The organism is Candidatus Zymogenus saltonus (assembly GCA_016929395.1).
GTDB lineage: Bacteria > Desulfobacterota > Zymogenia > Zymogenales > Zymogenaceae > Zymogenus > Zymogenus saltonus.
This window is the reverse complement of the sequence record JAFGIX010000023.1, coordinates 1-57,509: the sequence shown is the minus strand read 5'-3', so window position 1 is coordinate 57,509 and position 57,509 is coordinate 1. Positions and strand designations below refer to the sequence as shown.

The window sequence follows — 57,509 nt, the reverse complement described above, 5'->3', positions numbered from 1 at the left end:
CACGAGGTTGACCTGGTTGACGTTTACGATCTGAAGATAAGGCCCTGCATGGGGTGCCTGAAGTGCAGGCCGGACAAGGAGTGCGCCCTGCCGGAGGACGACGCCCAGATAGTGGGGAGAAAGATCAAGGATGCGGATGTTTTGATCGTGGGGACGCCCACCTACTGGGGAAACATGACCGGCCCATTAAAGACCCTCTTTGACCGCAACGTCACCACCATCGAGCGCATCAACGGCGGTCTCCCGAAGCCTAATCACAGGGGGAAGAGGGCTGTCATCGTCACCGCATCCGCCGCCCCTTGGCCCTATAACTTGCTCTCCTCCCAGAGCGGCGGTGCCGTCCGCTCGCTCAAGACGATCTTGAAGAGCGGCGGCTTCAAGATAATCGATGTGATAAATATGCCCAACACAAAGAGGAGGCCCGGGGTCCCGGAGCAGTTTGTGAAGCGGGCGCTTAAGCTGGGAAAGAAGATATAGTTCGCTTTCCCACCTAATCCGAAAGAATCTTTAATCGCTGTTTTGGGGCGGACTTTTTTTGTGTCGCCAGCTCAAATCCACGCCGTTTTGAATGTGAGGTGACGGCGGGCATCCGTATTATGAGTGCAGGGTGTTGAGCCGATCTTAAAGCTACGGTCGGAGTTCCCTGGTGGGATAAGGATATTATCGAGCTATCTCCCCCCCGAGCCTGTACGCCTCGTTGAGCAGATCAAGTTTTTTAAGAATATCCCTCTTTTCTCCCACGCCGGGGGCGAGGATCTTGCCGACGAGTTTCATCTCCAAGTAGCCAAAGCTCTTCTCGAACATCGTGATGAGGGGGGCCGCCGCCTCGATGTCGTCCTCCTCGAATGGGACGGCCAGAACCGCCGACTTCCCCCTGATCATCTTCCTGTTTTCGGGGCAGTTGAAGTAGACGAAGCGGTCAAGGAATCCCTTCATTATCGCCGTGGGGCCGTACCAGTAGACGGGGGTGCCGAAGACGATCGCGTCGGACTCCGCGATCTTCGGATAGAGGTAGTTCATGTCGTCCCTCTTGGAGCATCTCTTCCCCTCCCAGCAGGAGTGACACCCGTTGCACTCCTTGATCTTCAGCCTGTTCAGGAAGACCGACTCCGTCTTCGCACCCGCCTCCTTCGCGCCCTCCAGTATTCTGGAGACAAGGATATCGGTGTTTCCGTTTTTCCTGGGGCTTCCGCATACTCCGAGGACCTTTTTCATTTTTTGTGCACCATCCAAAAATAAAGCTAATCAAAATCGGTTTAAAGGAAAAACCATCGCATATCGATTAAACGCCATTACGGTATCACATAATATTGTTTTTGCCAAGATTAGACTGGGGAGGGGCTGTTTTTATTTTGGGGAACGGAGGGCTTATTGGCGCCCGTAGTAGGTTGGTCAAAAAAGCTTCTCGTTAAAATATGTTGACATTCCATTTTTTGTCATGTACTCTTTTAACGCTATTTATAATTTTCACCTTCGTAGGAGAAAAATAGAATGTCTGTTCCAATACATAGGTTTGAAAAAATACTTGACTTAATAAAAAATATTAACGATGACAAGATAGTCCTTCCTGAGTTTCAAAGGAGTTTTGTTTGGTCGAATCAGGATATAAAGGATTTCCTTGTATCTATCTTGAATGGCTATTTTGTAGGTACTATTTTATTACTTTGGAAAGATTAAAATGGGTTTAAATTTAGAATAAGATATATAGAGGGTGTTGAAGAACTAAAAGGTTCAAAACCAGATGAAAAAAAAGCTGAAAGAGCGATTCTTGACGGTCAACAAAGGCTCACTGCATTATTCTATGTGTTAAATAGTCCACCTAGAGTTTCTCCAAAATTAGCGACAAATCCTTATCGCTATTTTATAAATGTAGAGGAAAAACTAAAAAAAGAGGAAAAGAAAGAAGAGGAGAAAAGAAAAGAAGAAGAATGGGATGATTTCATTATATTCTATTCTGAAAAAGATAGTTTTTTTTCTGATTTTCAAGGTACCATAAAAAATGAAGGATTTAATGCTCTACTAAAAAAAGAAGACTTTAGAAAATTTTGCTTCGAGAAAGGCATTATTCCTTTTGCTTCATTAAGTTCTGATGGAAATTTGTATGATTGGCTCGATGATTACGAAGTAAACCTTATAAAAAAGAAGGGTCTTGAGCATGATAACGCAAGGGAAAAAAAGAGAAAAATAAGAAGCATTTTTGAAAAGTACCTTAATTACCAAATTCCAATACTGATACTTCAAAATACTGACATTATCGAGGTTGCAGAAATATTTGAGAGGATAAACAAGACGGGAGTTGAGTTGTCCGTCTTTGCCATCGCAACAGCTGTTTTTTACAATGAAGACTGCAACCTCAGGAAATGGTGGGAAGATTATTATAACCAAAATGGTCTAATAAAAAAGTTTTGTGATATAGATGATGAAAATTATCCAAAATATATACTTCAAATAATGGCCTTGCTGCAAGAAAAAGAGGTGAAGAAGAGGGTATTAATTGATTCAAGTGAGTTAAAGGTAGACAAAGGAAAATGGGAAGAAGCCTGTAAATGGTTGGATAAAGCATTAGAGAGATTATATGAAGCTCCAGGCGGATATGGTGTTATTAAGCCAAATTTGCTTCCATATAAGACAATAGTTGTAACCCTATCGGCTCTGCTGAAACATTGTAAAAACGATGCTAAACCTAACAAGAAAATAGACTCTTGGTATTGGAGTTCCGTATTTACGGGAAGGTATTCTCATTCAAGTGATACGGTTGTTAAAAGGGATTTCGATCAGGTTAAAAAGTGGTTAAAGAGTGATAAGGAAAAGCCGGAAGTAATTGTTGAAATTGAATCTCATAATGCAATTGAAGATTTGGACTTGGAAAAGACAGAAAGAGGGGCTTTGTATAAATCAATAATGAACCTTTTAGCTTTAAAGATCCCAAGGGATTTCTTTTCAGGTAAAGTAATAAAATTATTGAATCTTGATGACCATCATATATTTCCAAAAAAAGTAAACATTCCTAATATAGACAGGAATAAATTGAATTCTATATTGAATAGAACATTAATAGGTAACGACACAGATAAGAGTATATTAAATAAAAAACCATCTGAGTATTTAAAAATTATGAGAAATAAGCTCGACGGTGAAGAAAATTTAAAAAAGACATTAGAAAGCCACATTATAAACAATGAATGTTATGACGCCTTGAAGGAAAATAAATATGAAGAATTTATAAAAGAAAGAGAGAAATTGATAAAAGAAGAAATGAAAAAATTGGCTGTCAGCTATAAAGAATAGTAAATAAATTTGCTCAAATATCAGCCCCCCCTTACCCCCTCCTGCCTGACCCTCTCGAAGAGGACTATCCCGACCGAGACGCCCACGTTAAGCGACCCAATTTTTCCCATAAGGGGGATAGAGATTATCTCGTCGCACCTTTCGCGGACGGTCGAGGTGAGCGACTTGTCTTCGCCGCCGAAGACGAAGGCTGCGCTCCCGGTGAGGTCCGCCTCGTAGTATTGAAGCTTGGCTCCCGCCTCCACGCCGAAGATCATTACTCCCTCCCGCCTCAGGATCGAGAGCGCGCTCGTCGTGGACTCCCTTATCAGCGGGACGTACTCGGACGCCCCCATCGAGACCCGGGCGACCGTCGGGGAGAGGGGTGCGGTCCGCCTCTTGGGGATGACGATGGCGTCGACGCCGGCCCCCTCGGCGGTCCTCAAGATCGCTCCGAGGTTCTGCTCGTACATCACCTCGCCGAGGAGGACGATAAATGGCTTCTTCTTTCCCCTGGTCCCTTTCAAAAGCGATGTCAGCGACGTCTCACCCCTCGGGGCGGCTTCCGCGATCACCCCCTGGTGGGAGCCGGTTTCTGAGATTTTATCAAGTTCCGCCCGCTCGGTCGATAACAGGGGAATCTTTCTCCCCCTAGCCGACTCGATTATTTCGCCGATCTTTCCGTCGGCCCGGCCCTTTAGGGCGCCTGCATCTATCAGAATTTTTTTTATCTCCCGGCCGGAGCGGAGTCCCTCCAGGACGACGTTTCTCCCCTCGAGGAGATACACCCCTCTTTCGGCGCCGCCCGGCCTTCCCCCTCCCGCTCCCCCCTTCTCTCTTTTTCTGCCCATTAATCCCTCATCCCTTTGGAATTAAAATCGTCTGTAAATATCAACCGACGGCGACGGGTCTTATTCCTTTTTCCAATTCTTCCTGTCAAGGTCGATGGTCTTGCCATCATCGTGAAGCTTGCCCTTCTTTGATCCGACCTCCTCTTTACCGGCGCCGCCCACGGCGAGGTAGTTCTCGTATTGATCTATTTCGTAGAGGATGAGCATCAGGAAGAAGGCCAAGACGCCGATGTCGTCGATGACTCCCACCGGAACCGGGAGCAAAAAAGCGGGTATGAAATCGATGGGGCTTATTACATAAATGACCGATAGGACGTATAAGATTTTTCTGATGAGGGGGATCTTATATCCCTTGTCCTTTATTAGGCCCTTCAGGGAGCGCCACTTCGCCGCAATATTGAATATATCGGAAAGGTTTTTCTGTTTCATGATCTTGTTTCCTCGTTAAACGGCAGTAATACTAATATGGTAACATTAATATGGCATTATACTCTTTTTTGGGGGATAAATCAAAGGGCAAAGGTGAAAGGGTGTCGCTTTCCATCCGGTTTTCGATTCTGATTCTTCTTCCGGCTCAACCGTTTCGGCCCACAGCCTCCCGATGTTTAAGATTTCGGTTGGATTCAATATATGTTGATCCCGGAAGCCCTCCGGATCGGCACTACTCCGTTTTCCGGTCCTCTTTGTCCGGGTCTATGACCTTGCCATCGTCTTTGGCCTTCTCCTTCGCCGATTTGTCCCCCTTTTTGCCCGTGACGCGTGATTTTAGGTGATGCTCATATTTTTCCACCTCGTCGAGGATATGAATAACGAAGAGAATAATCGCTCCCACGTCGTCGATGAAGCCCAGGGGCGTAAAATATTCGGGTATAAAATCGAAGGGCGATACTACGTAGAGGAGCGACGCGATGTAGATGAATTTATTTAAGGGGGATATCTTGTACTCTTTGTCCTTGATGAGTTTCATCATAGACCGCCATTTTTCGACCAGCTTTGATATGTCCCAAAAACTCTTCTTGTCCATTCTCGTTTTCCTTTCTCTTGCAGGGCGGTTGGATAAGATTATACTCCTTTTTCTTTCAAATTAAAGGGGAAAGGGGTGGGGCATGTGGTTTGGTTGTTTGGCTGGACTCCGCCTTCGGGTTGCGCGGCCGACCGGCCCCCGAATTGTCAAATATTACATTGACGGGTGATTCTACGGCCGTCGGATTCTTTTGACGGCTTGGCGGCGGCTCCGGCTTTTCCAAAAATGTAAAGGGGGTTTTTTTGTCAATCGGACTCGAATTGATAATTAGAATAAGGGCAATATCAGAGTCCCTTCACAAGGTCGGTGGTGAGGTAGCGCTCGCCGGTGTCGGGGAGAATCGCCACGATCGTCTTTGAGGAGCTCTCTTTTCTCTTCGCTATTTCGAGGGCGGCATGGGCACACGCCCCGGACGATATTCCGCACAAAATCCCCTCTTTTTTCGCCAGAAGCCGGGAGGTATTTACGGCGTCGTCGTCGCTTACTTTGATGATCTCGTCGACGACCCCCATATCCATGACCTCCGGTATGAAGCCGGCCCCGATCCCCTGGATCTTGTGCGCCCCCGGCTTTCCGCCGGACATCACCGGAGACGATTCGGGCTCCACGGCGACGGCCTTGAGGTTCGGGAGCCTCTTCTTTAAGGCGGACGCCGTACCCGTGATTGTCCCGCCGGTTCCCACGCCTGCAACGAGTATATCCACCTTTCCCCCGGTGTCGTCGAATATCTCTTGTGCCGTGGTGAGGCGGTGGGCGTTCGGATTCTCCGGGTTTTTGAACTGCATCGGTATGAAGGAGTTAGGGATCTCTCTGCCAAGCCTTTCGGCCTCTTCGATGACGCCTTTGATTCCCTTTTCCCCGGCAACGAGGACCAGCTCCGCGCCGAGGAGCTTCAGGAGGCTCCTCCGCTCAAGGCTCATCGTATCCGGCATGACGATTATCGTCCTTATTCCCCATGCGGCGCCCACCAGCGCAAGTCCGATTCCGGTGTTTCCGGATGTTGGCTCTATTATCGTGGTCTTGCCCGGCATAACCCTCCCCTCGTCCATCGCCGCCCTTATCATCGAGAGGGCGATCCTGTCCTTTACGCTTCCTCCGGGGTTTTTCGATTCGAGCTTTACAAGCACTTCGGCGTTGATCCCCTCCGTAATCCTGTTGAGCCTCACAAGAGGCGTCGATCCGATGAGGGCCGTAATATCACCGTAAATCATATTGCGCCTGTTGTCTCTTGTAATGAAAAATGGAATAGTCAGTGTAAGTCTTTTTTTATTCCCTTCTTTTCCGCGTCATCCATGAGGTCTTTTATGGTTACGGACGAGAAATAGTCGTTGAGTATCTCGCTTGCCTCCCTCCATTTTGCAAACGTTACACAACTGTTCATGAAGGAGCAGTTGGAATTTCCGTTTTTACAGCCTACAAGATTGACGGGACCCTCCACCGCATCTATGATCATCTTAATGGTTATCTCCTCGGGCGTCAGCGCAAGGTAGTATCCTCCGGCTCGTCCGCGATGGCTCTTCAGGAGCCCGGACTTTTTCAATCTAAGAAAAATCTGGCCAATGTAGTTTAACGATATCTTTTGCCTCAAGGAGATTTGAGATGCCTTTATCGGTTTTCCGGCACCATAATATGCAATATCGAACATCGACCGCACCCCATATCGAGAGAGAGTTGTCAGCTTCATTTTTGTCTCCTCTGTTATACCCCTTTTGCTTTCATACATATTATTAAGTAAATCAAAAGTGAAATCAACAAATCTTTTAATATTACCCGCTTTTTTTTAAGAATTTATTTGCAATAGCATACAGAGATGTTTTTGTAACACAAAATAGGCGATTTTCTGTATACTTTTTTCTGAAATGAAGGTATTATCAAAAAAACCGTTTTGTGTTCCATGTCACATTCTTGTAATCTCGTGTAGATAGATTGTAAAGATGCCATTTGTTGTTACATAAGCAAAAACGGGATTAATTGATGCAGTTTTATGTAACCGTAAAAAATTTTTTGGAGGATAGAGATGAAAACAAGAGATTTCAGGTTAATTGCTTTTCTGTTTTCCCTTCTGCTGATAGTTTCGCTCCTGATTCTTCCCGCTTATGCGAAGAAGGACGTCTTGACAGAGGACAGCGAGTTCAGGGATCCGGACGAGGTTTGGGATTTCATCCCCGACTATACCGGGATGGTGGAGGGGGACAGCGCCGATTGGATATGGATGAAGCCGGGCCTCGATCTGTCCCGGTACAAGACGGTGGTTGTTCCGCTGTTTGAAAATAGGTCCAAGATGATAGATATTCACACCCAGGAGATGTTGACCGATAACATGAGGCAGTCGATGACCAGGTTCGGGATGAGCGTCGTGGATGAGGGCGGCGAGATAACGGTTTTCGGCTGCATGGTGGATTACTCCGGGGGATCAGGATCGGCGGAATTCTGGATCGGCTACGGCGCGGGAAATCCCTTTGTGGAGGTCGAGGTCTATATCGTGGACAACTCAACGGGCGAGATAGTAACCAAGGTGAGGCATCAGGCGATGGACAACACGATCCCCAGCGCCGCCGCCGAGGTCATCCACGATATCATAACGGATTGGTCCCGCCGCTGATTTCTCGTTTTAAAGCGGATCAAGATCGGCAGGGGATGTGAAGTTTGGAAAGGGGGAGGGGCAAAGAGGGAGGAAGGAGGAGGAGAAAAGAGAGATAAAAAAAGGGGGGTATCAACTACCCCCCGACTCCCTCCTTTTAAAGGAGACATACATTACGGGTTTTTGGGATGCTCGCCTTTCAACGCAGCCGCCGGTCTCTCCGATCAGATACCGTCCAGCCTAAAAACTTCAGGAAAAACAACGACCGATACTATATAAATACAGCTCTAAAAAAGACTTTCTGAATTGATTTTCAATGATTCGTCTATCGATGTGATTTTCCGTTGAACCAGCTCGGGCTTATGAGATTCTCCAGCTTGATTATCACCTCGGAAGTCCTCTCCGTGTCGAGGTTCTTCGATCTGGACAGCGACTTGATCTTCTCTATGGCGTCAATCTCCGAGATATCGAGCTTCTCCATTACAATCCTTTTTGCCAGCTCCAAGTTGGAACTGGTCTCACCCTTTTCTGCCGCTCTTGCCATTTTATCTATTCCTCCGAATCTAAAAATCTCTTAAGGTCAACCTGCTGTGCTATTCAATTAGAGCTTAATTGACATATAAATTATATATAAATAGATAGCATAATAAAAAAAATATGGGCTTTTTGAGCTCATATTATAATAATTGATGCTATATGTCAAGTGTTTTTTTATAAAAAATATGCGAAATATCGCTATTTTATACTATCTTAATGCTTTCAATCCTATTTTGAAGCCCCCCGATTCCTGTATTTAAGCCCGGAATTTCCCTCCGCGTCATAAAGGGTGTCGTTTAAATACCCGTCGGTCCCTTTTATCTCGCCCTCCTCCTTAGGAATAATGTACTTGCCGGAGCGGTAACCGTATCCCCTCTCGTCGGGGAGGTCTTTCGTTATGAAAAACGGCAAGGACAGGGCGACGACGAAAAGCAACAGAACGGATATTGCGAGCGTCTTGCCGCCGATCTTCAAAAAGCGCATGGCGGTAACCTTCTCCCAGTTGTAGTGGAGGATAAAGTGGACCAAGATGAAGACCAGAAAGAGAAGCGAGATCGTAAGGTGAATGTCTCCCCACTCGTGACGGGTGAGTCCCAAAGCCGTGGTTCTCCCAAGTCCCTTTGGGAAGAGATGCATCAGAATCCCCGTGGAGACCATCATCATAAATAGGAAAGCCAATATCGTGTCCACGACAAAATTGTATCTGCCTTTTTTCATTGTGTTTAACCTCCTTATTATTATAAACAGGATATTCGGGAAAATCCTTCTATATTGTTTTGCTCAAGAAAAAAATTTTGCTCATATCTCTTTTTTTAAGAATAATATAATCGAACAATCCCGTTATTTCCTTGATAAAAACACTTTTTTATGTTATCTATCTCTCTTGGCATTTTAATGAGGGAAAGTTGAAGAAAAGGAGATAGGGATGATAGCCGAAATCTATCGGTATTGAGCCCGTTTTTCTTTTTAGGATATCGGGCCCATCGGGGCCTTCAGGCTTGAAGCGGTTAAATCTAAAACTGTTTTGTGGCGAAAACTATTTTGTGGATATTCCAATGAAAGGTGTAATTTTAGCAGGCGGACTGGGATCGAGGCTCTATCCATTAACTAGGATCACCAACAAGCATCTGCTACCTATTTACAACAAACCTATGATCTTCTACCCGATACAGACCCTCGTGAACGCCGGGATAGAGGATATTCTCATCGTGACCGGAGGCAACAGCGCGGGCGATTTTTTAAGGCTTTTGAAAAACGGGGCGGACTTCGGACTTAAGCGCTTGAACTACGCCTACCAGGAGGGGGAGGGGGGAATTGCGGACGCCCTCTCGCTCGCGGGACACTTCGCCGAGGGAAAGAAGATCTGCGTGATACTGGGGGACAACATCATAGAGAGAAACATCAACGATCCGGTCAAAGACTTCATGAAACAGAAGGACGGGGCGAAGATTCTCCTCAAGAAGGTTGGCGATCCCCAGCGCTTCGGCGTCCCGGAGATAGACGGCGACAGGATAGTAAAGATCGAGGAGAAGCCGAAAAAGCCCAAATCGAACTACGCCGTAATCGGGATATATATGTACGACAATACGGTATTCGACATTATCAACGACCTCGAGCCCTCCCAGCGGGGCGAGCTGGAGATCACCGATGTGAACAACGAATACATCAAGAAGGGAAACCTTACATGGGGGGAGATAGAGGGGTGGTGGACCGACGCCGGAACGTTCGACTCCCTCCTAACAGCTTCAAAGCTTGTGGCAGATACCGGGGCCAATAACGTTTAAGGAGACTTGCAGGGATAACATGGTAACAATAAGGAAAATAGAGGGAGTCAAGATCAAGGAGCTCAAGGTCATCCCGGACGAGAGGGGACGGCTTATGGAGATATTGAGATCGGATGACGAGATCTTTGAAAAATTTGGCCAGGTGTACCTGACAGCGGCCTATCCCGGCGTTGTGAAGGCGTGGCACTATCACAAGTTGCAGACAGACCACATGACCGTCGTCAAGGGCATGATGAAGGTGGTCCTCTTCGACGACAGGGAGGGGAGCAAGACAAAAGGGGAGGTTATGGAGATCTTTATGGGCGAGCATAACCAGCTTCTCGTAAAGATTCCCCCCGGCGTCTATCACGGATTCAAGTGTATATCCGAGACCGAGGCCGTCGTCATAAACGTCCCCACTGAGGTATACAACCGGGAGGAGCCGGACGAGTACAGGCTCCCCGCCCACGATAACAATATCCCCTACGACTGGGGCAGGGTTGACAGGTAGGCGGGTTCCGCTGTGTCGGGTTGTGAGGGAGGGAAGGTCAATATTTGGGGGAGTGGACAATATTTGGGGGGTGGAGGCAATCTTTTAGTGGGGGCGGCAATATTTAGGGGTGGAGGCAATATTATGAATGAGGAGAAGAGGCAATATTATAAATAATGGTGGTGGAGATATTGTGAATGGGGGGGATGGGTAGCAGCAGTATTATGTGTGGGGAGTGGCTGCAATCTTGGGGCGTGGCGGCATTCCTATGGCGGGACGGGAGTAGTTTTATTAAGGAGGACATAATCTCATTATCGGGCGGGTGGCGAATACGGACTTCTTTATCCGCCTGTTTCGAGGCGGATTTCGGCTCTTGATGGCTTTTCGGTGATTTTGCCTGCTTAAATACGTTGGGAGGGATCGTAAAATGAAACTGCTGGTTACGGGGGGAGCCGGATTCATAGGCTCCAATTTTATTTTGTATATCCTTGGGAAGGGAAAGGATTACGAGGTCGTAAACTTCGACACCCTCACCTATGCGGGAAACCTCGCAAACCTGAAGGACGTCGAGGACGATCCCAGATACAGCTTCGTCAAGGGGGACATCGCGGACGGCGCGGCGGTCGAAAGAGTGATGAAGGATGGGATCGACGTCGTGATAAACTTCGCCGCCGAGTCCCACGTCGACCGCTCCATAATGGATCCAAACACCTTCATCAGGACAAACGTCCTGGGGACGAACATCCTCCTCTCGATAGCCAGAGAAAACGACGTAAAGCTATTCATCCAGATATCCACCGACGAGGTCTACGGTTCCCTGGGTCCTGAGGGGCTATTTACGGAGGAATCCCCCCTCGACCCCACAAGCCCCTACTCGGCGAGCAAGACCTCGGCCGATCTCCTGGCGCTGGCGTATCACAAGACGTACGGCCTTCCCGTTATAGTCACCCGCTGCTCGAACAACTACGGCCCGTACCAGTTTCCGGAAAAGCTTATACCTCTTTTTATCACAAACGCCATGGAGAACAAGCCCCTGCCCGTCTACGGCGACGGGATGAACATCAGGGACTGGATTCACACCCTCGATCACTCGAGGGCCGTCGAGGCGGTGATGGAAAAGGGTAAACCGGGGGAGGTCTACAACATCGGCGGGAACAACGAGAGGACGAACCTCGAGATAACCGAGCGTATCCTGAAGGCGCTGGATAAGCCGAAGTCGCTGATCCGCTTCGTCAAGGACCGCCCGGGCCACGACAAGAGGTACGCCATCGATTCCTCGAAGATCACCTCCGAGCTCGGCTGGAAGCCTAAATACGATTTCGAGAAGGCGATGAACGATACGGTCTCCTGGTACAGGGACAATCGAAGCTGGTGGGAGGAGATCAAGAGCGGCAAGTATCAGGACTATTATCTTAAACTCTATGGCAAGTTAGAGTAAAATATCGTGGATCTGCTGGTGATAGGGGCAAGGGGGATGCTCGGGAGGGACCTGGTTGACACCCTCTCAAAACCCCCCTTCGAACACAGGGTCCTGGCCTGGGATATCGACGAGATCGATATAACGAGGCTTGAGGACGTGGAAGAGAAGGTGGCGGTGGCGGCCGGGGATAGTCCGTTCAAATATATTGTCAATTGCGCTGCGTACACCGACGTGGACGGGGCTGAGGTCGAGAGGGAGCTCTCCTACGAGATAAACGCCGTCGGGGCGAAAAACGTGGCGGAGGCGGCGGCGAAGGTCGGCGCGAGGACGGTGTATATCAGCACAGACTACGTCTTCAACGGCGAAAAATTGGTCCCCATAAGGGAGGACGACGAGCCGGAGCCGGTCAACTACTACGGCTGCACAAAGCTCGCAGGGGAGGAGTTTACGAGATCTATGGACCCCGGGGCCCTGATAATAAGGACCCAGTGGCTTTTCGGGCCGTACGGCAAAAATTTCGTCGAGACGATGCTCAATCTGGCAGGGGCGGGAAAAACCCTCAGGGTCGTGGACGATCAGGTCGGAAGCCCCACATACGCCCTCCACCTCGCCGAGGCAATAGGCAGGATGATCGAGCTCTCGCTGTCCGGCACATACCACATAAGCGGCGGCGGGAGCACATCGTGGTACCGGTTCGCAAGGGAGATATTCGAGCTTACCGGAATGGATGTGGATCTCGTCCCCGTAACAACCGAGGAGTACGTCAAGGGGGCGGGCAGGGTCGTGGCGAAGAGGCCCAAAAACTCCGTCTTTGACATGACGAAGGTAAAGACGGACACGGGAGTTACGATGAGGGTTTGGAGGGACGGGCTGAGTGAATATCTCGGGCGGAGGGAAGCCATTGGAGGGGAGCCGTCAAATAGTCGATAAGTCGATAGGCCTATTTTTATAGCGGAGAAGGAAATTCAAACATCTTGTTGATTGAAGCGGGAAGCCGCCAATCTTTTAAAAGCGAGTAAAGATGAGAAGTTCCGGGGACGGTCGGGGCGAAGAAAAGGTTAATGCCAGGTCAAACAGGAGCGCCCTGAGGGATTATATCGAGGCGATCGTATTTGCCCTCGTCATTGCCCTTGTAATAAAGGCGTTTATCGTACAGACGTTCAAGGTGGACTCGGGTTCAATGATTCCAACGCTGGTCGCGGGCGATCAGATACTGGTCAACAAGTTCACCTACGGAACGAGAATTCCCTTCAGCGATGTGAAGCTCTTCCCCGCAAGGGAGCCGAAGAGGGGCGAAATAGTCGTTTTTGAATATCCGAACAACAGGCGGGTTCACTACATAAAGAGGCTCATAGGACTTCCCAGAGATGTAATAGAGATAAGAGACAAACTTCTCTATGTGAACGGGGAGAGGTATGAGGTCGAAAGCGCCCATTATGACTACCCCACAATTATACCAGGAATCGCCGTGCACAGGGATAACCTCGATGCGGTTACAGTGCCGGCCGACTCGTATTTCGTGATGGGCGATAACCGCGACAACAGCAGCGATTCGAGGTCCTGGGGATACGTCAAGGGATCGGAGCTGGTGGGCAACGCCGTGATAATCTACTGGTCGTGGGACATAAGCTCGGGGGGATTTTTCGGGCGGATCAAGAACATCCGTTGGAGCAGGCTGGGCGATGTTCTCCTAAAAGGCCGTAAATGACATTTTTAGATGAGGTAAATTGTAATGAGTGGTTCCGCAAATGGCAGGGAAAAAAATAAGGTTCAGAGGAACTTAAACAGGAGCACCTTCAGGGAGTATGCCGAGGCGATCATCTTCGCCCTCGTCCTCGCCCTCGTAATAAAGGCCTTTATCATCCAGGCATTCAAGATACCCTCCGGCTCCATGATCCCCACGCTCTTGAGGGGCGATCAGATACTGGTCAACAAGTTCATCTACGGAACGAGGGTGCCGTTCAGCGATGTGAAGCTCTTCCCCATAAGGGAGCCGGAGAGGGGCGACATAATCGTGTTCGAATATCCGAACGACAGGCGGGTTCACTACATAAAGAGGCTCATAGGGCTTCCCGGCGATGAGATAGAGATAAGGGACAAACTGCTCTATGTGAACGGGGAGAAGTATGTGGTTGAGGCCGCCCATTTTGACGACTTGGCGGTTTTTCCCGGCATCGCGGGGCCAAGAGACAACTTCGGCGCGGTTACCGTGCCGGCCGACTCGTATTTCATGATGGGCGACAACCGCGACAACAGCAGGGATTCGAGATACTGGGGCTACGTCAAGAAGTCGGAGCTTGTGGGCAACGCCGTGATAATCTACTGGTCATGGGACATAACCTCCGGGGGGATTGTCGAGCGGATCAAAAACATCCGCTGGAGCAGGCTGGGCGATATCCTCCTGAATAAATAGAATACCGAATAATAAGAATAGATGTTTAGAAAACTTGGGGACAAAGACATCGGCTTTTATGGTACAGCGGCACTCTTTATCCTCGTTTTTTTTCTATATGTCCTCCTCTTCGACAACGTCTTGATAACCTCGCCTGTGATGGAGCCGGGCCTCAAGAGCGGCGACTACGTCCTCGTCGGCAGCGCTTCGTATAACCTTTCCGTTCCGATAGGGGGGAGGCCCTTCGAGATAAAAAAGCCGAAGAGGGGGGATATAGTCTTCTTCGAGAAGGAGGCCCGGGAGGATGACGGCGCCGGGACGTCATCGGTGCTCAGGGTTGTGGGAGTTCCCGGAGATACCGTGGAGATCGTCGATAAAAAGGTATTCATCGATGGGAAACCTATCCGTGAGCCGTACGTGACCTTGAGCGACGAAAAACTTTATCCCGGGAGTATCTCCGAGAGGGACAACCTGGGGCCGTTTATCGTCCCCGCCGATTCCTATTTCCTCCTGGGCGACAGGAGGGACGTAACCATGGATTCCAGGTTTTTCGGGTTCATTACGTCGGGCGAGATAAAGGGCAAGGTCGTTTTTATCTACTGGTCTACGAACCCGGCTAGAGGGATTTTCCGGGATATCCGGTTAAACAGGATCGGATTTCTTCGCTCTTCCGACTAAAAAAATGATTTGACACATCACTAATTAAATGATATTAAGGTAGAAGTGGTTGATTTATAGTTTGATCGTTATTATTTAACTGTTTTTGTTTTAGAGGGATTATGAAAAATAGAATAAGATCGCTGTTATCGGGGGAGCGGGGCGCAACCAGATTCAAGACGCTTGTAATAATCCTAATAATTGCGGCGATAGGCTATGGGGGACTCAAGGTGGCAAAGCCCTATTACGACTGGTTCAGGGTCAAGAAGATAGTCAAGGAATTGGCCATCGATTGTCGTAACCAGCCGAAGAGCTGTATCGAGGGAGCGCTTCCGAGAAAAGTAAGGGCGATAAGCAGCGATCCTCTCGAGGGGGAGATCGAGATCAAAAAGTCGATGGGAGGTAAAAAAACCACGATAATAATGGATTATGATGTGGAGGTGGTCTTCATCCCCGATAAGTTTAGCCATGTCTTTAGTTTTCATATAGAAGAAAGCAACATGTAGAGAGCAGATGGCAAGGTGTCTGTCTTCTACTTATCCAACTATTTTGAATGCCTCCCTTTATAAGGGGGGTTTTTTCATCTTGGGGGTGTGGGGGTAAAACAGCGGTTTTATTCTATTTGCGGTTGGGCGGGCGGGGTGGGCCTTCAACTCCTTTTGAGGGACGTTTAATATGACGAGGATTCTCATCAGCGGGGGAACGATAGTCAATCCCGGCGGGGATTATGAGGGTCCCGGAGGGCTGTTGGTGGAGGGGGGGGTGGTCATCGACTTCCTGAAGCCGGGAGAGATCGTGGAGGGTGCTGTGGTGTACGATGCGGCGGGGATGGTTGTCTCCCCCGGGATTATCGATGTGCACACGCACCTCAGGGAGCCCGGCTACGAATACAAGGAGACCATCGCCACCGGGACAAGGTCTGCGGCGGCTGGCGGCGTGACTACGGTTTTCTGCATGGCGAACACAAATCCCGTAAACGACAGCGGAGAGGTCACGAAGTATATATTAGAGCGGGCGAGAGAAGGAGGGGTGGTCACGGTCTGTCCGGTGGGGGCGGTGACGAAGGGGCTTTCGGGGGAACTCCTAACCGATCCGGAAGAGCTGAAGGGGGCCGGGGTCTTCGCGCTGTCGGACGACGGGAATGTTGTCTCAAATTCCGGGCTGATGAGGAGGGGGATGATAGGGGCGAAGAGATTTAACCTTCCCGTGATAACCCACTCGGAGGATATGACGCTCGTCGACCGCGGCGTTATGAACGAGGGGAAGGTGTCGGAGGCGCTCGGCCTTGCCGGGAACAACGCCGCCGCCGAGGAGATAATGATAATGAGGGACGTCACTTTGGCTAAGATCACTGGGGCGAGGCTTCACGTGGCCCACGTGACCTGTGCAGGGGGCGTTAAGATAATCAGGGGGGCGAAGGCAAGGGGAATAAACGTAACCGCGGAGACCTGCCCCCACTATTTTTCGCTGACGGAGGAGGCCGTGAGGGAACTCGGCACCAACGCAAAGGTCAATCCCCCACTCAGAACCGAGGAGGACAGGCTCAAAGTGATCGAGGGGATTGTCGACGGGACGATCGACGTCATCGCCTCCGACCACGCCCCCCACGCCGGGAAGGATAAGGAGGTGGAGTTTCCTTTTGCCATGAGCGGGATGGTCGGCCTCGAGACCCTCCTTCCCCTCTCTCTCAGGCTCGTTCATGAAAAGAGGCTGACGCTCTCAGAGATGATAAAGAAGCTGACGGTAAATCCCGCCTGTGCCCTCGGGATATCGGGCGGGGTACTGAAAAAGGGTGGGGATGCGGACGTTACGGTCATAGATCCTGATGAGGAGTGGGTGGTTGATCCCGAAAAACTCTTCTCGAAAAGCAAGAACACGCCGTTTTCGGGGTGGAAGATGAGGGGCCGGGTCAGGCTGACGATGGTCAAGGGGAAAACCGTCTTTAAGGACGGCAAGATTATGGAAGGGAAAAATGTTTAGACAAAGGATAATCGGATTTTTTACATTGATATTGCTGTCATTCGGGCTTCTTTTCTGTTCTGGGACGACCAAGTACGAGAGGGAGTTTGAAGGCTACCGGGAGATGGAGACGGTGGCCGACGATTGGTATTCCACGTACCTCTTGGATATGAAGGCGGGCTACGACCATATCCGTGTGACGAAGGGTCTCCTTGGCGACAGGGAGGTCGTAAGGATTGTAGAGGAGGGAGCGGTTGTCTTCATATTTGATGAGAAGAAGGGGCCGGTAGTAAACGATATATATGGAGAGGCCTTTCTGACGGCCGATGAAGACCGGGATCTGCTCGGCTTCATGTATCGTATGACCGTTCTCTCCCACGGGGTTCTCATCGAGGGAATCAGGAGCGGAGATTATATTTTAGTGGATTTTCACTCCGGGGGAGGGGAGCAGCATATCAAATTCTCCGCTGACCAAAATATCTACCCCTCCGTGGCCCTCACCTATATAGCGATAGAGGAGGCGATGAATGCGGCCAAGGGCACTGGTTTTGTCCCGGGTCAGAAGTTCAAATACCGCGTATTCATCGAAAATCTGAAGGTCATAAAGGATATGGAGGTCGAGGTTCTGGGTGTCGAGGAGGTTGTCGTCGGTGGTGAGAAATCGAAACTCTTCAAGGTGGAGACCAAGATAGAGGGGTACAAATCGACATCCTGGGTGGGGATTGACGGCAGGGTGGTAAAGGAGATCACGTTGGAGAGGTTCGAGGCAAAGCTTACCGATAAGGAGAAGGCGCAGGACCTTGACGGCGCCGGGATTACATACGGCGACATACTCGAGATCGCCCTCGTGCCCTCGGACAAGAGGATAAAAAATCCGGAAGGCTTAAAGCTCCTTAGGGTGAAGATAGACAATTTTCCAAAGACATCGTCCGCCCTGACGGGCGACTTTCAGTCGCTGGAGGGGCCGGATGACAGGATGGGATATATATTTACCATGAGAAGGGGGGAGGTTGAGGAGTCCGCGCCCGTCAAGTACGGTGATTTCCCCGATGATGTGAAGGAATATCTCCTGCCGTCCATCGATGTCGAGAGCGACAACAGGCTTATAGTCGCAAAGGCAAAGGAGATTGCGGGCGACGGGAAAGACCCCGTCAAGGACGCCGAGAAGATACTCGATTGGGTGTTTGAAAACGTTGAAAAGAAGATGGTTGACGCAACGTCGGCCCTGGACGCCCTGAATACCCTCGAGGGGGAGTGCGAGTCCCACGCCTACCTCTTGGCGGCCCTTTTGAGGGCCAGGGGGATACCCGCCAAGGTGGTCTCCGGGATCGTCTATTCAGAAGGGCTTGACGGCTTTTTCTTCCACGCGTGGAACGAGGTGTATCTGGGAAGGTGGATTCCTGTCGACGCGACCTTCGGGCAATTCCCGGCCGACCCGACTCATATAAAATTTTCGGAGGGGGGAAGGAGCTCGCTTTTTGATATCGTCTCGCTGATAGGCTCGATAAAGGTGGATGTTTTGGAGATGGTAAGAGATTAAATCTTTGTTTTTCAGGCTTTGAAAAAAATGGAAGAAGAAAGAGCGGTAAAGGTCTCAAGGATACTCGTGGTTGACGATGAGCCGAGCATGAGGAACTTTCTCGATATAATGCTTAAAAAAGAGGGTTATGAGGTTGACCTGGCGGTGGATGGGAAGCAGGCGCTCTCCTTGGTGGAGTCCAAGATATACGATCTGGTCATAACCGATATAATGATGCCGGGGATAGGCGGCACGGAGGTATTGAAGGGCGTAAAGGAGGTACACCCCGAGACGATGGTGATTATGATCACCGCCTACGCCTCCACAGAGAGCGCCGTGGAGGCGATGAAGGAGGGGGCGTATGACTACATATTGAAGCCCTTTAACGTGGATGAGATAAAGGTAATCATCGGAAACGCTCTCGATAAGGGGAGGCTTGAGCGGGAAAACATACTCCTGAGGCGGGAGCTTGGAAAGGAGTACAGCTTTGAGAACATCATAGGGATCAGTTCCGAGATGCTCAAGGTTTTCTCCCTGATTAACAGGGTGGCCGATACAAAGACCAATATATTGATTACCGGTGAGAGCGGGACCGGAAAGGAGCTGGTCGCAAGAGCCATACACAACAAGAGCGGCCGGAAGAATAAGCCCTTTGTCGTGATAAACTGCGGCGGAATACCGGAAAACCTCCTGGAGAGCGATCTCTTCGGACACGTCAAGGGCGCCTTTACCGGCGCCGTTACCCACAAGGAGGGGCTTTTTGAGGTCGCCGACACGGGAACCATCTTCCTGGACGAGGTGGGGGAGCTGACGCCCTCGATTCAGGTGAAGCTGTTGAGGGCTATCCAGGAACGCACCTTCAAGAGGGTCGGCGGCACGGAAGACATCTCGGTCGATGTCAGGATAATCGCCGCCACGAATAAGGAGCTGGAAAAGGAGATCATGGCCGGAAGGTTCAGAGAGGATCTCTATTATCGCCTGAATGTAATCGAGATAAAGCTTCCCCTCTTAAAAGACCGAAAGGAGGATATCCCGATTCTTGCGCACCATTTTATGGAGAAGTTCTCTCTGGAGCAGAGGAAAAAGATCATGAAAATATCCTCCTATGCAATGGATGTTTTAAAGGAGTACTCGTTTCCCGGAAACGTCAGGGAACTTGAGAATATCATAGAGCGCTCCGTGGCCCTGGAGTCTTCAAATATTGTTCTTCCGGAGAGCCTGTCCCTCTCAATGAAAAAGGTATTTGACGGCTCCGAGTTGGAAAAGGGCCGAGATCTTTTTACAAACGGTTTTTCAATGGAGAATTATATTGAAGATATTGAGAAGAAGCTGATCGTTCAGGCGTTAAATCGCGCCGGCGGAAAGAAGAAGGAGGCTGCGAGGATCTTGGGGACCAGCTACTGGGTCCTCTTGAGGAAGATAGAAAAATACGACATCAAGTAGGGGAATTTGCTTATTTGCAAATAAACTTTGTCGTTTTGCAACTACGTAACTTTTTTCAGGGTCGAAAGGATGATGAACGAATCCGGGCCTCAAATTTTTCTCTAATAAATTCAATGGTTTGGAAACTTTTGGGTGAAGGTTACTTTTTTGTTGCATTGGCACACATATTGCACTACTATATATACAAATCTTTTGGTGGATTGGAGGTGAGAAAATGCTAAGAAAGATCAGAGATAAGAAGGGTTTTACCCTTATCGAGTTGATGATCGTTGTTGCCATTATCGCAATCCTGGCCGCTATTGCCATACCTAACTTCCTGAAGTTTCAGGCAAAGTCAAAGCAGTCCGAGGCACGGACGCTCCTGACGGGTATATATGAGGCGGAGCTCGCCTACTTTGCGACGGAGAATGTGTTTGAGGATGCTGGTGAGGGTGGTGGCCCGGGAAATGCCGGCGAGGCCCCGAACATTGGTTTTGAGCCGGCATCTGCTCCCAAATACTACTCGTGGTATATAGTGGCAGTTTCTTCGTACGGCTTTACCGCTTCGGCTTCCGGAAATATCGACAGGGATCCTACCCTGGACCAGTGGTTGGAGCACGAAGATGCACGTGAACCTTGCAACCGCTTCGACGACGTATCGGATACCGCAAGAACCTGTGTTTCCGATTAATTTCGAAGTTTTATGAAGTAGGGTTTCAACTCTGGGGCGGAATTTGAAAAAATTCTGCCCCTTTTTTTAATCCTTTGGCCTTTTGATATGAACCTACCGGGCAGATTTAAAAATTTCTTTGTAAATAACCTTCCCCATCTTATCTTTTTCTCGGCGATCTTCATCTACGTCATTACCCTATGTCCGGCGGTCTACTGGCGCGATTCAGCCGAGTTCGTGGACGTAGCCTTCTCCCTCGGCATTCCCCACCCCGCGGGATTCCCGACGTACATGCCGCTGGCAAACCTCATGACCTACCTCCCGATGGGATCGATCCCGTTCAAGGTGAACCTCCTGTCGGCAGTGATGGGCGCCTTGGCGTCGGTAACCCTTTTTTTCCTGATCAAAGAGCTGATTGTCACCCTCGGCGGCAGGAAGGACAACTGGGGCTTGTGCTTCTCCTCGATAACGGCCCTGGCCTTCGCCTTTTCGTATTCCCTCTGGGAAAGCTCCGTTGCGGCGGAGGTCTACGCGGGGATGGGGGCCGCCGCCGGCGGAATACTAATCTTCACCTTGAGGTGGAAGAATACGTGGGACAGACGTTATCTCTTCGCCGGCACCTTCCTCTACGGGCTGTCGGCGGGGATCCACGCCACGGTGGCCTTCTTTTTGCCGGCGCTCCTTGTCTTTGTGTTGTTGAACTTCAAGGGGAGGCTGAGGGGTTCCGACTTCGTGCTCTCAATCTTCTTTTTTATACTCGGTTTCTCCTCTTTTTTGTATCTTCCGATAAGGTCCCTCGCCGACCCGCGGATGGACTGGGGTAATCCCGAGACCCTTGAGCAGTTCCTCATTCTAATTACGGACAGGAAAGACACCGCTTACCATTTTGCCGTCTCCTGGGGCGACCTTCCGGAAAAAATCCTGGTCTTTCTCAAGGTCATGGTAAGGGAGCTGACTTACTTGTGGCCGGTGGCGTCTCTTGTGGGCCTCTACGTGGCAATAAGGAGGGACTGGCGCGTCTCTATTCTCCTTTTCCTCTTCTTCCTGGGCCACATCTCATTTTTTGTGTGGTACTGGAAGGGGGGGACGGTTTACATCCCGTCGTTTTTGGTCGTAATGGGACTGGGCGGGGCGGGCATATATTTCATCGGGGAATACCTGGCGGGCTTTAAAAAGATAAAGATCAATTTCAGGAGGATACTCCTCGTCACTGCCCTCTCCTTCGTGGTCTTTTCCCTCCTCAAGGATTACAGATCCCTCGACAAATCTAATTACTACGCGGCCCACAACATAGTCTTTGCCGATTACATGCGGTTTGAGTACGACTCCCTCGCCCTTACCTCGATATATTGGCCCATATTTTACTACTATCAAGATATAGAGAGACTGAGGGAGGACGTAACGGTAGTCCCCTTCAGCGATATATTTCAGCCGAAATACTTCAACAGGGTTACGGCCGGGAGGTTCCCCAGAATCGAAGTCCCGGATATACCCTACGAGTCTGAAACCGCAATCCCGTATCTGGGCGCCCTTATCAAGGCGAATATCGATGACAGAAAGATATATATCGGGCCCGATGTCAGGATTGTCGAGAAGGTCTCCAAATATATAGTCCCCGAGGTATTCTTCTTCAGGCTCCTTACGGAAGGGGAAATCGAGGCGGCCGACGACGAGTTCTACAGGGAGTATTTCATCGAATATCTCGGCAGATTCCACACGTTCATCCAGAGGGAGCTCTCGTCGAGGGGCGGGGAGTTTCTGGCCGACAACATATACAAAGACTACTATTCGATAAGTTTCAGGGCCCTTTCCAATTATTTCATCACGAGAAAGATGTGGCCGGCAAACAAGGCGATCCTGAATATGGCCGGGGCGATCGTTGGATTCGTTCCCGACCTCAAGGAAAACCTCGCTTTTTCCCTTATGCAGCTCGGGGAATATGAAGAGGCGGAAAAGATATTCAAGTCACTTATCAGGCGCTATCCGGACGTCGTCTGGCCGAGGCTAAATTGGGGCCACAATCTCCTCGCTCTTGGGAAGTACGACGAGGCGGTTGCCGAATTCGAGACGGTGCTCAAGATGGGCGGGGCAAGGGCGGAGGCGTACTACGGGATCGGGCTTGTCCTCTACAGACAGGGGAGGCTCACCGAGTCGATTGATGCCCTGACGAGGGCGAAGGAGTCGGTTACCGAAAAGACCAAGAGGGAGGACGTGGAGGACATCGACAGGCTCATAGATACAGTCGACAATAAGCTCTCCACAGGCAATCGTTCCAAGTAAAGGCTTGAAATAGCCGCCCGTTTCTGATATAAACTGTTCATTCCTTCTTAGCAACATCTCCTGTCGTTTAGTTCTTGGTCGATTTTAAGACTATCCGACTGTTTGTTGGGTGGTGTGATTGGAGAGGAGAAGGGGAAATTGTTTTCGATTGATAGGAATATGTTAAAGAGCCGAAGCTGATACCCTTATGCGCGTTGACCCAAGATATGAAGGGGTATTTGACGAACTCAACTATGATATAAAGCTGTTTTCGCCCCGCCTCTACCCGTATTTCATTATCATCAGTAGAAAGAGGGCGTGATCATTCGGGCGTGCGGTTGAGGTTTAAGTGAGGAAGAAAAAGAAGATATGCGTGGTGATTCCGGCCCATAACGAGGAGAGGCTGATAACGGATGTCCTCGACGGGCTTCCCGCCTTTGTGGACTGGGCGGTTGTCGTTGACGACAACAGCGACGACGACACGGTCGGGCGCATTAAGGGGTACAGGGGCCGATTCAGGGGCAAAGTGAGGCTGGCCTCCCTTCCCGCAAACCTCGGCGTTGGGGGCGCCATAGCAAGGGGTTACAGGGAGGCCCTTGAAGTCGGCGCCGACGTTGCCGTTGTGATGGCCGGCGACAACCAGATGGACCCGGCGGACCTCCCGGCGATTGTGGACCCGGTGATCGATGGCGAGGCGGACTACACCAAGGGGAACAGGCTCTTCATGGGAGGCTCTTGGGAGAAGATCCCCAAGGTTCGTTATCTGGGCAACTCAACCCTCTCCCTTTTGACGAAGGTCGCCTCAGGATACTGGCACGTGGTGGACTCCCAGAGCGGGTACACGGCGATAAACAGAAAAATCCTCGAGTTGATCGACATAGACGACATCTATCCCCGCTACGGGATGCCCAACGACATGCTCATCAAGCTAAACGTTGTGAACGCGAGGGTCAAGGACGTCAAGGTGAGGCCGGTCTATGACATAGGGGAGCGGTCGGAAATAAGGCTCTTCAAGATCATCCCGTCGATATTGTGGCTCCTGACAAGGGGCTTTTTTTCCAGGATGGCCAAGAAGTACGTGATCTACGATTTTCACCCCCTCGTCTTCTTCTACCTCCTGGGCCTGACGCTGACGCCGTTTGGCTCTCTGTTCGGCCTGTACCTTATCGTGATAAGGGTTCTGGGTCTCATGGGCTTTGTCGACTACGGGGTGGCCCCGACGAGCGCGCTTTTTGCCGCCTTCCTCTTCATATCGGGACTCCAATCGCTCTTCTTTGCGATGTGGTTCGACATGGAGTATAATAAGTCCCTGAAGTAGTTCATACATGAGGCGGGGGGAGAGATTGAAAATCTTGATTGTTGCCAGCTCGTTTCCCAGATGGCAGGGGGACTGGGCGGGGGTATTCCTCCTGAATCTCGGGAGGGCGCTTGTTGAGATCGGACATGATGTTATGGTGCTGGCGCCCCATATCGGCGGCACCCCCAAGCGCGAGACGATGTGCGGGGTCGAGGTTTTCAGGTTCAGATACGCATGGCCGGAGGGCCTGGAGACGCTGGCCTACGGGCAGGGGATGATAAACAACGTCAGGAAAAATCCCTTAAGGTTTCTCCTGATTGTCCCCTTCGTCGTCGCCCAGTCGATACATTTAAGGAGGATGGCTAAAGGAGCAGACATCGTAAACGCCCACTGGCTCATTCCCCAGGGGATCGCGGCGGTGTTGGCCCGGGTCAGGTTCGTGTTGACGCTTCACGGCTCCGACGTGAACATCAGGTTTCGGGGCGCCTTCGGTTTGCTGATGAGGTCTCTTTTTCGCCTTGTGGTGAGGAGGGCCGAGGCGGTTACGGCAAACAGCACGGCCACCAAGGAGAGGATAGAAACCCTCGCCCCCGGGGTGGATGTAAAGGTAATCCCCATGGGCGTAGACATAGAGCTCTTTTCAAGGGCGGTCGGCGGAAGGGGGGGGGAGTTGGCAAAGGGGAAAAGAGGAAGGGGAAGGACGAAACAAGGATAATCAGCGTGGGACGCTTGATACCCCTTAAGGGGCAGGAGTACCTGCTCTCGGCGTTGGCGCTGATAAGGGAGAAAATACCGGAAGCAAGGCTCATCCTCGTGGGGGACGGCCCCTACAGGGAGAGGCTTGTAGGACACACGGGGAGTCTGGGGCTTGAGGACTGCGTCGATTTCATAGGCGAGGTCGACCAGGACGAGGTGCATAGGCTCCTTGCCGGGAGCGACGTATTCGTCCTCCCGTCCGTGGTGATGGACACCGGCGAGACGGAGGGGCTTGGGACGGTCCTCATGGAGGCGATGGCCGTGGGGGTCCCCGTTGTCGGGAGCGCGGTGGGGGGGATAGTCGATATTATAGAGGACGGCGAAAACGGGATCTTGGTCGAGGAGCGGTCGCCCGAGGCGATCGCCGAGGCGGTCATGAAGATTCATGGCGACGACGACTTCAGGATGAGGATCGTATCGAGGGGGATGAGGGACGCCGGGGAGAGGTTTTCGTGGGAGGGGATCGCCGCTAAGTTTGACGAGTATTTTCGTGAGTTGAAAAGGGGTTTTTGAATGAAAGGGACAAGGGACACTTCCGATAAGGTTGATGCGAACGATCGGATCGATGCGATAGCGGAGGGGAAGAGGGTGCTTAAGATCGAGCGGGATGCGATAGGCGACCTGATCGACAAGATCGGGAATGAGTTCGAGACGGCGGTAAGGCTCATCTTCGATGTGAAGGGGCGGGTGATAGTCACTGGGATGGGTAAGTCCGGCCTCGTGGCGAGAAAGATATGCGCCACCCTGTCGAGCACCGGAACCCCCGCCTTTTACCTCCACCCGGCCGAGGGGCTCCACGGGGATATTGGCGTCGTCACGCCGGATGACCTGGTGATCGCCCTCTCCCACAGCGGCGAGACGGCGGAGGTCTTGAAGCTTTTCCCGTATTTTAGGTGGGCCGGCGTCAAGATCATCGGAATGACGGGGGAGGTCAAGTCCACCCTGGGAAGGGAAAGCGACGTGGTGCTGGACGTGGGTGTCAAGAAGGAGGCATGCCCCTGGGACATCGTCCCGACATCGTCCACCACGGCGGCCCTGGCTCTGGGGGACGCCGTCTCGGTGGCCCTTCTGAAGATGCGTAACTTCGACCTCAAGGATTTTGCCAGAAGACATCCGGAGGGCTCCATCGGCAGGAGGATATTCTTGAAGGTGTCCGACCTTATGCACAAAGGGGAGGAGATTCCCGTGGTGAACGAGGACGTAATCTTAAAGGACGCCATATACGAGATGACATCGAAGGGCCTCGGGATGACAACAATCATAGATAAGGACGGGAGGCTTACCGGGTTGATCACCGACGGGGACCTGAGGCGCATATTCCAGAAGGTGGCCGATCCCCTGGACAAGAGGGTTGCGGAGCTTATGGTCAGGGATCCAAAGGGGGTCGACGAAAAGAAGCTCGCGGCGGAGGCACTGAGGATAATGGAGGATATGGCGATAACGTCCCTCGTCGTAAGGGACGACGACGGGAGACCCAAGGGGGTGATTCACATCCACGATATACTGAGGGCGGGGATAAGCCTATGAAGAACGTGCTGATTGTGGGTGGAGCGGGATATATCGGGAGTCACGCCGTAAAGCGGCTGATGGCGGAAGGGATAAACCCGGTCGTGTTTGACAGCCTGATAACCGGGTACAGGGACGCCGTTTTGTGCGAAGATTTCATCGAGGGAGACCTGAGAAACAAGGGCGATATCCAGGCCGTCTTTGAGAGGCACGAAATCGACGCCGTGATGCACTTCGCGGCCCACTGCTACGTGGGCGAGTCGGTCGAGAATCCCCAAAAGTATTATATAAATAACGTCGTGGGGGGGCTGAACCTCCTCTCGGCGATGCTCGATGCGGGCGTCAAAGAGATCATCTTCTCGTCCACCTGCGCCGTCTACGGGGAGCCGGTCGAGGTTCCCATCTCGGAGGCCCACCCGAGAAATCCTGTAAATCCGTACGGCGTGACAAAATACATCTTCGAGAGGGCGATGGAAGACTACGCCGCGGCGTACGGATTAAGGTACGTCTCGCTCAGATATTTCAACGCCGCCGGAGCGGACCCCGAGGAGGAGCTGGGGGAGCGTCACGATCCGGAGACGCACCTGATTCCCTTAACCCTTATGACGGCCGGGGGCGTAAGAGACGAGATTACGATCTTCGGGGAGGACTACAACACCCCGGACGGCACCTGCATCAGGGACTACATCCACATCTTCGATCTGATCTCCGCCCACGTCCTCGCCTACAGGCATCTCAAGGGAGGGGGCGGGCCGGCCGCCTTCAACCTGGGGAGCGAAAAGGGCTACTCGGTAAGGGAGGTGATCGACGTCTGCCGGAAGGTTACGGGAAGGGAGATAAAGGTCACGGTCGGAGACAGGCGCCCCGGAGACCCGCCGGTGCTCGTGGCGTCTTCCGAAAAGATAAAAAAGGAGCTGGGTTGGGAGGTCGAGTTCGGCGACCTCGCGGGGGTCGTTCGGACGGCGTGGAATTTCATGCTGAAGAGGGGAATGGTGAGATGACGGCGGAAAGGATATGGGGGATAGTTCCCGCCGGGGGGAGCGGGAGCAGAATAGCCGACTCCGGGATAAAGGGGGAGGGCGGGATTTCAATCGACGGAAAGCTCCCGAAGCAGTTCATAAGGGTTGGCGGCGTTCCGATCCTGGTCAAGACGCTGAAGGCCCTCTTTAACGCCGGCGTCCTCTCCGGAATCACCGTTCCGGTAAAGGAGGAGTATATAGGGCTTGCCCGGGAGCTTATCGTGGAGTTCGGCTTGACAGACAGGAATATACTGTTTGTCACGGGAGGCGAGACCCGCCAGGCCTCCGTCTTCAACGGGCTTCTTTCAATCGAAAAGATGGGCGGAGCGGACATAGTCCTCATCCACGATGCGGCAAGGCCGATTATCGCCCCCGAAACCGTGACTGCGGCGGTCGAAGAGGCAAGACGCTTCGGGGCCGCGGCCGTAGGAGTAGGCGCCACGGACTCGTCCGTCTTATCCAAAGACCTCTTTATCGAGAGCTACGTACCGAGGGAGAAACTCTTCTCGGTCCAGACCCCCCAGGTTTTTATGTACGATCTCATCATGGAGGGGCACCGGGCCGCCCTTTCGGACGGAATAACCGACGCCACGGACGATGCGGGGCTGGTCCTCAGGATGGGAAAGAAGGTCAGGATAGTCCCCGGAAGCCCGGAGAACATCAAGGTCACGTTCAGGGGCGACCTCGACAGGATTCGCTGAAGTCCCCGTCGCTGTCGGTATAAACAAATCCCCACGAGCGGGCTGCACCTGGAAACAGTGGCGATCGTGGTGAAAATATGTTATAAAGGTAGGGGGGGTGTTTTTAGGATTGAGGGGATGTTTTTGGGGGATGGCGGTGTTAAAGGGCGGTGTTATTTGGGGGTGGTCATATTGATATTTTGACGATATGGAAGAAATACGAATCCTCGACATAAAGGTGAATCCCCTGACCACGGGGGAGCTGAACCGGGAGATAGGCGCAATAATCAGGGAAGGGCGAAAGGAGCTCGTCCTCAACGTCAACGTCAACGCGATAAACCAGGCGCTCAAGCACCCCTTCATGAAGGAGCTTCTGAACAGCGCCGAGATAGTCTTCTGCGACGGCCACGGGGTGATGCTGGGGGCAAAGATACTCGGGCATGATATCCCCGAGAGGATAACCTACGCCGACTGGATGTGGGACCTTTCGGCCTACATGGAGGCCGAGGGTTTTTCCTTCTACTTCCTGGGGGCGGAGGAGGGGGTCGCGAGGGCGGCCGCGGAGAGGCTTGTCGGGAGATTTCCGGCCCTAAAGGTTGTGGGAACGAGAAACGGCTATTTCGATAAGGAAAATGGCGCAGAGAACGATGCGGTGATAGAGGGGATAAACAGGGTGTCTCCGGACATTCTGGTCGTTGGGTTCGGGATGCCGGCCCAGGAGAGATGGCTCAAGGATAACTGGGAGAGGATAGACGCGAGGGTTGCGCTCACCGGCGGGGCGTGCTTCGATTTCATATCGGGCAGCGTCAAGCGCGCGCCGAGGTGGATGATGACCCTTTGGCTCGAGTGGTTTTTCCGCCTCCTCCTCCAGCCGAGGAGGATGTTCTACCGCTACGTCGTCGGCAATCCCCTCTTTATATTGAGGGTGATCCTGGAGAGGTTGAAGAGAGGCTTGAAAAAATGAACCGGTTTGTTTATATACCATGAGCGTTAACAGAAAGAAAATCCTCCTTTTTATCTTCGTGGCATTTTTGCTGTCCTCGGCCATGGTCAGGATGATTCACCCAAGGGCCGACGCCCCCTTCGACCTGTCGTGGTCTCAGGGGCCGAGCACCGACGCGTCCTACTACATCGAGCCCGCGGTAAACTTCGTCAAGGGGAGGGGGCTGAAGCCCATCTCGGGCATCTGGAACGCCCCGGGCTACTACCTCCTGTATCTGCCGTTCCTTCTCCTCTTCGGCGTGGGGTACGCCCAGCTGAATCTGATAACCGCCGCAATCAGCCTATTGGGCTTCGTCTTCTTCTTTCTGATTGTAAAGGATCTGCCCAAACGGGACGACGACATAACGACCGCCCTTTTCGCCTCTCTCTTCTGGGCCTTCACCACATTCTTTGTTATGTACAACAGGATCCCCCTCATCTACACTGCGATGATCCTCTACATGCTGGTCTCTGCGTGGCTCTGGTTTCTCGGCACGAAGAGGCGCCTCTTTTTCATCTTCTCCTGGGCTGTGATCTTCATTGCCGTCCTGTACGTCCGGGTGATCGCCGTGGCCCTCGTCCCCGCATTCCTGATAGGGCACATCCTTCTCTTCTTCGGGGAGGGGGAGGGGAGGAGAACAAGAGTCATCAGGGTGGTGACGCTGTTGGCGATCGCCGCCGCAGGAATTGCCCTTGTGTTGTTCGTCGGCAAGCTTTTCAACCTCTCGCCCTTGGACATAGCGTTGGCCAGGGTGAAGGCCCACCTGAAAGGAGACATCTTCGGCGACGGATTGCTCGTCTACTTCTTCAACATAGGCGAGAGCGGCGGGATAACCCGGTACCTTCCCGTGGTCTCGCTGTTGGCCTACTCATACATCATAGTCTTTGTAAGGGACTTATTTGCGAAGAGGCTCAACTTCAAAGACGGGAAGGACGTGATGAAGGTGGTAATTCTCGCGTGGGCGGTCTTCGGCGCCTTCTACACGATCCTCTTCAAGTACGCCCCGCCGAGGTACTTCCTCTTCCTGATGCCGCCGCTGTTTATCCTCGCGGGGATGACGTGCGCCCGCCTCCTTTCGCCCGAGGAAAAAAGGGACTTCGGATACGGCTACTATTTCATTCTCCTCTCCTGGCTTCTATTTCTCGTATTCAGGGTTATCCTGATAGTATTTTCCTACCTGATAAGCAACTTTACTACCTTTGCCGTGGGGTTTAGGCTCTCCGCAGAGGCCGTGGCGCGGTTCAGCGCCCTTATCAAGTTCTTCGGCTCGTTCTATCTCCTCCTCTCGATATCCCTTATCCTCTCGCTTTTGATTATAGCGGCGATTTACCTGATAGACCGGGCCGGAGAGAGAAAGGAGGGGGAGCTTGCTGTGAGGAGGGAGATAAGAGTCGCCTTTATCGTGGCGTCGATGGCGTTTTTCCTCTACTACCAGGGGGCTATCTGCTGGCGGTGGGCGGAAAATCCCCACTACACGCTGGTAAATACGTCAAGGGAGCTCGCCCGCCTCGTGAATGAAAACGCGGTTGTCTCGGGCCCGTACGCCCATCCGTTGACCATAGAGAACGACCTGAGACATATCTACATGACCTTTACAAAGCCGAAGAGCAAGACCCCGTGCGAGAGGTTCAAGGAGTCGGGTACCACGCACCTTCTTATCGACAGCAAGAACGGGCTGGTTTACATAGAGAGGCTCTATCCAGAGACCTTCGATTGTCTTGACCTGATTGATACCTTCTACGTCAGGGGTAACGCCGTGGGGCTGTATGCATGTAAAGATCGTCCGGAATACACACCCACATATTTCGAGCGGGCACAAGCTTTGATGGGCGCCGGGGATTTTGAGGAGGCCGAAAAGCTCCTGTTGAAGTCGATCGGGGAGGGCGCCCCCGCTTCCGCCGAGTACGCCTCCCTGGGGAGATGTAAGGCCATGTTAAAAGACAGGGAGGGGGCGGAAGAGGCGCTTGAAAAGGCGATAGAGATCAATCCCGACAACCTCCCGGCCCACTGGGGTTTGGGGCAGCTTTTAGAGGCCAAGGGTGACAGGGAGGGGGCGCTCTCTCACTACCTGTCGGTCCTTGACCTCTATCCAGAGAGCAAGGTCGTCAAGAAAAAAATAAGGGAGCTTATCGTTGAAACAAACGAGAGATAGCGGCGATAAATCTGGCGGCAAAGGGCCGAAAAAAGGGGCAGGCGAGTCATCGAGGCTTGTTTCGCCTTTGACCAAGAGGAAGAGGTGGGCGAGAAAAATATTGATCTTTTTCCTCGTCCTTATGGACGCCGCCTTTCTGACAATCTCCTGGTTCAGCGCCTACTGGCTAAGATACTACCTGGCCTTCTACTTCCCAAAGACGATAAACGCATTTTCCGTCTATCTATATTCCACCCCCATTATGGTTACGGGCTGGGTTGTGACGTGCGCCTTTTTCGGCCTCTACAGGAGGACGAGCAAACTCTCCGTCATCACCGAGTTTAATCTCCTGGTCAAGGCCTCCCTCCTCGGGCTTCTCGTCAGCATGTCGCTTTCGTTTTTGTTTAAGAATCTTGACTTCGGAAGGTCTGTCGTCATATTTATGTTCGGCTTCAGTCTCCTCTTTTTGAGCATCTCGAGGGTCATAATCCGGTTCGTCGAGGAGAGGATGTGGGAGAGGGGGATCGGGATTGTAAGGACTTTGGTGGTGGGTGCGGGGGAGAGCGGGATCCGCGCGGTTCAGAAGCTCCAGGATTCCAGAGAGGTGGGATACAGGGTGGTGGGGTTCGTGGACAAGGACGAAAAGAAGTGGGGGAAGAAGGTCAGCGGTATCCCGGTGCTTGGGGGGGAGGACGATATTATGGATATTGTGGTGGAGCACGACATCGACGACGTCTTTTTCGCCCTCCCGAACATCAACCACCATAAGATCCTCGACATAATATCTTCGTGCACAAAGGGGGGTGTGTACTTCCACATCGTGACCGATATCTTCGACGTCATATCGGACGGCACCGTGATAGACATGCTCGGCGACTTCCCCGTGGTGGACCTCAAGGGGGAGGGGCCGACGTGGGGATACTCCATAATCAAGAGGGCGATGGATATATTCATCTCGATTTTCGGCATAGTCTTCACGACGCCCATCTGGCTTATCATAATGGCCTTGATAAAGATCGACTCGAAGGGGCCCATCCTTTTCAAGCAGAGGCGGGTCGGGCTGAACGGCAGGGAGTTCAACATCATGAAGTTCAGGACGATGCAAACGGAGGCGGCCACCTACGCCCGCTCCCCGAAGAGCGCCGTGGACGACAGGATCACCCGGATCGGGAAGTTCCTCAGGAAGTTCAGCCTAGACGAGCTCCCGCAGCTGATAAACGTCATCGCCGGGGACATGAGCATCGTCGGGCCGCGCCCGGAGATGCCGTTTATCGTCGAGAAGTACAAGGAGTGGGAGAAGAAACGCCTCGTGGTAAAACCGGGGCTCACGGGCCTGTGGCAGGTCATCGGCAGGAAAGACCTCCCCCTCGAGGAGAACATCCAGTACGACTTCTTTTACATCAAGAACAGGTCCCTCGTGATGGACCTCTCCATCATCATGAGGACGTTTCCAGCCCTCCTCTCCAGGAGGGGGGCCTATTAGCTATTAGGCTATTAGGCTATTGGGCTATTGGGCTGTCAGGGGGCTTATCAATATAAAATGACCGCACAAGAGAGAGACAAGAGGCCCCTATCGCTCATTTCGAAGGAGTTTTTAATAAACTCGATAAGCCTCCTCCTGTTGATTTTCGTTCTCTTTATCGGGTTGAGATTTGCCCGTAAAAACTGGGACATCTTCGTCGGTCTCGTCGATCTCTCCCCGGCATATATCGTATCGATGAGCGCTCTGATCCTCGCCTTTCAGCTCCTCTCCGGGGTCAAGATCAAGGTATTGACATCGATCTTCGGACTCGACCTTAAACCCAGGGAGTGGTTCGGGCTTGCCCAGGCCAACTCGCTTCTGAACTACCTCCCGGTTCGGGGAGGGAGCGCCCTGAGCGCCTTTTACCTGAAGGGTTTTCACAATTTTCCCATAACCGAGTACCTTGCCGTCCTGACCGCGGGTTTTGCCGTGACGACCGCCGTGTTTTCCACGGCGGGGTGCTTCGCCGCGATGCTTGTTTCCCTCACCTCCGGCGTATTCCCCCTCTACACCTTGGCCGTCTACGTCTTCCTCATCGTCTCGATATTCGTCCTCTTCTTATTCGTCAAGCTTGTCACAAAGAGGGTAAAAAACAGCCGCCTGGCCAGGTTTCTCTCCGGCTGGGAGAAGATCCGCGAGGGGGGAAGAAGGCTCGCCGCCCTTGTCGCCCTCGATTTTACCATGATCTCAATGGACGCCATGAGGATAAAGCTCTCCTACGGGCGCTTCGGCGTTGACCTGAACTACTTCATGGGTCTTGCCATGGTCCCGGTTTCCAACCTCGCAAGCGTCGTGAGCCTCATCCCGGGCGGGCTTGTGGCGAGGGAGTTCGTCATGGGCCTGATCTCCGGGGAGATAGGGGCGGGATTTGAGGTCGGCGTCTTCGCATCGGCGCTGGACAGGGCCATCCTCTTTTTCTGGATACTCCTTTTGGGCTCCATCTCCTTGGTTGTTCTCCGTAAATATCGGGGGAACACGCGGGGAAACACGCGGGGAAACACGCAGAAAAACATGGGCAAAAAAGGGGGATAAAGAGAAAAAAAAGTGTTGTACAAAATGCTTGAAAAATAATTCCAATCTGCTATCTTATATTATGAAATGTAATTCGGCTCAGGACTATATCGAATGAAAAGGCCTTTGTTTAAAAAGGAGAACTCAAAGAGCTTGATCCTGCCGCTGACGGCGGGTCTCATTTTGTGTGCCGTCTTTCTGCTTCAGACCAAGATCGATGATGAGAGGAGCACATGGAGCCATGAGGAAGAATTGCTCTACATACCCTCCGGCAAGGTTCTGAAGATAGTCAGCCTGGGGTTCGATGAGGTTATGGCGGATATCCTGTATATCAGGATGCTCGATTATTTCGGCACCCACGCGACTTCGGACAGGACCTACACGTGGCTCTACCATATGGCGGACCTTGTTACAACCCTCGACCCGAAGTTCAGGTTTCCGTATATCTTTGCGGGATTAATGCTCAACCTCGAGGCGAACCAGCACGAAAACGCCAGGAAGATCATCATCAAGGGGATGAACGAGTTCCCGAACGACTGGTACTTTCCCTTCGTTTTGGGGATAAACTACTTTTTTCACGATGGGGATTTCAAGGACGCGGCCGACAGCATCGAGAAGGCGTCAAGGCTTCCCAAATCCCCGGCCTATCTTAAAGACCTTGCGTTAAAGTTGAGAAGGGAGGGCGCAACCAGGGAAACGGCCATAGCCTTTCTTCAACACCTGTATGTAAATTTCAAGGACAAGGAGTTGCGGAAGATCCTGGCCGCGAGGATAAGGGAGATAAAAGCAGGGGGGGGAGACTATGAGTGAAAATGCCGTAGAGCTTAGAGGTATCTACAAGGCATACAAGACCGGCTTTATGATGAAGAAGGTCGAGGCCCTAAACGGCGTCGATCTTGTCATCAAAAAGGGGGAGGTCTTCGGCTATCTCGGGCCGAACGGCTCCGGGAAGACCACCACCCTGAAGCTCATCATGGGGATAATATATCCCGACAGGGGCGAGATAGAGGTACTTTCTAAATCCCCGTACGACATTTCGGTGAAGGAGAAGATCGGATTCCTTCCCGAGAGCCCCTATTTCTACGATTACCTGACTGCTGTGGAGTTTCTCGATTTTTTCGCGAGGCTCTTCTCGATACCGCAGGGGGTGAGGAGGGAGAGGATAAGGAGGCTCTTAAAAAGCGTGGGGCTTGAAGACAGGGCGGATGAGCCGCTGAGGCGCTTCTCCCGGGGGATGCTTCAGCGAATAGGGATCGCCCAGGCGCTGATAAACGACCCGGAGCTTGTTTTTTTTGACGAGCCGATGAGCGGCCTTGACCCCTTAGGCAGGGCCGAGGTCAAGGAGATAATCCAGGGACTGAAGAGGGAGGGAAAGACGATAGTCTTCTCGTCTCACATCCTGCCGGACGTGGAGGCGATCGCCGACAGGGTCGGGATAATCGTGGACGGGAAGATAAGGGACGTGGGTGACCTAGACCGGATGCTTAACGAGAGGGTGAGCTTTGTGGAGATAACGGTCTGCGGCCTCGATCACGATCTCCTTAAATCGATTGAGGGGAAGGCCGAGGTCAAGAGGACCCTCAAAGACCGCACGGTGCTTCTGGTTGACGGGGCCGAAAATATCAACGAGGTCATAGACTACCTCCGCTCCCTCAAGATAAGCATAGAGTCCGTGGAGCCGATAAGGTTGACCCTTGAGGAGCTCTTTTTAAGCGAGATAAAGGGAAAATCGAAATGACATCCTTTGTAAAAAAAGTGTGGGTCATAACCGTAAACACCTTCAGGGAGGCGGTACGCGACAGGATCCTTTACAGCATCGTGTTCTTTGCGCTTCTGATCCTCGCCCTGTCCACCGTGATGGATATTATCACGATCGGACAGAAGTCGAAGATAATAAAGGACGTGGGTCTGGCGTCGATCTCGATATTCGGGACGCTGATCGCCATATTCGTCGGCATCGGCCTGGTCTACAAGGAGCTGGACAAGAGGACCATATACACCATCGTCGCAAAGCCGGTCACCCGCTTCCAGTTCCTCCTCGGGAAATATTTCGGCCTCGTCCTGACAATCTTTGTGGAAGTGCTGGCGATGGGATTGATATTCGTCCTGATCGCCTTCCTTGCAACGGGGAGCCTCGACATAAGACTCTTCGTCGCCATCGGCCTGACCTTTTTGGAGCTGATGGTGGTCTGCGGAGTCGCGATTTTTTTCTCGTCTTTTTCCACGCCGATATTGAGCGGGATGTTCACCCTGGGGGTCTACGTCATAGGTCACACGACGAGGGACCTGTACGAGTTCAGCGCGAACTTCAGGGGTACTTTCTTGGAGGTGTTCTTCAAGACCCTCTACTACGTCTTCCCGAATCTGGATAACTTCAACGTAAGGCCTCAGGTGGTTCACGGATTGCCCATAGGGCCTGAATATTTTCTCTTTTCAATATCTTACGGTGTCCTCTATATCGCCGTTCTGCTTATATTATCTTCGATAATCTTTACCAAGAGGGATTTTAAGTAAAATGAAAGACTCGATGAGACTCGGTGCGTTTTTATCGCTTATAGTTGCAATCCTGCTTATGGTGCTTCTGCGCGTCTACATGGGCTCCGCCGCGGAATACAAAAGGGCCAACGAGGCGTTGAAGTCGGGAGACAAAGTTTCCGCGATCAACCATTACGGCCGCTCGATCAAGTGGTATGCCCCGCTCAGCCCCTGGGTAAAACGCTCCATAGAGGAGCTCTGGGAGATAGGGGAGGGCTCCTACGCGTACGACACGGAAGAGGCCGTGTACGCCGTAAGTATACTCAGAAGCTCCCTATATGCGGCCAGGGGTCCCTTCACGCCCTTCAAGTCGAGGATCGAAGAGGCGGACGGCTGGCTTTCCCTGCATCTGTCGGAGGGGGAGGGCGGACCGGACAGGGAGGATGTGGAGTTTGTATTGGGCTCCAAGGCCAGACCGAACAGGCTCTGGTCGCTGGCCGTCGGTGTGGGATTTGTGGGTTGGACATTGTCGGTCTTTGCGTTTATCTTTTTCGTTTTCCCGGAAACGGAAGCGGGCGTAAATCAGAAGAGGGCCGTCGTTTTAGGACTTGTTACCTGCGTCTTTTACTCCCTCTGGATGTGCGGACTCTATTTCGCTTGAGTTTTTTGGTGATAACAAGATGGCAGCAATGCCCCTGGGCCTATTAGCCGTACTCTTCGGTTTCTATTTGTACGGCCGGAAGGATCGATTTGTCTCCCTTGCCGGGAGTCTCCTTGCGGTTCTGGGACTGGTGATTTTCATCTACGGCCTCATCTCCGTCCTTGTGCCTTCATTTTTTTATTGAGATATATGATTCCTGCCTGTTTCTATATCACTTGTGCATTTATCCTCGGCCTTATGATAGGAAGCTTCCTCAACGTATGTATCTACAGGATGCCGAGGGAGCGGTCGATCGTAACGCCCCCCTCCTCCTGTCCGTCGTGCGGGAATAGGATCGCCTTCTACGACAATATACCCGTTCTGAGCTTTATTATCTTGAGAGGGAGATGCAGAAACTGCAATGCTGTGATCTCATGGCGCTATCCCGCGGTCGAGATTATGAGCGGCGTCCTGGCGGCCCTGTTGATGTACAAGCTGGGGTTGACTTTGGAGTTTCTGTTCAGCTATGTTTTTTGCGCCTCCCTTATCGTCGTTTCCCTTATCGATCTCGACTATCAGATAATTCCGAACGAGATATCCCTTCCCGGGATCGTGGTATTTTTCGCCTATTCCTTTTTCAGTTCCCGCCTCCCCTGGAAGGCCTCTCTCTTGGGGATCGTCTTCGGCGGGGGGATTTTGGCCCTGATCGCCGTTTTTTACTACCTCTTGACGAGGACCGAGGGAATGGGGATGGGGGACGTCAAGCTCCTGGCGATGATAGGGGCCTTTCTGGGGATTGAGGGGGTTATCTTTACACTCGTTGTGGGGAGCATCCTGGGATCGATCTTCGGTATTGTCCTGACCCTTAGAGACAAGGGGGACAGAAAGACGAAGGTTCCATTCGGCCCGTTTCTGTCCATTGGAGCGGTGGCGGCCGTATTTTTCGGGGGGATCCTCTTCGATCTATATTTCGGCATGATGTGAGGAATCGTTGTGGAATAGGGCTGTTTAAATGGGGTCGAGGTCGGCCCCGGTTTTTATTTTCTTGACCGAAAGCCGTCAATAAGTATAAAATATAGAATGATTTATTCGGATGCAATAACAGATGTGCCGGGAGTCAAGGTAGGGCACGCTCAGGACTTCGATGCGATGACCGGGGTAACGGCTATTTTGACGGAGTCGGGGGCCGTGGGAGGGATAGATATCCGCGGCACCGCGGCTGGAACGAGGCAGGTGGATTCCCTCTCACCGCTTCACGTGGCGGGGGTGGTTCACGCCGTTACGCTGGCGGGCGGGAGCGCCTTCGGACTTTCCGCCTCCGGCGGAGTGATGAGATACCTCGAAGAGAAGGGGATCGGAATCGACGTCTTCTACGTAAAAATACCTATCGTCCCTTCGGCCATAATCTTCGACCTCGGGATCGGCAACCCCAGGGTGCGCCCCGACGAGGAGATGGGATACAGGGCTGCTGTGAACGCAAAGGGAGGTCCCGTCGACCAGGGGAGCGTCGGGGCAGGGACGGGAGCCTCGGTGGGAAAGCTCAACACCACCGCCTTCGCCATGAAGGGCGGTGTGGGCACTGCAAGCGAGTCGTTCCGCCCGAAGGGGGGTTCAGATAATATCGTGGTCGGGGCGCTCGTTGTCGTAAACGCTTTCGGCGATGTCCTCGACCGAAAAACCGGCGAAATACTGGCAGGGGCGAGAGACCCGGAAAATCCCAAACGCCTTATCAATACCTCGAAGAGGCTCAGGGAGGGCGAGGACAGAAAGATGCCGCCGGGTCAGAATACGACCCTTGCCGTCCTCGCCACAAACGCGGCCATCGATAAACAGGGCGCTATCAAGATGGCCCAGATGGCGCAGACCTCTCTCGGAAAGGTCATCTCACCGTTTCACTCCACCTTCGACGGAGACGTCGCCATCACCCTCTCCCTTAGGGGAGGGCAAGGCGTGGGGATTAATACGCTGGGGATGCTGGCGGAGACAGCCCTGTTGAAGGCGGTCGAAAGGGCTATTGTTACCGCCGACGGCAGAGGAATTATACCTTCATATTCAGATTTGAACGGGGAAAAATGATTGAGGAAAGAAGAAAAGCGTTGGCAAAGGCGTTGAAGGATGAAGACAAGGGTGTAAAGAGTAACGCTTCGGACGCCCTCCTGAAACTCGAGGGTTTGATGGAGCTTCCCGATATTGTCGCAAAATTTAAATCCGCAATAAAAACGGACAAGCTTCGCTATATTTATTCCCTTTCAAGGATGAAGAACGAAAAGGCCCTGGTGCCCCTTATATACTCCCTCCAGCACGACGAGGATGACCTGAAGATAGCGGCTATCAGGGCCATGGGCGAGATCGAGAGCAGGAAGGCCATTCCGGCCCTCTTGAACGTCCTCAAGGTAAACAACGTTCTCGCCAAGATTCAAGCGGTTGAGTCCTTGGGCAGGATCGGTGATCCGGGGATCGCAAAGATATTGATGAAAATCCTCCCCTCGGGGGACAAGGAGTTAGACGAGTCTATTATAATGGTGCTGGGCAAGCTGAAACAAAATGAGGTGGAAGGGCTTCTGATCTCCCTCCTCCAGGACGAAGAACCGAGAATAAGAAGGGCCGCGTGCTGGGCGCTGGGGGAGCTCGATATTTAAGGGGCTGTCGGGGAATTATATCCTATAGAATGAGAGGCGTTTTTTTAACTGACGGAGGGGTCGGTCGGTATTGTAACAGGGGGTCGGGATTGTGTGGGGGGGGGATTATTAAGGGGGGCGGTCGTTATGGGGGCGGTTGTTTACCGATGTTGTTGTCTCACCGTAGTTATCATATCTAAGATATCTATCACACCTTCGCCATTGTTTCTTTAATATCAAGCGCTGTTCAAGTGGCGCAGTCGTTGCGTTTCAATATTAAATACCAAAAGAATATCGGGATGTCATGGTATCGATGTCGCAAGAAACACTCCTGCCTTTGTCGATGTCGCAGATTCGATCCAAATCCTGTTCGGCTTGAATCAAACAAACGTGCCTGATTTTTTTTCAAAGAAAAATTCTTTTACCTCAAATTGCCGGTATTGCCCCGGGGTTTGAACGAGGCGGTAATGCGGTTTTTTCGAGACCGCAAATCAACTCTTACACCGCATAACGCGATTGATAGTGGCGTGAAGGGGCGAGGCGAATCTACATATAATATGCCGGAGTCAATCATTCGGACGTGTATACCCTGTAGAGTTTTTGTTAAACAAAAACGACCGAAGATGCATTGATTGTCCGGCCAAATGACAAGGTGATTTACCCAAGACCACCAAGACATCTTTCCCATTTATGGATTTACTGGCCGTGTCGGTTGTATGTTGAGGCAAATTGCCCAAGGCCGCCGGGGCACTTTTCCCATCTATGGGCGCATGGGTTGTGTCACCCCCTATAGTGATGCGGTTCTACTTTGCGAGAATCACGGTAGGGTCGATATTTCTGGCGAGTATATCCACCTCTGAGATTATGGAGCGGAGCGGTTTTCCGGTGTCGATGTTCTTGTCGTTGAGATCGACCTCCTTCGGCTCATCGATGATTTTTCCCTCACGGCTCATGAAGATTTTGACTATCGGTATTTTTCGTTTCTGGGTATATCTGGATACGAGGGCCAGCTCGTTGGTGTCGAGCCTGACGGCCGTTCCTATCGGATATAGGCCCATCATGTTGAAAAAGACTTCCAGGTACTCCATGTTGAAATCCCCCGTCTCCTTGGTCATCTTTTTCATCTTCGCCATGGCTTCCGCCGGCGAGAGGGGATTCTGGTAGGGTCTTAAGGTTGTGCATGCGTCGTAGGTATCGGCTATGGCGATTATCTGGCTCTCCGCTATCGGCTTGGAGTTCTCCTTTGGCTTCGGGTATCCCTTGACGTTGGGCCTCATGTGATGCTCGTAGACCATCCTTGCGATCTTCTTGTCTATCCCTTTCAGACCGTAAATCAGCTCGAAACCTAATGAGGGGTGCTGCCTCATCACCTTCCATTCTTGATCGTTGAGCTTTCCAGGTTTCAGGAGGACGGTCTTGGGGGTTTTCAGTTTGCCTATATCGTGCAGGAGTCCTCCGAGCCCAATTTCATTGATTTCTTCGTCGTTGAAGCCGATCTCCTCGGCGAGGGCCGAGGCTATTATACAGACGTTTACGGAGTGGGAGAAGAGGTAGTCGTTGAAATTTTTTATCATGGAGAGGGAGAGGAGAACGCTCTTGTCTATCAAGATGCTGTTGACAATGCCCTTTACCGCCCGTTTGTTTTCGAATACGTTGATCTTGTTGCCCATCCTTATATCGTCCAGCGTCTTTTCGATCGCGTCTATTGCTGAAAAGTAGGTCTCTCTGGCGCTTTCCGTGAAATTTATGTCTTTTATCAGGATGCTTCTGACTTCCTTCTTCTCCAGCAGGAAATTCAGATCTTCCGTTTCAACATCTTCAGGTTTCTTATTTACAAGCTCGATGAAGGGCGCAAGCTCCTTCCTTTTCAGTGAGGATTTAATAATAATCAGCTCAATCCCTTTATCTTGAATAAGCTTGGTAAAGGACTGGAGATGAACGTTGCTCTCGTATACCGGGACGCCGTCCAGGACAGGGATATTTCTTGTGACGGCGATGACTATACGGTTTTTATCCCCGATTAGTTTTTGCAGGGCCGCGTAGAGCTCGTCTATGGTTTTTGTAACGGACGGGTGTGTCTCGGGATACAGCTTCAAGCTGGACAGGGCCCCGCCCATGAATTTCATCGTATTGATGAAAAGCTCTTTAGTCTTTTTTTCGTCTACTTTATCGTTCATATTTCAACACCGAGCGCCTTTAGCGCGGCCAACGAAGCCCTTTTAATGTTACTGTTACGCTTCTTGGCGGCCTTAAATAAAAATCCGATGGCCTTTTCTCCCCCGAGTTTGCCCAGCGCCTTGGCCGCTGTTATTCTCAACTCTTCATTTCTGATTCCCCCGAGAAACTCGCCCTTTAGAAGGATCTTCCCCAGGGCGTCCATAGAATCCTTGCTGCCGAGCCTCGCGAGGGAATTAATCGCCTCCCTCCTGATCTCGAAGTTCCTGTAAAACATGTCCCTCGTTGTTGCAATGTTTACAAGGGGTTCTACGGCCATTGCATCACCGAGGGCGCCCAGCGAATTGATCAGGATAAAGGCGAGCTGCTGCGGGGCGTTCTCCAGCATTCGGAGGAAAAAAATAGTTACGTTCTTTCCGCCGATTTTTGTCAGCGCCTTGATTACCTCCCTCTGTACCCTGATCTCGTCGTGATTCATTACCCTAGACAGGGAGTTCAGGGATTTCTCGCTCTTTATCTCCCCCAATATATTGGCCATGTTTCTCACAACGAACCATCTGTTGTCGAAGAGGAGTATCTCCACCTTGGGTCTCGCCATCTCTCCGAAGCTTACTATGAGCTTGATGAGGTTTCGCCTTATAAAGGAGTCCTCGCTTTCGATCAATAATTCCAGGGCGGGCGTAATGGTCTCATCTCCTATGACCTTAATCAGTATTCCAAGCTCATTCCTGAGCTTTTCATCCTTTTTCCCGAAGTTATCCAGAGCGCCCTTGATGACTTTTTCGGTTGCGCATTTTCTCACCGTTTTGACGCACATCTGCTGAATTTCCTTGGGGCGTCTCCTCCTCGGGTGAGCTTCCTTGGATACCGCGGTAAGCAGCTTCAGGGCGTAATCGATCTTCTCCTGGGCGGTGAGCTCGCCTGCGAGCTTTATGATGTTGATAAGAATCTTTTTGATTCTGTTCGGGTTTGTCTCTTTGACCAGAAGCATTATCAGGCGTTCTATCTCTTCAACCAGCTCCTTGTCCTCTTCTTCCTCCTCCTCGATCTCTTCGGGCATCTCGATGTCGACTTTGACTTCTTCCTCGGCCTCGCCGATTTCCTCGGCTCCTTCTTCCGCGTACCCCTCCTTTATAAGCCCGTCGAAGGCCGCCTCTTTTACCGTTATCAGCTTTATTCCATTTTCGCTGAAAAGCTTTATTGCCCCGCCGGCCTCCCTGAACTGGCTGTGTTCCATTGCAAAGAGGTTCATAAATGAATTGAACTCCTCGAGCGTCAAACCGTTTTTGAAGGTGAGGTTTGATACACTCTTCATGTTCATATCTTGAGTGAGATGCTTTATTACCTCGTTTCCCTTGTTTAAGGGGAAATCCTTGTTGAACAGTCCTTCCTTTTTTAAAGAGATGTCCAGCTCCCGCTCGCTTTCCAGAAACCTCTGCAGGACACTATATGCGTTTTCGTAGGACTTCTTCAGCGATGGGTGACCCTCGGGGTACATGGTCCTTCCTTTTTGGGCCCTGTATATTTCTATAATGACGGATTCTGCTGTTGGGACGTTTGATTCCATAATTTCGGGAGTTTTCGGTCGATAAAGGGTGTTTCTTATCTTCCCTTAATGCAAGGGTTATTTATCTCCTCTTCAATGTAAGGGACAACCAACCGCTTCTCAATGCAGACGGTTTTTGATTGCTTCCTATTTCAAGAGGTATCCAACCGCTCCTAATTCCAGGGTGTGCCCGGCCTCCCCTCGGTCCAAGTCTTGCCCGCCCCCTAAAAAATCTTGCCCCCCCAAATCAAAGTCTTGCCCGGCCCCCTCAATTCAAATCCTGCCCGGCCCCCCCAAAAATCTTGCCTACTCCCCCTGATCCAAGATATATCCAATCGCCAACCGCCGCCGGTGTTTTAAGCCCTTCTCTCTATTACGTAGTCCGCGAGATCAAAAAGTGCCTGTTTTTCCTCGGAATCGGGAAAATCCACCAGCTCCTCTTTCGCGCTTTCGGTAAAGGACTTGGCCTTTTTCATGGAATATTCTATTCCGCCGTGTTGTTTTACGATGCCGAAAATGTAGCTGAAGTCTTCTTCGCTTTTTTTGTCGGCGAAAAAAATCTCTGCCGTTTTATCTCTCTCCCCGTCGCTCATTTTCAAAAGGGAGAATATCAAGGGGAGGGTCGCCTTCTGTTCCGCCAGGTCGTTTCCGACCGGTTTACCCACCTCTTTCAGGTCGGAGGAATAATCGAGGACGTCATCCACTATCTGGAACGCCATGCCCACCCCCTCGCCGAATTTTGCCAGCTTTTCCTCGTTCGATTTTTCCGTTCCGCCCAAAAGTGCCCCTATCCTGCAGGCCGAGGCGATCAGTACGGCGGTTTTGTTGTGGATGAGCTTGAGATACTGCTCCTCGGTTATGTTCAATGCATTTTCAAGGGCGATCTGAAACATTTCTCCCTCGGTCATCTTTTTTGTAGTCAGGGAGACTATGTCGAGGATCCTTAAGTCTCCCACCTCCACCATCATGGAGAAGGCCTGGGATATAAGGAAATCGCCCACGAGGATGCTCGTCTGGTTGCCCCACAGTATATTGGCTGACTCCACTCCCCTTCTTAATTCGGCGCTGTCCACCACGTCGTCGTGAAGCAGCGTGGCGGTGTGAACGAGCTCTATTACCCCCGCGAGGGAAATGGACTTCCTGTTGTTCTCGTTTTTAAAGAGCCTTGAACATAAAATCAGAAGAGCCGGCCGAAACCTCTTCCCCCCGGAAAACATGATATGCTTCACTATCTCTGGGATGAGATTCACCTCGGAGTATATATTTCTCCGTATTTCTGCTTCTACTTCTTCCAGCTCACTCTGGATTAATGCGAAGGGTTTTGTCATATCGTGAACTAAAAGGGGATATCGTCGTCATCGGGGCCCGTGGGACCTTCATGAATCGGGGGTACATCCCCCCCGTCGTCGAAATCCCTTCCCCCCCCCTCGTTGAAATCGCCTGTTTCTCCCCGTCTGCCCAGCATCTGCATGGTCTGGGCGACGATCTCGGTGGTATACCGCCTGTTGCCGTCCCGGTCTTCCCACGAGCGCGTCTGGATTCTGCCTTCAATGTAGATCTGCTTTCCCTTGGACAGATATTCCCCGCATATCTCGCCGAGCCTGCCCCAAGCCACGATTCGATGCCATTCGGTCCTCTCCTGTTTTTCGCCGGTGTTTTTGTCCGTCCACTTCTCGTTTGTGGCGATGCTGAAGGTGGCTACGGGTCTGCCGCTTGGCGTATACCTTACCTCTGGGTCCGATCCAAGATTCCCAACAAGAATAGCTTTATTAACACTCACATCCCCATCCTATTATATGTTATTACATTTCTTTACATATTTCGATTTTACCACCGCAGTGTGACAAGTCAAGTTTTTTTTCAGAATAAGGGGCCGCCGCGAAAACCGGCCTTCGCCCTTTGACAAATCCGAAGAAAAAAAGCGGATAAAATATGTATCCTTTTTTTATCCGATAGCGGTGTTATTGTTGACTTGACCCCTCTGTTCAACTATAATTTTAATATGAGTCTCAACTACATGCCTATTGAATATAAATGGGACCGGGCCGATCAGAGCGACGATACGGTCTATGGCCTTAAAGATGACCTCAAAAGATTGTATGACCTTGAAATCTCCGAGGTGACCTCGAGGCTTCTCTTGAACAGGGACATCACGGATGCCTATGACGCCCATGAATTCCTCTTTCCAGACCTCTCGCAATTTCCCGATACTTATCTGATGGCCGACATGGACAGGGCGGTTAAGATTATGATCGAGGCTATTGTTTCGAGAAAGAATATCTGGGTTTTCGGCGACTACGACGTGGACGGGGTTACGGCGGTCTCGATAATCGTCCTGTTTCTCAAGGCCGTCGGGATAGATGCGAATTACTACATCCCCGAGAGGGTAGGCGAGGGGTACGGCCTGAGGGCCGACAGCGTCCGCAACATGAAGGAGAAGGGGGCCGATCTCATCTTTACCGTCGACTGCGGCATCTCCAACGTCGACGAGATAGCCCTCGCAAAGTCGCTGGGGATGGAGGTGATCGTCACTGACCACCATGAGGTGCCGGAGGTGATGCCGAAAGCCGATGCGGTCCTGAATCCTAAGAGGGCCGACTGCAGATTCCCTACCAAGAGCCTTGCCGGGGTCGGGATCGCGTACAATTTTCTCATCGCGTTAAGAAAGGAGATGAGAGACAGGGGACTCTTCGTCGAGGAACTTCCGAATCTCAAAAGATACCTCGACCTCGTGGCCCTGGGCACCATAGCCGACATCGTCCCCCTGACGGGAGAAAACAGGCTGTTTGTCAGGTACGGACTGGTCGAGCTTACGGAAGACCACCGCCCGGGCATCGTCGCCTTGAGGGAGGTCTCCGGTGTGAAAAAGGATAACATAAGCACGGGAACGGTGAGCTTTCGCCTCGCCCCGAGGCTGAATGCTTCGGGAAGGATCGGAAGCGCCATGGACAGCGTGAGGCTCTTGACCACAAACGATCCCGCCCAGGCCCTTTCCATCGCCCAGAGTATCGAGATCGAGAACAGCAAAAGACAGATTATGGAGGAGGAGGTCTTAAACGAGGCGATAGAGATCATCGACAGGGACGGCATCCTCGACGATCGACGCTCCATAGTGCTTGCCTCGAACAACTGGCACCCGGGCGTTGTGGGGATCGTGGCGTCGAGGCTTGTGGACCGCTACTACCGCCCCACGATCATGGTCTCCCTCATGGACGGGATGGGCAAGGGCTCCGCGAGGAGCATCTCCGGGTTTCATATATACAGGGGGATATTGCAGCTCGAGTCGCTGCTCATCGAATTCGGGGGGCACAAATATGCCGCAGGGCTGGCGATCGAGGCGGACAAGATTGACCTTTTCAGAGAGAGGTTCGAGGAGGTCGTCACCGAGATGACCACGGACGACCACTTCATCCCCGCGCTGAAGATAGATGCTGAGATAACACTCACGGACATCCAGAGATACAACCTCCTTCACGAGACGAAGCTCCTTGCGCCCTTCGGCTCCGCAAATCCGGAGCCCCTCTTTCTGGCCAGGGGGCTCGTGGTGAACGAGGCGAGGCTGGTGGGTAAAAACCACCTGAAGATCGCCTTCAAGGACAAGAACTGCAGGTGGGACGCAATAGCCTTCGGGAAGGGGGAGATGGCGCGAAACGGGATGGATGTCGTGGACATCGTCTTCAACCTCAGGGAGAACAAGTGGGAGAGGGGGAGCGGAACGGAGCTCAACATCCGGGATATAAAGGTGGTGTAATCGGTCGGGGCGGGTCGGGGTTGTTGTTATTGATGTCGGGGGGTCGGGTCATCTGTTTATTGGTAGGGATCGTCGGTTTATTAAAGGGGTCGGGGCATCTATTTATTGGGGGGGGGTCGTCGCCGTTAATAACAGGGGGATGCTGTCCAAAAAAATACCCTGTAATGTGGCGCAACAGATTCCCGCCCGGCTTAAGGCCGGATCGTCTGTTTATTGGGGGGCTGTCGGTTTATTAAAGAAGTCGGGTCGTCTATTTATTGGGGTGGCCGCCTGACGTTTCAAGAATGTCGAATTTCCGCAACCTGCCTGTTGCCTCAAATTCCCCGGACATTTCGGAGCCTGCAGAAACTCTAAACGCAAATTGATGCGGCGTAATAAGTCTCCGATCGGCCTGGAACCGGGGCCGGGCGCCGTCCTCGATCGAAGGGATTATAAAGGCGGGGACGGGCGGTTTCCCCTCGGCCGGCCGTGCCCTTAAAAAAACTTTCTCGACCATCCCATCCTTTGCCCTTTTAAGTCAAGCTTCGTTTCGGCGGCCGGGGCTTTGTTCGCACTTGGGCGGGGAACCCAGGGACAGGGTTGAATACTAATCGAAGCGCCGGGGGACCGCTTCGCATCTTTAGGGCGACATCGAAGTCCGCAGAAAATCCAGCCGGGCCTACATTAAACCCGCCCCCGCGTCTCGGCAGGTTCAACTAAAGCCTCTTTACCCATCTAACCTTGAAATGTGATCCTTTATCTCTCGAATAAACTTCCCCCTCGCCTTGAAGGTCAGGTCGAAGGCTGAGAGGATCATCCTGTCCGGGTCGGTGAGGCCCGCGCGCCGCGCCGCCTCCATAAAGGCCTTCTTTACCTCCCCGCTTTTATCCTTTCCGTCACCTGTCATGGAGAGGGCGGCCCCCCTCATGGCGTTTAAGCAAGCGTACTGGGCCTCGCGGACGGGGCCGGCGGGAGCCGTGTAGAGGTCGATGCACTTTTTGTAGTGGGCGGACGACTCCTCGCCCAGGGCGTCGGCGCTCTTCCCTAAGAGGAAATATTCCTTTACCCCCATCATTTTACCCACCGAGGCATCGAGGAGCGACCTCAGGTCGTCGTATCTACCAACGTGGTAGAGACAGAGGGCCAGGTCTGACGCCACATCGTGTCTTTTCGGGCTAATCTCCACCACCCTCTCGAAGTGAGAGACGGCCGATTTAAAGTTCCCCCGCTCCATTTCGATGAACCCCCTGGCGTCCAGCGCCACGGCGTTGTTCGGCTCGACCTCGTTTATCATCGCGAAGTAACCGAGGCTCTTGTCGAATCGCCCCAGCTCATAGAGGAGCAGCCCGATGTGCCCCCAGGCTGGAGGATTTACCGGCTGGGCCTCTATCATCAGGAGAAAGAGGTCGAGGGAGCGTTTGTAAAACTCCTTCCTCTCCATAAACTCGTCCGGCAGGACATCGCTTATCCTCCCGGTCTCGGCAATCCTCATAATCGCTCCCTTGCAGCAAATATGGTGCGGGTCTTTTTGGTTTTAAGAATTCTATATCGAAAGGGCTTTTGTGTCAAAATATTTCTCTTTTATCCCCGCTTGGTTTTCTAAATATGCTGAAAATCCTTGTATTTCCGAGCCTCCAATGTTAAAAAGGGCTGTACATACTTTAAGGCTTTTCAAGGGGGATCTGTGGTAGAGCTCGATTTCAAAAAGTTTGACGGGCTTGTCCCGGCGGTGATTCAGGATCACGAGACGGGAGAAGTCCTGATGCTCGGGTTCTTGAGTCCGGAGTCTTGGGAGAGGACGCTGAAGGATGGGGAGGTGGTCTACTTCAGCCGCACGAGGAACAAGCTGTGGAAGAAGGGGGAGACTTCCGGCCATGTCCAGAGGGTGGTGGAGATCTACGTCGACTGCGACGAGGACACGGTTCTAATCAAGGTGGAGCAGGTGGGAGGGGCGGCGTGCCACACGGGGCACCGCTCCTGCTTCTACAGGAGGTTGGAGGGCGGCGGGTTGATCGAGGAGGGGGAGCTCGTCTTCAATCCGGACGAGGTGTACAAGAAGGGATAGGGCGGGGTGGAAATCTTTCTTAATCCCTGATGGAGTTTTGTGAGGAAAATGGGTATGAAGATAGGGCTTGGCGAGCTTATCTGGTACGGAAACAGGACCGTAGAGATCGAGCTTCCGAACGACTGGGACGTCACGCTCCACCCGATGCGGGGCGCGGCCGAAAGGCCGATGACGGCATCCGAGATGGAGGAGCGGATAAAAGCGCCGATCGGCTCGGCGAGGCTCAGGGATATAGCGAGAGGAAAGAAGAGCGCCGTTATCATATTCGATGACATCACCCGTCCCACCAGGGTCTACGAGATAGCGCCGATAGTGATAAAGGAGCTTACCGCCGGCGGGATCGACGAGGAGGAGATCACCTTTGTCTGCGCCCTCGGAAACCACGGCGCCCACACCTCCCACGAGTTCAGGAAGAAGCTGGGCGCCGGGATACTGGAGAGGTTTCGCGTCTTCAATCACAACGCCTACGAGAACTGCGTCTACGTGGGCGAGACTAAGAGGGGAACGAGGCTCATGGTGAACAGGGAGGTGATGGAGGCGGACGTCAGGATAGGCATCGGCTGCGTGACCGCCCATGCCAACGTCGGGTTTTCGGGCGGCGGAAAGATATTGCTTCCCGGAGTCTCCCACATAGACAGCGCCGCCCACTACCACATCGAAATCCACGACACGGCCCCGGAGACGACGGGCTTAGGCAATTTCGACAAGAACGTAATGCGAATGGAGATCGAGGAGGCGGCCGCGATGGCCAGGCTCGACTTCAAGGTGGACGCCGTAGTAAACGGGAGAGGTGAGACCACGGCCCTTTTCGCCGGGGACTTTCTCGCGGAGCACGCGGAGGCGGTGAGGCTCGCCAAGGGGGTCTACGCCCTCGACCCCGCTCCCGAGGGGAGGGAAGTTGTCATCGCCAACGCGTTTGCCAAGGCCAACGAGATGTTCATCGCCCTGCGCCTGGGGGAGATGGCCCTCGGCCGATCTTCCGGGACGGTGATGGTCATAGCCAACGCCCCCGAGGGGCAGGTTCCCCACTACTTCCAGCGGAGCTTTGGCAGGGACTACGGCGGGAGACACTATCCGATAGGAGGGATCGGCGAAAATATCGACGTTGTTGTCGTGGCGCCGTATCTGGACAAAAACTTCGCCGACTGGGTGCGAAACCCGGAGGTTATAACCTGGGCCAAGAGCTGGGACGAGGCGATGGAACACCTAAAGGGGAGGTTCGGCCCCGGGACGAGGGCCGGGGTGATCCCCAACGCCACGATATCGTATATAGAGTCGTAATCTCCCCCTTTTTTGAGGTTGCTTTTTTGGCCGATTCTGGTATTATCTCTTTAGGTGCGGATGTTGCAGGGTGAGGGGGTGGGTAGTCTGGTACATGTCATTTCCTTGGCAGGTGGAGGGGGGCTCGATTGACATGTCATTCCCGTGCAAACGGGAATCCAGAGCGGTTGGTGTTTGTGTGATGGGTGGCACTGACAAGCTCCTGCTTGTCAGTGAAAAGCTGGGTCAAGACCGAAGCCTAAGAAGCACATGTCATTACCGCAAAAGCGGGAATCCAGTAAAATATCTATCTGGATTCCCAATCAAGTTGGGAATGACAGCATACCGCGGATTCAATTCTTGGGCGTGGCTGATTTGAGATGTTTCAAGAGGCGTATTGCAATAGAAAAGCATTATCAGGCTTAATTTGCCATTTTTTTAAGGAGGTAAATTGTGGCAATCAGTAAAAAAACGGGGATGCTTCTTCTGGGCATTCTCCTTATCATTCTCGGGGCGCTGACGTTTATTTACATGAGGATCCCAGGGATGGAGACGGTGCTGAATATATACTGCATTGTGACAGGTGCGGTTATAATCATCGCCCTGGGGAGGGTCAGGGGGATCGAAGAGATAGGGATGCTCCTTCTGGGCATTTGGCTGATCCTCGCAGGGCTCTTTCAGCTCTTTAACTTCGGTTTCCTGGGGTCCAATGAGATCATGATGGTCCTCGCCATTGCAGCCGGCATCCTGATCCTGATCGCCCTGAACTGGAAGAAGGTGTTAAAAAACATCGGCAGGCTCCTTCTGGGTATTTTTCTGATAGTTACCGGCGTATCTTTCATGCCCGCTTTGGGAGTCGGCGGGATCGTGGCGCCGATCCTGGCGATAGTGGCCGGCATCTTCATCCTGATCGAGCGTTAGGGAAATCGTCCTTTTTATCTAAAACTTAGGCAATCCGGGCCGGCAGCCGTCGGCCCGGGGGTCTCTTCCCCTTGAAGCTTAAAGTCAAGCAATATCTATGGATATCCAAGAGGCATTTTCAAAGATAAGATCGCCGGAGACGTTGAGCGAAAAGACGGTATTTGTTTCCCTGGGGATCTACTGCGTCTCCAGGGCTTTGTTGTCATTCATAAACTTCACCGGCTTCAGATCGGTGTTTTTCCTCTTACTCTACCTGACGGCCTTATTCGGCATAGTTGTCGGCCTCGTCATGATTATCAAGTTGATCGGGAAGATCAAGGACGATTTCTTGAAACTCGGTTTTTTGGGGCTGGGCCTCTGGCTTATTGCCGAGGGCCTGTCGGTCTTTATTCCCTCGGTGAAAGAAATGTATTTCCTAAAGGTGGCTCTGTCGTTCGGCGCCGGAGCGCTTATTATTATCGGCGCTGTAAATCGGGAGGTGGTAAGGCAGGCGGCGGGCATCTTTCTTCTGGGGTTTTACCTGTTCTTGAATGGGATTACCGTAATAGTAAACATCTTCTATGCTTGGGACGAGCGTATCCAGATAATTATTGGCTTTGCGTTTATTTCCCTCCTTTTTATGGCGGGCCTTCTGTTGATGCTGGGATGGCCGGGCGGGGGCATAATTGAAGAAGACAATTACGATGATGTCCCCAAAATCGAATAGGCCCTCCACTATGACAAAGGGGAAAAGTTTATCTTAAGCCGTCTCTTTGTGCCTTCATTTGCGACAAACCGCCCGTCAGCCCTGTGCCCGACTATCCAGATAATATCGCCCCCGGAGAGGAGGATAGGAACTTTGTCCCTCTTGCTTCTGGGAATTTTAATATCTATGAAGAAGTCCTTCACCTTCTTCGAGCCCTTCATGCCCGCCGGATAAAACCGGTCTCCGTCCCTCCTCGTTCTGAGAGTGAGCGGAGACTTCAGCCTGTCCATGTCGAAGATGACGGGGTTCTTGTCATCGCCGATGTCGGTTTCGGCCCCTGTCTCGACGGCGGAGACTATTTTAAGGTTGAGCCGGGGAATTTCGGTCCTCCCCGGTATCTCGATAGAGTAAACCGCGTCCGTCCCTTCGCCACTCCTCCCCGCCTTTACGACCGAGAGTCTGCCGTAACTCCTTACAGCCGTAAGCCCGCCCGGGAGGTCCACCGCCCTCTCCCCCCTCGAAATCCCCCGGACGATGCCGAGGACGGCCTCGATGTGGCGCCTCGTCAGGCGAAGGGGCTTTTCCATGTCTTCGGCGTTTCTAAAGATCAGCTCCTTTACCGCCTCCCCCTTGAGTCCCTCTGGGAGACTATTTAAGGCGTCGACGGGAAGGGAGTTACCTTCGAGGTTTTTCTCCATGAAGGCGTTAACCTCCTCCCTTACCGTCTCGAAAAGGCGCCGATACTCAGCCGCCGTCTCCGCAAGGCTCTCCTCGACGTTTGGATTCACCTCCCTGAGTATCGGGATTATCTCGTTTCTGATGATATTTCTCAGGTACTTGTTCTCTAAGTTCGAGGAGTCGGTCACGTAATCTACCCCGATCTCATCCAGGAACTCCTCGGCCTCCCCCCTCGATACGGCGATAAGCGGCCGGATATAGAAGCCGTTTATCGGCGGGATGCCGGACAGCCCCTCCAACCCGGCGCCGACAATAAGGCGCATCAGGTAGGTCTCGCCGTTGTCGGTTTTCGTGTGTCCCGTGGCGACCTTCGCCCCGCCGTATCTCTCGACGATCTCCCTGAAGAATGCGTCGCGAACCTCCCGCCCCGCCTCCTGAACGCTCAGCCTTCCTATGGAAGCATACCCTTTCACGTCCGCATCCTTCAGGTGAAATTCGAGACCGAGATCCTCTGCAAGGCGTCTCGCGTGATTTTGGTCCCTCCTCGCCTCCTCACCCCTGAGACCGTGGTTTACGTGAGCGGCCGAGATAGTAATGTCATATTTTCCCCTGAGATAATAGAGGGCGTAGAGGAGGGCCGTCGAGTCCGCGCCCCCGGATACGGCGCAGACAACGTGATCGCCGGAATCGATCATACCGTGCGTGTCGATCGCATCGGACACTTTTTTCAGAAACCGTTTCTTCATATAATCGACTATATCACAAATTAGGGGCTTTAAAAACCGCCATGTCCCTTAAAAAACCGGTTTATTTCCTGATAAAGCCATCAAAAAATAAAAAGATTTTAGTAACAAGTTTATTGTGGAAAGATGAGAAAAAAAGGCGTATAATATAACTTCTTTTCACAATATCCTTTAAAAATATGATAGAGCGCTACACCCGGCCCGAGATGGGGATCATCTGGGAGCCGAAGAGGAAATTCGAGACGTGGCTTCAGATCGAGATCGCGGCGTGCGAGGCGCAGGCCGAGATGGGAAAGATCCCCGCCGAAGACCTCAAGGCAATCGTGGAGAAGGCGCGGTTCGACATCGAGGGGATAGACAAGATCGAGGCGGTCACCAAGCACGACGTCATCGCCTTTCTCACAAATGTGGCGGAATATGTGGGGCCGTCCTCCCGTTTCATCCACATGGGCCTAACCTCTTCCGACATTCTCGACACCTCCCTCGCCCTGCTCCTTAAAGAGGCCTCAGACATCCTGATCGGCGATATAGATAAACTCCTCGAGGTTTTAAAGAGGAGGGCCTTCGAGTTCAAGGAAACGGTAATGATAGGCCGCTCCCACGGGGTGCACGCGGAGCCGATAAGCTTCGGCCACAAGCTCGCCGTCTGGTACGACGAGATGAGGCGAAACAAAGAGAGGATGTTAGCCGCCAAGGAGACGATAAGCTGCGGCAAGCTCTCGGGGGCGGTGGGGACCTTCGCCAACATCGAGCCTGAGCTGGAGGAGAGGGTGATGGAAAAGCTGGGACTTACGCCCGCCCCCGCCTCGACCCAGGTCGTCCAGCGCGACAGGCACGCCCAGTTTTTCACTACGCTCGCCATTATCGCCTCGTCGGTGGAGAAGTTCGCGATAGAGATCAGGCATCTCCAGAGAACCGAGGTCTTAGAGGCGATGGAGTATTTTTCTCCCGGACAAAAGGGCTCGTCCGCGATGCCCCACAAGAGAAACCCGATCCTGACGGAGAATGTGACGGGCTTGGCAAGGCTCGTCAGGTCAAACAGCCTGGCGGCAATGGAGAACGTCCCCCTATGGCACGAGCGGGACATCAGCCACTCCTCGGTGGAGCGGGTCATCGCCCCGGACTCCACAATCCTCCTCGATTTCATGCTGACGAGGATAACCGGCGTGATAGACAAGCTCGTGGTCTTCCCGGATAGGATGAGGGAAAACCTCGAATCCACCGGCGGCCTCGTCTACTCCCAGAGACTTCTGTTAAAACTAATCGACTCCGGCATGACGAGGGAGGAGGCCTACGAGGTAGTCCAAAGTATGGCGAAGCGCGCCTGGGAGGGAAAGGCGAGGTTCATCGATCTGGTCAAGGTGGATGACAAGATAAAGGAGCGCCTGAAAACGGAAGACATCGAGGACGTATTCGACCCTCGATTCTATGTGAGGCACACAGACTTCATATTCAACCGGGTGTTCTCTCAATAGGGCGGTTTATAGTTCGGCTAAATGAAGTCCATTATGATATTCAGGCATTTGATTAGATATTAGATAGTCAACCCTTCATTCGCAGGTTTATTGAAATGGATAAGTTTCGCGAGGAATGCGGCGTATTCGGAATCTACGGAAAGGACGAGGCGAGCAACCTCTCCTACCTCGGCCTCTACGCCCTCCAGCACAGGGGGCAGGAGAGCGCCGGCATAGTCTCCTTCGATCAGGAGAAGAAACGCTTCTACGTCCACAGGAGCCTTGGGCTTGTTAATGACATCTTCGACGAAGAGACCCTGGCCGATCTCCCAGGGAGGTCCGCCATCGGCCACGTCAGGTACTCCACCTACGGCGGGACCTTGGAGAACGCCCAGCCCTTCGTCGTGAACGACAGGCGTGGGGGGCTTGCCATCGCCCACAACGGCAACCTCGTCAACGCCGGGAGGATCAGAAAGGCGCTGGAGGAGAACGGCTCGATCTTCCAGTCCACGATGGATACCGAGGTGATCGTCCACGTCTTGGCATCCATCAAGGTCGGCTCCCTCGTGGAGCGTCTGACCCTGGCCCTAAACCAGATCTTGGGCTCCTACTCCCTCGTCATCCTCACCGAGGGAAACCTGATCGCCGTAAGAGACCCGCACGGCTTTCGGCCCCTTGTACTGGGGGAGCTCGACGGCTCTTTCGTCGTGGCGTCCGAGACGTGCGCCCTTGACCTCATCGAGGCGAGGTACATAAGAGACGTGGAACCGGGAGAGATCCTCATCATAAACGAGAAGGGCGTCCACTCCCACATGACGCTGCCGAAGAAGGAGCACTCCTTCTGCATATTCGAGTATATCTACTTCGCCCGGCCCGACAGCATCGTCTTCGGCCAGAACGTCTACACGATAAGAAAGCTCCTCGGGGCGAAGCTCGCCCAGGAGGACGATATCGAGGCCGACCTCGTCCTGCCCGTGCCGGACTCCGGGGTTCCGGCGGCGGTCGGCTACTCCCAGGCCGCTAAAATCCCCTTCGAGTTCGGGCTTATAAGAAACCACTACGTCGGAAGGACCTTCATCGAGCCGTCAGACGGCATTCGTCACTTCGGCGTTAAGATCAAGCTGAACCCGGTGCACCACGAGCTGAAGGGCAAGAAGGTCGTGGTGATCGACGACTCGATCGTCCGCGGCACAACGTCAAAGAAGATCATCGGGATGATCAGGAGCGCGGGGGCCAAGGAGATACACATGCGGATAAGCTCCCCGCCGACCACCCACTCCTGCTACTACGGCATCGACACGCCGACGAGGGACGAGCTCATCGCGTCGAAGAACACAATCGACGAGATCGGCGAGTTTATAGGCGTGGACTCGCTCAAATACCTCACCATAGAGGGGATGATGGAGAGCGTGGACAAGACGGGCCTGAAGTTCTGCAACGCCTGCTTTACGGGGAAATACCCGGTGCTTCGCGACGACACGGACGAGGCGGCGCAGTTAGTGTTGTTTCCGCGGCGGGGCAAGGCTATGGGGGTGATTTAGGGGGGGCTACTTTTTCTTTTTCTTTTTCAGTTCGGCTTCAATTTCGGCGATGGCATTGATTGCGATATCTTTTTGATAAACTATTCCTGTCTCCTCAAAGATTGTTAGAGATTCCCTCAAATATTTCAGAGCTTTGTCCGGCTCGCCTTTGTCTTGATATATAAGTCCAATATTTCCGAGATCACTTGCTTGTCCCAGTTTATGTCCTATTTCCTTATCAATTTTTAATGCATCCTCGTGGTATTTCAGAGCTTTGTCGAGCTCGCCTTTGTTTTGATATATAAGCCCGATATTTCCGAGCTGGTTTGCTTCTCCCTGTTTATATCCGATTTCTTTGTGAATTTTTAATGCATCCTCGTGGTATTTCAGAGCTTTGTCCGGCTCGCCTTTGTTTTGATATATAAGTCCAATATTTCCGAGCTGGTTTGCCTGTCCCTGTTTGTATCCGGTCTCTTTGTGAATTTTTAAGGCATCCTCGTGGTATTTCAGAGCTTTGTCCGGCTCGCCTTTGTCTTTATATATAAGTCCAATATTTCCGAGAGCGGCGGCCTTGGCCTCTTCATCGCCGCTCTCTTTCGCCCTCTCTAATGCAACCTTATAATAGTAAAATGCACTGTCGTAATTGCTTTTTGAGTACTCAAGGTTTCCAAATTTGATTAACTCTCCAAGGTCCGCGATGGGAACTATTTCCTCTCTGGCTTCGTCTATTTCATCGAGTATCTCTGAATCCTCTTCGGTTAACTTGGGAGGGTTGGCGGGGTCTAATTGTATTGGCACATCCTTTGTAATCCTTTCTAATGCAAGTTTTAGTTCTCTTATTTCTTTTTTTAGTTCATCGTGATCATCCGTTTGTTTTTTTGAGCCCATCAGATATAATAAGATCGCAACTAGCACACCAGCAATGAATAAAAGAATTGAAATAACAATTGGATTGTCCATTACTTTAACCTGAAAATTTTAAAAACGTGATTGCTTCGTCGAATTTTTTTACAAAATTTCCTCGCGATGACACTGAAAACCTTCACCCCCGATTACATATCTATAAATCTGTTACAATCCTTTTACAATAATTAAGCAAGAAAGTCAAGAAAAAGGGGGCCGCCCCCCCTAATAGAAAACCGGCCCCCCCACCCCCCCACCGCCCCTTTAATATCGATCTGGATTCCCGATCAAGTCGGGAATGACAGTATAGTGGATTCCCAATCGAGTAATTGATTCCACCCGATTGCTTCGTCGCTCGCCTTTTAAGAAAAAGGCTTCGCT

Annotated in this window: 57 protein-coding genes (1 of these 57 running past the window's edge); 42 read left to right on the top strand and 15 right to left on the bottom strand. The window is 52.2% G+C overall.

All coding sequences use genetic code 11. The features are described 5' to 3' along the window. A protein-coding gene (locus JW984_04795; GenBank protein MBN1572498.1) for a flavodoxin family protein crosses the window boundary here: on the top strand, window positions 1–477 show its 3' portion. The gene continues 90 nt to the left of window position 1, outside the view; 477 of the gene's 567 nt are visible here — the last part of the coding sequence; the start codon falls outside the window, past its left edge; the stop codon is at window positions 475–477. A gap of 183 nt (window positions 478–660) precedes the next feature. Here JW984_04795 and JW984_04790 read toward each other — a convergent pair whose 3' ends face one another. Then, window positions 661–1,215, bottom strand: coding sequence for a flavodoxin family protein (locus tag JW984_04790; protein MBN1572497.1), 555 nt, complete (start codon window positions 1,213–1,215; stop codon window positions 661–663). 276 nt (window positions 1,216–1,491) lie between these two features. Between JW984_04790 and JW984_04785 the strand changes: the two genes are divergently transcribed. Both JW984_04785 and JW984_04780 read left to right on the top strand, forming a co-directional pair. Next, on the top strand, window positions 1,492–1,677 hold the full coding sequence (locus tag JW984_04785; GenBank protein MBN1572496.1) for a DUF262 domain-containing protein: 186 nt from the start codon (window positions 1,492–1,494) through the stop codon (window positions 1,675–1,677). An 18-nt stretch (window positions 1,678–1,695) separates the two neighbouring features. Then, window positions 1,696–3,288, top strand: coding sequence for a DUF262 domain-containing protein (locus JW984_04780; GenBank protein ID MBN1572495.1), 1,593 nt, complete (start codon window positions 1,696–1,698; stop codon window positions 3,286–3,288). A gap of 20 nt (window positions 3,289–3,308) precedes the next feature. On the opposite strand, the gene rlmB is transcribed toward JW984_04780, so the two are convergent. From rlmB to JW984_04755, 5 genes are all read right to left on the bottom strand, one after another. Continuing rightward, window positions 3,309–4,118: a 23S rRNA (guanosine(2251)-2'-O)-methyltransferase RlmB gene (rlmB, locus tag JW984_04775; GenBank protein MBN1572494.1), complete on the bottom strand. Its 810-nt coding sequence runs from the start codon at window positions 4,116–4,118 to the stop codon at window positions 3,309–3,311. A gap of 60 nt (window positions 4,119–4,178) precedes the next feature. Continuing rightward, entirely contained in the window at window positions 4,179–4,547 is a 369-nt protein-coding gene (locus JW984_04770; GenBank protein ID MBN1572493.1) for a DUF1232 domain-containing protein, read from the bottom strand. A 232-nt stretch (window positions 4,548–4,779) separates the two neighbouring features. Beyond that, complete coding sequence (locus JW984_04765; protein ID MBN1572492.1) at window positions 4,780–5,142, bottom strand: DUF1232 domain-containing protein; 363 nt, start codon at window positions 5,140–5,142, stop codon at window positions 4,780–4,782. A gap of 284 nt (window positions 5,143–5,426) precedes the next feature. Beyond that, on the bottom strand, window positions 5,427–6,353 hold the full coding sequence (gene cysK, locus JW984_04760; GenBank protein MBN1572491.1) for a cysteine synthase A: 927 nt from the start codon (window positions 6,351–6,353) through the stop codon (window positions 5,427–5,429). Window positions 6,354–6,391: 38 nt separating this feature from the next. Then, complete coding sequence (locus tag JW984_04755; protein ID MBN1572490.1) at window positions 6,392–6,826, bottom strand: RrF2 family transcriptional regulator; 435 nt, start codon at window positions 6,824–6,826, stop codon at window positions 6,392–6,394. A gap of 333 nt (window positions 6,827–7,159) precedes the next feature. Here JW984_04755 and JW984_04750 point away from each other — a divergent pair, with 333 nt between their 5' ends. Continuing rightward, complete coding sequence (locus tag JW984_04750; GenBank protein ID MBN1572489.1) at window positions 7,160–7,744, top strand: hypothetical protein; 585 nt, start codon at window positions 7,160–7,162, stop codon at window positions 7,742–7,744. A 304-nt stretch (window positions 7,745–8,048) separates the two neighbouring features. Here the strand turns inward: JW984_04750 and JW984_04745 are convergent, their stop codons facing one another. Both JW984_04745 and JW984_04740 read right to left on the bottom strand, forming a co-directional pair. After that, on the bottom strand, window positions 8,049–8,267 hold the full coding sequence (locus JW984_04745; GenBank protein MBN1572488.1) for an ANTAR domain-containing protein: 219 nt from the start codon (window positions 8,265–8,267) through the stop codon (window positions 8,049–8,051). 221 nt (window positions 8,268–8,488) lie between these two features. Next, entirely contained in the window at window positions 8,489–8,977 is a 489-nt protein-coding gene (locus JW984_04740) for a DUF4405 domain-containing protein (GenBank protein ID MBN1572487.1), read from the bottom strand. A 338-nt stretch (window positions 8,978–9,315) separates the two neighbouring features. Here JW984_04740 and JW984_04735 point away from each other — a divergent pair, with 338 nt between their 5' ends. The 31 genes from JW984_04735 (at window position 9,316) to JW984_04585 (ending at window position 39,469) form a co-directional block, all read left to right on the top strand. Next, window positions 9,316–10,044 (top strand): NTP transferase domain-containing protein, encoded by a 729-nt coding sequence (locus JW984_04735; GenBank protein MBN1572486.1) that lies wholly within the window; start codon window positions 9,316–9,318, stop codon window positions 10,042–10,044. 19 nt (window positions 10,045–10,063) lie between these two features. Next, window positions 10,064–10,534 carry a dTDP-4-dehydrorhamnose 3,5-epimerase family protein gene (locus tag JW984_04730; GenBank protein MBN1572485.1) on the top strand — a complete coding sequence of 157 codons (471 nt, stop codon included), beginning with the start codon at window positions 10,064–10,066 and terminating at the stop codon, window positions 10,532–10,534. Window positions 10,535–10,940: 406 nt separating this feature from the next. Then, entirely contained in the window at window positions 10,941–11,951 is a 1,011-nt protein-coding gene (rfbB, locus tag JW984_04725) for a dTDP-glucose 4,6-dehydratase (protein MBN1572484.1), read from the top strand. A gap of 6 nt (window positions 11,952–11,957) precedes the next feature. Then, window positions 11,958–12,863, top strand: coding sequence for a dTDP-4-dehydrorhamnose reductase (gene rfbD / locus JW984_04720; GenBank protein ID MBN1572483.1), 906 nt, complete (start codon window positions 11,958–11,960; stop codon window positions 12,861–12,863). A gap of 91 nt (window positions 12,864–12,954) precedes the next feature. After that, a complete protein-coding gene (lepB, locus tag JW984_04715) occupies window positions 12,955–13,641 on the top strand; it encodes a signal peptidase I (GenBank protein ID MBN1572482.1) in 687 nt (228 codons plus the stop codon). Window positions 13,642–13,665: 24 nt separating this feature from the next. Further along, window positions 13,666–14,346, top strand: coding sequence for a signal peptidase I (gene lepB, locus JW984_04710; protein ID MBN1572481.1), 681 nt, complete (start codon window positions 13,666–13,668; stop codon window positions 14,344–14,346). Window positions 14,347–14,367: 21 nt separating this feature from the next. Further along, entirely contained in the window at window positions 14,368–15,003 is a 636-nt protein-coding gene (gene lepB, locus JW984_04705) for a signal peptidase I (GenBank protein ID MBN1572480.1), read from the top strand. 101 nt (window positions 15,004–15,104) lie between these two features. Beyond that, window positions 15,105–15,488 (top strand): hypothetical protein, encoded by a 384-nt coding sequence (locus tag JW984_04700; protein ID MBN1572479.1) that lies wholly within the window; start codon window positions 15,105–15,107, stop codon window positions 15,486–15,488. Window positions 15,489–15,657: 169 nt separating this feature from the next. After that, window positions 15,658–16,962 carry a dihydroorotase gene (locus JW984_04695; protein MBN1572478.1) on the top strand — a complete coding sequence of 435 codons (1,305 nt, stop codon included), beginning with the start codon at window positions 15,658–15,660 and terminating at the stop codon, window positions 16,960–16,962. Beyond that, entirely contained in the window at window positions 16,955–18,481 is a 1,527-nt protein-coding gene (locus JW984_04690) for a transglutaminase domain-containing protein (protein MBN1572477.1), read from the top strand. The genes JW984_04695 and JW984_04690 overlap by 8 nt, the downstream gene beginning before the upstream one ends. A 27-nt stretch (window positions 18,482–18,508) precedes the next feature. Further along, window positions 18,509–19,903 (top strand): sigma-54-dependent Fis family transcriptional regulator, encoded by a 1,395-nt coding sequence (locus JW984_04685; protein MBN1572476.1) that lies wholly within the window; start codon window positions 18,509–18,511, stop codon window positions 19,901–19,903. Between the two features lie 226 nt (window positions 19,904–20,129). After that, entirely contained in the window at window positions 20,130–20,573 is a 444-nt protein-coding gene (locus tag JW984_04680; GenBank protein MBN1572475.1) for a prepilin-type N-terminal cleavage/methylation domain-containing protein, read from the top strand. Between the two features lie 87 nt (window positions 20,574–20,660). Then, window positions 20,661–22,832, top strand: a complete 2,172-nt coding sequence (locus tag JW984_04675; protein MBN1572474.1) for a DUF2723 domain-containing protein — start codon at window positions 20,661–20,663, stop codon at window positions 22,830–22,832. A 328-nt stretch (window positions 22,833–23,160) separates the two neighbouring features. Further along, entirely contained in the window at window positions 23,161–24,129 is a 969-nt protein-coding gene (locus JW984_04670; protein MBN1572473.1) for a glycosyltransferase family 2 protein, read from the top strand. A gap of 25 nt (window positions 24,130–24,154) precedes the next feature. Continuing rightward, window positions 24,155–24,823: a glycosyltransferase gene (locus tag JW984_04665; protein MBN1572472.1), complete on the top strand. Its 669-nt coding sequence runs from the start codon at window positions 24,155–24,157 to the stop codon at window positions 24,821–24,823. Window positions 24,824–24,828: 5 nt separating this feature from the next. Further along, entirely contained in the window at window positions 24,829–25,377 is a 549-nt protein-coding gene (locus tag JW984_04660; protein MBN1572471.1) for a glycosyltransferase family 4 protein, read from the top strand. Further along, window positions 25,378–26,391 (top strand): KpsF/GutQ family sugar-phosphate isomerase, encoded by a 1,014-nt coding sequence (locus tag JW984_04655; GenBank protein MBN1572470.1) that lies wholly within the window; start codon window positions 25,378–25,380, stop codon window positions 26,389–26,391. After that, complete coding sequence (gene galE, locus JW984_04650) at window positions 26,388–27,371, top strand: UDP-glucose 4-epimerase GalE (protein ID MBN1572469.1); 984 nt, start codon at window positions 26,388–26,390, stop codon at window positions 27,369–27,371. Before JW984_04655 ends, galE begins: the two co-directional genes overlap by 4 nt. Further along, window positions 27,368–28,090 (top strand): 2-C-methyl-D-erythritol 4-phosphate cytidylyltransferase, encoded by a 723-nt coding sequence (locus JW984_04645; protein MBN1572468.1) that lies wholly within the window; start codon window positions 27,368–27,370, stop codon window positions 28,088–28,090. The genes galE and JW984_04645 overlap by 4 nt, the downstream gene beginning before the upstream one ends. 187 nt (window positions 28,091–28,277) lie before the next feature. Next, window positions 28,278–29,033: a WecB/TagA/CpsF family glycosyltransferase gene (locus tag JW984_04640; protein MBN1572467.1), complete on the top strand. Its 756-nt coding sequence runs from the start codon at window positions 28,278–28,280 to the stop codon at window positions 29,031–29,033. 19 nt (window positions 29,034–29,052) lie between these two features. Next, window positions 29,053–31,203 (top strand): tetratricopeptide repeat protein, encoded by a 2,151-nt coding sequence (locus JW984_04635; GenBank protein ID MBN1572466.1) that lies wholly within the window; start codon window positions 29,053–29,055, stop codon window positions 31,201–31,203. Next, window positions 31,184–32,665: a sugar transferase gene (locus JW984_04630; protein MBN1572465.1), complete on the top strand. Its 1,482-nt coding sequence runs from the start codon at window positions 31,184–31,186 to the stop codon at window positions 32,663–32,665. Before JW984_04635 ends, JW984_04630 begins: the two co-directional genes overlap by 20 nt. Window positions 32,666–32,722: 57 nt before the next feature. Continuing rightward, a complete protein-coding gene (locus JW984_04625; GenBank protein ID MBN1572464.1) occupies window positions 32,723–33,736 on the top strand; it encodes a flippase-like domain-containing protein in 1,014 nt (337 codons plus the stop codon). Between the two features lie 93 nt (window positions 33,737–33,829). Further along, entirely contained in the window at window positions 33,830–34,525 is a 696-nt protein-coding gene (locus tag JW984_04620; protein ID MBN1572463.1) for a hypothetical protein, read from the top strand. Continuing rightward, window positions 34,518–35,453: an ABC transporter ATP-binding protein gene (locus JW984_04615; protein MBN1572462.1), complete on the top strand. Its 936-nt coding sequence runs from the start codon at window positions 34,518–34,520 to the stop codon at window positions 35,451–35,453. The genes JW984_04620 and JW984_04615 overlap by 8 nt, the downstream gene beginning before the upstream one ends. Then, on the top strand, window positions 35,450–36,229 hold the full coding sequence (locus JW984_04610; GenBank protein ID MBN1572461.1) for an ABC transporter permease: 780 nt from the start codon (window positions 35,450–35,452) through the stop codon (window positions 36,227–36,229). The genes JW984_04615 and JW984_04610 overlap by 4 nt, the downstream gene beginning before the upstream one ends. Before the next feature lies 1 nt (window position 36,230). Further along, on the top strand, window positions 36,231–36,851 hold the full coding sequence (locus JW984_04605; GenBank protein MBN1572460.1) for a hypothetical protein: 621 nt from the start codon (window positions 36,231–36,233) through the stop codon (window positions 36,849–36,851). 19 nt (window positions 36,852–36,870) lie between these two features. Continuing rightward, on the top strand, window positions 36,871–37,035 hold the full coding sequence (locus JW984_04600; protein ID MBN1572459.1) for a hypothetical protein: 165 nt from the start codon (window positions 36,871–36,873) through the stop codon (window positions 37,033–37,035). Between the two features lie 5 nt (window positions 37,036–37,040). Next, window positions 37,041–37,814, top strand: a complete 774-nt coding sequence (locus JW984_04595) for a prepilin peptidase (protein MBN1572458.1) — start codon at window positions 37,041–37,043, stop codon at window positions 37,812–37,814. A 96-nt stretch (window positions 37,815–37,910) separates the two neighbouring features. Beyond that, the gene (locus JW984_04590; GenBank protein ID MBN1572457.1) at window positions 37,911–38,906 is read left to right on the top strand and encodes a P1 family peptidase; all 996 of its coding nucleotides are present in this window, start codon (window positions 37,911–37,913) and stop codon (window positions 38,904–38,906) included. After that, window positions 38,903–39,469: a HEAT repeat domain-containing protein gene (locus JW984_04585; GenBank protein ID MBN1572456.1), complete on the top strand. Its 567-nt coding sequence runs from the start codon at window positions 38,903–38,905 to the stop codon at window positions 39,467–39,469. Before JW984_04590 ends, JW984_04585 begins: the two co-directional genes overlap by 4 nt. A 782-nt stretch (window positions 39,470–40,251) precedes the next feature. Here the strand turns inward: JW984_04585 and JW984_04580 are convergent. The 4 genes from JW984_04580 to JW984_04565 all read right to left on the bottom strand — a co-directional run bounded on the left by JW984_04580 (window position 40,252) and on the right by JW984_04565 (window position 44,949). Beyond that, window positions 40,252–41,625, bottom strand: coding sequence for an HD domain-containing protein (locus JW984_04580; GenBank protein MBN1572455.1), 1,374 nt, complete (start codon window positions 41,623–41,625; stop codon window positions 40,252–40,254). After that, window positions 41,622–43,121, bottom strand: a complete 1,500-nt coding sequence (locus tag JW984_04575) for a HEAT repeat domain-containing protein (GenBank protein ID MBN1572454.1) — start codon at window positions 43,119–43,121, stop codon at window positions 41,622–41,624. Before JW984_04575 ends, JW984_04580 begins: the two co-directional genes overlap by 4 nt. A 404-nt stretch (window positions 43,122–43,525) precedes the next feature. After that, window positions 43,526–44,497, bottom strand: a complete 972-nt coding sequence (locus JW984_04570) for a polyprenyl synthetase family protein (protein ID MBN1572453.1) — start codon at window positions 44,495–44,497, stop codon at window positions 43,526–43,528. An 8-nt stretch (window positions 44,498–44,505) separates the two neighbouring features. Continuing rightward, a complete protein-coding gene (locus JW984_04565) occupies window positions 44,506–44,949 on the bottom strand; it encodes a single-stranded DNA-binding protein (GenBank protein ID MBN1572452.1) in 444 nt (147 codons plus the stop codon). Between the two features lie 237 nt (window positions 44,950–45,186). On the opposite strand from JW984_04565, the gene recJ reads away from it, so the two are divergent. Continuing rightward, window positions 45,187–46,920 carry a single-stranded-DNA-specific exonuclease RecJ gene (gene recJ / locus JW984_04560; GenBank protein MBN1572451.1) on the top strand — a complete coding sequence of 578 codons (1,734 nt, stop codon included), beginning with the start codon at window positions 45,187–45,189 and terminating at the stop codon, window positions 46,918–46,920. 706 nt (window positions 46,921–47,626) lie between these two features. On the opposite strand, the gene JW984_04555 is transcribed toward recJ, so the two are convergent. Then, window positions 47,627–48,391, bottom strand: coding sequence for a tetratricopeptide repeat protein (locus JW984_04555; GenBank protein ID MBN1572450.1), 765 nt, complete (start codon window positions 48,389–48,391; stop codon window positions 47,627–47,629). A gap of 192 nt (window positions 48,392–48,583) precedes the next feature. Between JW984_04555 and hisI the strand changes: the two genes are divergently transcribed. From hisI to JW984_04535, 4 genes are all read left to right on the top strand, one after another. Next, window positions 48,584–48,964 (top strand): phosphoribosyl-AMP cyclohydrolase, encoded by a 381-nt coding sequence (gene hisI, locus JW984_04550; GenBank protein ID MBN1572449.1) that lies wholly within the window; start codon window positions 48,584–48,586, stop codon window positions 48,962–48,964. A 54-nt stretch (window positions 48,965–49,018) separates the two neighbouring features. After that, entirely contained in the window at window positions 49,019–50,245 is a 1,227-nt protein-coding gene (locus JW984_04545; protein ID MBN1572448.1) for a DUF2088 domain-containing protein, read from the top strand. A gap of 699 nt (window positions 50,246–50,944) precedes the next feature. Then, window positions 50,945–51,145 (top strand): hypothetical protein, encoded by a 201-nt coding sequence (locus JW984_04540; protein ID MBN1572447.1) that lies wholly within the window; start codon window positions 50,945–50,947, stop codon window positions 51,143–51,145. 97 nt (window positions 51,146–51,242) lie between these two features. Further along, window positions 51,243–51,851, top strand: a complete 609-nt coding sequence (locus JW984_04535) for a hypothetical protein (GenBank protein MBN1572446.1) — start codon at window positions 51,243–51,245, stop codon at window positions 51,849–51,851. An 8-nt stretch (window positions 51,852–51,859) separates the two neighbouring features. Here JW984_04535 and tilS read toward each other — a convergent pair whose 3' ends face one another. After that, window positions 51,860–53,254, bottom strand: coding sequence for a tRNA lysidine(34) synthetase TilS (tilS, locus tag JW984_04530; protein ID MBN1572445.1), 1,395 nt, complete (start codon window positions 53,252–53,254; stop codon window positions 51,860–51,862). Between the two features lie 176 nt (window positions 53,255–53,430). Here tilS and JW984_04525 point away from each other — a divergent pair, with 176 nt between their 5' ends. Next, window positions 53,431–54,726, top strand: a complete 1,296-nt coding sequence (locus tag JW984_04525) for an adenylosuccinate lyase (protein MBN1572444.1) — start codon at window positions 53,431–53,433, stop codon at window positions 54,724–54,726. A 95-nt stretch (window positions 54,727–54,821) separates the two neighbouring features. Next, the gene (locus JW984_04520) at window positions 54,822–56,246 is read left to right on the top strand and encodes an amidophosphoribosyltransferase (GenBank protein ID MBN1572443.1); all 1,425 of its coding nucleotides are present in this window, start codon (window positions 54,822–54,824) and stop codon (window positions 56,244–56,246) included. A 6-nt stretch (window positions 56,247–56,252) separates the two neighbouring features. Here JW984_04520 and JW984_04515 read toward each other — a convergent pair whose 3' ends face one another. Continuing rightward, complete coding sequence (locus tag JW984_04515) at window positions 56,253–57,185, bottom strand: tetratricopeptide repeat protein (protein ID MBN1572442.1); 933 nt, start codon at window positions 57,183–57,185, stop codon at window positions 56,253–56,255. Window positions 57,186–57,509 lie beyond the last annotated feature (324 nt).

Bases quoted from the DNA above. Each gene is read 5' to 3' on its own strand.
- lepB (MBN1572480.1), top strand. From the start codon at position 14,368: ATGTTTAGAAAACTTGGGGACAAAGACATCGGCTTTTATGGTACAGCG.
- JW984_04745 (MBN1572488.1), bottom strand. From the start codon at position 8,267: ATGGCAAGAGCGGCAGAAAAGGGTGAGACCAGTTCCAACTTGGAGCTG.
- JW984_04515 (MBN1572442.1), bottom strand. From the start codon at position 57,185: ATGGACAATCCAATTGTTATTTCAATTCTTTTATTCATTGCTGGTGTG.
- JW984_04645 (MBN1572468.1), top strand. From the start codon at position 27,368: ATGACGGCGGAAAGGATATGGGGGATAGTTCCCGCCGGGGGGAGCGGG.
- JW984_04735 (MBN1572486.1), top strand. From the start codon at position 9,316: ATGAAAGGTGTAATTTTAGCAGGCGGACTGGGATCGAGGCTCTATCCA.
- JW984_04595 (MBN1572458.1), top strand. From the start codon at position 37,041: ATGATTCCTGCCTGTTTCTATATCACTTGTGCATTTATCCTCGGCCTT.
- tilS (MBN1572445.1), bottom strand. From the start codon at position 53,254: ATGAAGAAACGGTTTCTGAAAAAAGTGTCCGATGCGATCGACACGCAC.
- galE (MBN1572469.1), top strand. From the start codon at position 26,388: ATGAAGAACGTGCTGATTGTGGGTGGAGCGGGATATATCGGGAGTCAC.
- recJ (MBN1572451.1), top strand. From the start codon at position 45,187: ATGCCTATTGAATATAAATGGGACCGGGCCGATCAGAGCGACGATACG.
- cysK (MBN1572491.1), bottom strand. From the start codon at position 6,353: ATGATTTACGGTGATATTACGGCCCTCATCGGATCGACGCCTCTTGTG.
- JW984_04730 (MBN1572485.1), top strand. From the start codon at position 10,064: ATGGTAACAATAAGGAAAATAGAGGGAGTCAAGATCAAGGAGCTCAAG.
- lepB (MBN1572482.1), top strand. From the start codon at position 12,955: ATGAGAAGTTCCGGGGACGGTCGGGGCGAAGAAAAGGTTAATGCCAGG.
- JW984_04765 (MBN1572492.1), bottom strand. From the start codon at position 5,142: ATGGACAAGAAGAGTTTTTGGGACATATCAAAGCTGGTCGAAAAATGG.
- JW984_04555 (MBN1572450.1), bottom strand. From the start codon at position 48,391: ATGAGGATTGCCGAGACCGGGAGGATAAGCGATGTCCTGCCGGACGAG.
- JW984_04540 (MBN1572447.1), top strand. From the start codon at position 50,945: ATGGTCCTCGCCATTGCAGCCGGCATCCTGATCCTGATCGCCCTGAAC.
- JW984_04615 (MBN1572462.1), top strand. From the start codon at position 34,518: ATGAGTGAAAATGCCGTAGAGCTTAGAGGTATCTACAAGGCATACAAG.
- JW984_04785 (MBN1572496.1), top strand. From the start codon at position 1,492: ATGTCTGTTCCAATACATAGGTTTGAAAAAATACTTGACTTAATAAAA.
- JW984_04535 (MBN1572446.1), top strand. From the start codon at position 51,243: ATGGATATCCAAGAGGCATTTTCAAAGATAAGATCGCCGGAGACGTTG.
- JW984_04580 (MBN1572455.1), bottom strand. From the start codon at position 41,625: ATGAACGATAAAGTAGACGAAAAAAAGACTAAAGAGCTTTTCATCAAT.
- JW984_04750 (MBN1572489.1), top strand. From the start codon at position 7,160: ATGAAAACAAGAGATTTCAGGTTAATTGCTTTTCTGTTTTCCCTTCTG.
- lepB (MBN1572481.1), top strand. From the start codon at position 13,666: ATGAGTGGTTCCGCAAATGGCAGGGAAAAAAATAAGGTTCAGAGGAAC.
- JW984_04655 (MBN1572470.1), top strand. From the start codon at position 25,378: ATGAAAGGGACAAGGGACACTTCCGATAAGGTTGATGCGAACGATCGG.
- JW984_04545 (MBN1572448.1), top strand. From the start codon at position 49,019: ATGAAGATAGGGCTTGGCGAGCTTATCTGGTACGGAAACAGGACCGTA.
- JW984_04685 (MBN1572476.1), top strand. From the start codon at position 18,509: ATGGAAGAAGAAAGAGCGGTAAAGGTCTCAAGGATACTCGTGGTTGAC.
- JW984_04605 (MBN1572460.1), top strand. From the start codon at position 36,231: ATGAAAGACTCGATGAGACTCGGTGCGTTTTTATCGCTTATAGTTGCA.
- JW984_04675 (MBN1572474.1), top strand. From the start codon at position 20,661: ATGAACCTACCGGGCAGATTTAAAAATTTCTTTGTAAATAACCTTCCC.
- JW984_04520 (MBN1572443.1), top strand. From the start codon at position 54,822: ATGGATAAGTTTCGCGAGGAATGCGGCGTATTCGGAATCTACGGAAAG.
- JW984_04525 (MBN1572444.1), top strand. From the start codon at position 53,431: ATGATAGAGCGCTACACCCGGCCCGAGATGGGGATCATCTGGGAGCCG.
- JW984_04740 (MBN1572487.1), bottom strand. From the start codon at position 8,977: ATGAAAAAAGGCAGATACAATTTTGTCGTGGACACGATATTGGCTTTC.
- JW984_04790 (MBN1572497.1), bottom strand. From the start codon at position 1,215: ATGAAAAAGGTCCTCGGAGTATGCGGAAGCCCCAGGAAAAACGGAAAC.
- JW984_04695 (MBN1572478.1), top strand. From the start codon at position 15,658: ATGACGAGGATTCTCATCAGCGGGGGAACGATAGTCAATCCCGGCGGG.
- JW984_04755 (MBN1572490.1), bottom strand. From the start codon at position 6,826: ATGAAGCTGACAACTCTCTCTCGATATGGGGTGCGGTCGATGTTCGAT.
- JW984_04585 (MBN1572456.1), top strand. From the start codon at position 38,903: ATGATTGAGGAAAGAAGAAAAGCGTTGGCAAAGGCGTTGAAGGATGAA.
- JW984_04690 (MBN1572477.1), top strand. From the start codon at position 16,955: ATGTTTAGACAAAGGATAATCGGATTTTTTACATTGATATTGCTGTCA.
- JW984_04770 (MBN1572493.1), bottom strand. From the start codon at position 4,547: ATGAAACAGAAAAACCTTTCCGATATATTCAATATTGCGGCGAAGTGG.
- JW984_04590 (MBN1572457.1), top strand. From the start codon at position 37,911: ATGATTTATTCGGATGCAATAACAGATGTGCCGGGAGTCAAGGTAGGG.
- JW984_04575 (MBN1572454.1), bottom strand. From the start codon at position 43,121: ATGTACCCCGAGGGTCACCCATCGCTGAAGAAGTCCTACGAAAACGCA.
- JW984_04620 (MBN1572463.1), top strand. From the start codon at position 33,830: ATGAAAAGGCCTTTGTTTAAAAAGGAGAACTCAAAGAGCTTGATCCTG.
- JW984_04610 (MBN1572461.1), top strand. From the start codon at position 35,450: ATGACATCCTTTGTAAAAAAAGTGTGGGTCATAACCGTAAACACCTTC.
- JW984_04635 (MBN1572466.1), top strand. From the start codon at position 29,053: ATGAGCGTTAACAGAAAGAAAATCCTCCTTTTTATCTTCGTGGCATTT.
- JW984_04625 (MBN1572464.1), top strand. From the start codon at position 32,723: ATGACCGCACAAGAGAGAGACAAGAGGCCCCTATCGCTCATTTCGAAG.
- rlmB (MBN1572494.1), bottom strand. From the start codon at position 4,118: ATGGGCAGAAAAAGAGAGAAGGGGGGAGCGGGAGGGGGAAGGCCGGGC.
- JW984_04640 (MBN1572467.1), top strand. From the start codon at position 28,278: ATGGAAGAAATACGAATCCTCGACATAAAGGTGAATCCCCTGACCACG.
- JW984_04600 (MBN1572459.1), top strand. From the start codon at position 36,871: ATGGCAGCAATGCCCCTGGGCCTATTAGCCGTACTCTTCGGTTTCTAT.
- JW984_04570 (MBN1572453.1), bottom strand. From the start codon at position 44,497: ATGACAAAACCCTTCGCATTAATCCAGAGTGAGCTGGAAGAAGTAGAA.
- JW984_04700 (MBN1572479.1), top strand. From the start codon at position 15,105: ATGAAAAATAGAATAAGATCGCTGTTATCGGGGGAGCGGGGCGCAACC.
- rfbB (MBN1572484.1), top strand. From the start codon at position 10,941: ATGAAACTGCTGGTTACGGGGGGAGCCGGATTCATAGGCTCCAATTTT.